The organism is Frateuria sp. GZRR35, from assembly GCF_051900415.1.
Classification (GTDB): domain Bacteria; phylum Pseudomonadota; class Gammaproteobacteria; order Xanthomonadales; family Rhodanobacteraceae; genus Frateuria_A.
The window spans coordinates 1-55119 of record NZ_JBHZGL010000006.1; the positions used below are offsets into that span (position 1 = coordinate 1).

At 66.3% G+C, this 55119-nt stretch carries 53 protein-coding genes and 2 tRNA genes (1 of these 55 only partly in view); 22 read left to right on the forward strand and 33 right to left on the reverse strand.

What is annotated here, in order from left to right:
• Positions 1-424 precede the first annotated feature (424 nt).
• Genes trbL through trbJ form a run of 4 tightly spaced genes read right to left on the reverse strand, consistent with a single transcriptional unit; the run spans position 425 to position 3731 of the window.
• A complete protein-coding gene (gene trbL, locus ACFWZ3_RS08675) occupies positions 425-2128 on the reverse strand; it encodes a P-type conjugative transfer protein TrbL (RefSeq protein ID WP_439707339.1) in 1704 nt (567 codons plus the stop codon).
• Positions 2121-2384, reverse strand: a complete 264-nt coding sequence (locus ACFWZ3_RS08680) for a hypothetical protein (protein WP_439707340.1) — start codon at positions 2382-2384, stop codon at positions 2121-2123. The genes trbL and ACFWZ3_RS08680 overlap by 8 nt, the downstream gene beginning before the upstream one ends.
• On the reverse strand, positions 2384-2917 hold the full coding sequence (locus ACFWZ3_RS08685; RefSeq protein WP_439707341.1) for a hypothetical protein: 534 nt from the start codon (positions 2915-2917) through the stop codon (positions 2384-2386). Before ACFWZ3_RS08685 ends, ACFWZ3_RS08680 begins: the two co-directional genes overlap by 1 nt.
• A gap of 10 nt (positions 2918-2927) precedes the next feature.
• Positions 2928-3731, reverse strand: a complete 804-nt coding sequence (gene trbJ / locus ACFWZ3_RS08690; RefSeq protein WP_439707342.1) for a P-type conjugative transfer protein TrbJ — start codon at positions 3729-3731, stop codon at positions 2928-2930.
• A gap of 134 nt (positions 3732-3865) precedes the next feature.
• Here trbJ and ACFWZ3_RS08695 point away from each other — a divergent pair, with 134 nt between their 5' ends.
• From ACFWZ3_RS08695 to ACFWZ3_RS08710, 4 genes are all read left to right on the forward strand, one after another.
• Positions 3866-4279: a hypothetical protein gene (locus ACFWZ3_RS08695; protein ID WP_439707343.1), complete on the forward strand. Its 414-nt coding sequence runs from the start codon at positions 3866-3868 to the stop codon at positions 4277-4279.
• 306 nt (positions 4280-4585) lie between these two features.
• The gene (locus ACFWZ3_RS08700; protein WP_439707344.1) at positions 4586-4849 is read left to right on the forward strand and encodes a hypothetical protein; all 264 of its coding nucleotides are present in this window, start codon (positions 4586-4588) and stop codon (positions 4847-4849) included.
• A 1333-nt stretch (positions 4850-6182) separates the two neighbouring features.
• A complete protein-coding gene (locus ACFWZ3_RS08705; protein ID WP_439707345.1) occupies positions 6183-7217 on the forward strand; it encodes an AAA family ATPase in 1035 nt (344 codons plus the stop codon).
• An 11-nt stretch (positions 7218-7228) separates the two neighbouring features.
• Positions 7229-9469: a S8 family peptidase gene (locus tag ACFWZ3_RS08710; protein ID WP_439707346.1), complete on the forward strand. Its 2241-nt coding sequence runs from the start codon at positions 7229-7231 to the stop codon at positions 9467-9469.
• Between the two features lie 224 nt (positions 9470-9693).
• Here ACFWZ3_RS08710 and ACFWZ3_RS08715 read toward each other — a convergent pair.
• Positions 9694-9769, reverse strand: a tRNA-Ala gene (locus ACFWZ3_RS08715).
• Positions 9770-9858: 89 nt separating this feature from the next.
• Positions 9859-10974: a ribonuclease D gene (locus ACFWZ3_RS08720; RefSeq protein WP_439707347.1), complete on the reverse strand. Its 1116-nt coding sequence runs from the start codon at positions 10972-10974 to the stop codon at positions 9859-9861.
• Between the two features lie 113 nt (positions 10975-11087).
• Between ACFWZ3_RS08720 and ACFWZ3_RS08725 the strand changes: the two genes are divergently transcribed.
• From ACFWZ3_RS08725 to ACFWZ3_RS08740, 4 genes are all read left to right on the forward strand, one after another.
• Complete coding sequence (locus tag ACFWZ3_RS08725) at positions 11088-13028, forward strand: SUMF1/EgtB/PvdO family nonheme iron enzyme (RefSeq protein WP_439707348.1); 1941 nt, start codon at positions 11088-11090, stop codon at positions 13026-13028.
• 165 nt (positions 13029-13193) lie between these two features.
• Positions 13194-13436, forward strand: coding sequence for a hypothetical protein (locus ACFWZ3_RS08730; protein WP_439707349.1), 243 nt, complete (start codon positions 13194-13196; stop codon positions 13434-13436).
• 8 nt (positions 13437-13444) lie between these two features.
• Positions 13445-13819, forward strand: a complete 375-nt coding sequence (locus tag ACFWZ3_RS08735; RefSeq protein ID WP_439707350.1) for a response regulator — start codon at positions 13445-13447, stop codon at positions 13817-13819.
• 266 nt (positions 13820-14085) lie between these two features.
• Positions 14086-15648, forward strand: a complete 1563-nt coding sequence (locus ACFWZ3_RS08740; RefSeq protein ID WP_439707549.1) for an MASE1 domain-containing protein — start codon at positions 14086-14088, stop codon at positions 15646-15648.
• A gap of 50 nt (positions 15649-15698) precedes the next feature.
• On the opposite strand, the gene ACFWZ3_RS08745 is transcribed toward ACFWZ3_RS08740, so the two are convergent.
• The 21 genes from ACFWZ3_RS08745 to ACFWZ3_RS08845 form a co-directional block, all read right to left on the reverse strand.
• Complete coding sequence (locus tag ACFWZ3_RS08745) at positions 15699-16187, reverse strand: hypothetical protein (protein WP_439707351.1); 489 nt, start codon at positions 16185-16187, stop codon at positions 15699-15701.
• A 237-nt stretch (positions 16188-16424) separates the two neighbouring features.
• Positions 16425-16510: transfer RNA gene (locus ACFWZ3_RS08750), tRNA-Leu, on the reverse strand.
• A gap of 24 nt (positions 16511-16534) precedes the next feature.
• A complete protein-coding gene (locus ACFWZ3_RS08755; RefSeq protein WP_439707352.1) occupies positions 16535-17116 on the reverse strand; it encodes a cysteine dioxygenase in 582 nt (193 codons plus the stop codon).
• Between the two features lie 76 nt (positions 17117-17192).
• Entirely contained in the window at positions 17193-18338 is a 1146-nt protein-coding gene (gene metX, locus ACFWZ3_RS08760) for a homoserine O-acetyltransferase MetX (RefSeq protein ID WP_439707353.1), read from the reverse strand.
• Positions 18335-19366, reverse strand: a complete 1032-nt coding sequence (locus ACFWZ3_RS08765; RefSeq protein WP_439707354.1) for a tetratricopeptide repeat protein — start codon at positions 19364-19366, stop codon at positions 18335-18337. Before ACFWZ3_RS08765 ends, metX begins: the two co-directional genes overlap by 4 nt.
• Complete coding sequence (locus ACFWZ3_RS08770; protein WP_439707355.1) at positions 19363-19803, reverse strand: cytochrome c-type biogenesis protein; 441 nt, start codon at positions 19801-19803, stop codon at positions 19363-19365. Before ACFWZ3_RS08770 ends, ACFWZ3_RS08765 begins: the two co-directional genes overlap by 4 nt.
• 77 nt (positions 19804-19880) lie before the next feature.
• A complete protein-coding gene (locus ACFWZ3_RS08775; RefSeq protein WP_439707356.1) occupies positions 19881-20423 on the reverse strand; it encodes a DsbE family thiol:disulfide interchange protein in 543 nt (180 codons plus the stop codon).
• Positions 20420-22396: a heme lyase CcmF/NrfE family subunit gene (locus tag ACFWZ3_RS08780; protein WP_439707357.1), complete on the reverse strand. Its 1977-nt coding sequence runs from the start codon at positions 22394-22396 to the stop codon at positions 20420-20422. Before ACFWZ3_RS08780 ends, ACFWZ3_RS08775 begins: the two co-directional genes overlap by 4 nt.
• The gene (ccmE, locus tag ACFWZ3_RS08785; RefSeq protein ID WP_439707358.1) at positions 22393-22851 is read right to left on the reverse strand and encodes a cytochrome c maturation protein CcmE; all 459 of its coding nucleotides are present in this window, start codon (positions 22849-22851) and stop codon (positions 22393-22395) included. The genes ACFWZ3_RS08780 and ccmE overlap by 4 nt, the downstream gene beginning before the upstream one ends.
• Positions 22848-23042, reverse strand: coding sequence for a heme exporter protein CcmD (ccmD, locus tag ACFWZ3_RS08790; protein WP_439707359.1), 195 nt, complete (start codon positions 23040-23042; stop codon positions 22848-22850). Before ccmD ends, ccmE begins: the two co-directional genes overlap by 4 nt.
• Positions 23039-23809, reverse strand: a complete 771-nt coding sequence (locus ACFWZ3_RS08795) for a heme ABC transporter permease (RefSeq protein ID WP_439707360.1) — start codon at positions 23807-23809, stop codon at positions 23039-23041. Before ACFWZ3_RS08795 ends, ccmD begins: the two co-directional genes overlap by 4 nt.
• 4 nt (positions 23810-23813) lie before the next feature.
• Positions 23814-24500, reverse strand: a complete 687-nt coding sequence (gene ccmB, locus ACFWZ3_RS08800; RefSeq protein WP_439707361.1) for a heme exporter protein CcmB — start codon at positions 24498-24500, stop codon at positions 23814-23816.
• Between the two features lie 96 nt (positions 24501-24596).
• Entirely contained in the window at positions 24597-25229 is a 633-nt protein-coding gene (gene ccmA, locus ACFWZ3_RS08805; protein ID WP_439707362.1) for a cytochrome c biogenesis heme-transporting ATPase CcmA, read from the reverse strand.
• A 312-nt stretch (positions 25230-25541) separates the two neighbouring features.
• Positions 25542-25946: a DUF3293 domain-containing protein gene (locus tag ACFWZ3_RS08810; RefSeq protein ID WP_439707363.1), complete on the reverse strand. Its 405-nt coding sequence runs from the start codon at positions 25944-25946 to the stop codon at positions 25542-25544.
• On the reverse strand, positions 25939-27339 hold the full coding sequence (locus ACFWZ3_RS08815; protein WP_439707364.1) for an FAD-dependent oxidoreductase: 1401 nt from the start codon (positions 27337-27339) through the stop codon (positions 25939-25941). Before ACFWZ3_RS08815 ends, ACFWZ3_RS08810 begins: the two co-directional genes overlap by 8 nt.
• A gap of 283 nt (positions 27340-27622) precedes the next feature.
• Positions 27623-28099, reverse strand: coding sequence for a polyhydroxyalkanoate synthesis repressor PhaR (phaR, locus tag ACFWZ3_RS08820; protein ID WP_209623227.1), 477 nt, complete (start codon positions 28097-28099; stop codon positions 27623-27625).
• Between the two features lie 88 nt (positions 28100-28187).
• Positions 28188-29744: a DHA2 family efflux MFS transporter permease subunit gene (locus tag ACFWZ3_RS08825; protein WP_439707365.1), complete on the reverse strand. Its 1557-nt coding sequence runs from the start codon at positions 29742-29744 to the stop codon at positions 28188-28190.
• Between the two features lie 17 nt (positions 29745-29761).
• On the reverse strand, positions 29762-30958 hold the full coding sequence (locus tag ACFWZ3_RS08830) for an HlyD family secretion protein (protein ID WP_439707366.1): 1197 nt from the start codon (positions 30956-30958) through the stop codon (positions 29762-29764).
• The gene (locus ACFWZ3_RS08835) at positions 30945-32420 is read right to left on the reverse strand and encodes an efflux transporter outer membrane subunit (protein WP_439707367.1); all 1476 of its coding nucleotides are present in this window, start codon (positions 32418-32420) and stop codon (positions 30945-30947) included. The genes ACFWZ3_RS08830 and ACFWZ3_RS08835 overlap by 14 nt, the downstream gene beginning before the upstream one ends.
• Complete coding sequence (locus ACFWZ3_RS08840) at positions 32417-32953, reverse strand: MarR family winged helix-turn-helix transcriptional regulator (protein ID WP_439707368.1); 537 nt, start codon at positions 32951-32953, stop codon at positions 32417-32419. The genes ACFWZ3_RS08835 and ACFWZ3_RS08840 overlap by 4 nt, the downstream gene beginning before the upstream one ends.
• A 126-nt stretch (positions 32954-33079) precedes the next feature.
• Entirely contained in the window at positions 33080-33898 is an 819-nt protein-coding gene (locus tag ACFWZ3_RS08845) for a TatD family hydrolase (RefSeq protein ID WP_439707369.1), read from the reverse strand.
• Between the two features lie 141 nt (positions 33899-34039).
• Here ACFWZ3_RS08845 and ACFWZ3_RS08850 point away from each other — a divergent pair, with 141 nt between their 5' ends.
• A complete protein-coding gene (locus tag ACFWZ3_RS08850; RefSeq protein ID WP_439707370.1) occupies positions 34040-34624 on the forward strand; it encodes a glycine zipper 2TM domain-containing protein in 585 nt (194 codons plus the stop codon).
• A 78-nt stretch (positions 34625-34702) separates the two neighbouring features.
• Entirely contained in the window at positions 34703-35188 is a 486-nt protein-coding gene (locus tag ACFWZ3_RS08855; RefSeq protein ID WP_439707371.1) for a glycine zipper 2TM domain-containing protein, read from the forward strand.
• 72 nt (positions 35189-35260) lie between these two features.
• On the opposite strand, the gene ACFWZ3_RS08860 is transcribed toward ACFWZ3_RS08855, so the two are convergent.
• A complete protein-coding gene (locus tag ACFWZ3_RS08860) occupies positions 35261-35695 on the reverse strand; it encodes a cell wall hydrolase (protein WP_439707372.1) in 435 nt (144 codons plus the stop codon).
• Positions 35696-36395: 700 nt separating this feature from the next.
• Between ACFWZ3_RS08860 and ACFWZ3_RS08865 the strand changes: the two genes are divergently transcribed.
• Positions 36396-37286, forward strand: coding sequence for an SDR family oxidoreductase (locus ACFWZ3_RS08865; protein ID WP_439707373.1), 891 nt, complete (start codon positions 36396-36398; stop codon positions 37284-37286).
• A gap of 24 nt (positions 37287-37310) precedes the next feature.
• Here ACFWZ3_RS08865 and ACFWZ3_RS08870 read toward each other — a convergent pair whose 3' ends face one another.
• From ACFWZ3_RS08870 to ACFWZ3_RS08880, 3 genes are read right to left on the reverse strand one after another with little or no spacing between them, the layout of a single operon-like run.
• Positions 37311-38048, reverse strand: coding sequence for a 2OG-Fe(II) oxygenase (locus ACFWZ3_RS08870; RefSeq protein ID WP_439707374.1), 738 nt, complete (start codon positions 38046-38048; stop codon positions 37311-37313).
• Positions 38035-38964: a formate/nitrite transporter family protein gene (locus ACFWZ3_RS08875; RefSeq protein ID WP_439707375.1), complete on the reverse strand. Its 930-nt coding sequence runs from the start codon at positions 38962-38964 to the stop codon at positions 38035-38037. The genes ACFWZ3_RS08870 and ACFWZ3_RS08875 overlap by 14 nt, the downstream gene beginning before the upstream one ends.
• Before the next feature lie 60 nt (positions 38965-39024).
• Positions 39025-39726, reverse strand: a complete 702-nt coding sequence (locus ACFWZ3_RS08880; RefSeq protein WP_439707376.1) for a pirin family protein — start codon at positions 39724-39726, stop codon at positions 39025-39027.
• Between the two features lie 167 nt (positions 39727-39893).
• Here ACFWZ3_RS08880 and ACFWZ3_RS08885 point away from each other — a divergent pair, with 167 nt between their 5' ends.
• From ACFWZ3_RS08885 to lysS, 6 genes are all read left to right on the forward strand, one after another.
• Positions 39894-40538 carry a methylamine utilization protein gene (locus ACFWZ3_RS08885; RefSeq protein ID WP_439707377.1) on the forward strand — a complete coding sequence of 215 codons (645 nt, stop codon included), beginning with the start codon at positions 39894-39896 and terminating at the stop codon, positions 40536-40538.
• Between the two features lie 4 nt (positions 40539-40542).
• Positions 40543-42876 (forward strand): putative bifunctional diguanylate cyclase/phosphodiesterase, encoded by a 2334-nt coding sequence (locus tag ACFWZ3_RS08890; protein WP_439707378.1) that lies wholly within the window; start codon positions 40543-40545, stop codon positions 42874-42876.
• Entirely contained in the window at positions 42873-44102 is a 1230-nt protein-coding gene (locus ACFWZ3_RS08895; protein ID WP_439707379.1) for a hypothetical protein, read from the forward strand. Before ACFWZ3_RS08890 ends, ACFWZ3_RS08895 begins: the two co-directional genes overlap by 4 nt.
• Positions 44103-44218: 116 nt before the next feature.
• Positions 44219-45344 (forward strand): peptide chain release factor 2 gene (prfB, locus tag ACFWZ3_RS08900; RefSeq protein ID WP_439707380.1). Its coding sequence is split into 2 segments (ribosomal slippage): positions 44219-44293 and positions 44295-45344, totalling 1125 coding nucleotides; the frame shifts between segments, so codons are not numbered across the junction.
• Positions 45345-45369: 25 nt separating this feature from the next.
• A complete protein-coding gene (locus tag ACFWZ3_RS08905; RefSeq protein ID WP_439707381.1) occupies positions 45370-45681 on the forward strand; it encodes a hypothetical protein in 312 nt (103 codons plus the stop codon).
• Between the two features lie 87 nt (positions 45682-45768).
• Positions 45769-47277 (forward strand): lysine--tRNA ligase, encoded by a 1509-nt coding sequence (gene lysS, locus ACFWZ3_RS08910; RefSeq protein ID WP_439707382.1) that lies wholly within the window; start codon positions 45769-45771, stop codon positions 47275-47277.
• 197 nt (positions 47278-47474) lie between these two features.
• On the opposite strand, the gene ACFWZ3_RS08915 is transcribed toward lysS, so the two are convergent.
• Entirely contained in the window at positions 47475-48119 is a 645-nt protein-coding gene (locus ACFWZ3_RS08915; protein WP_439707383.1) for a YidC/Oxa1 family membrane protein insertase, read from the reverse strand.
• 58 nt (positions 48120-48177) lie between these two features.
• A complete protein-coding gene (locus tag ACFWZ3_RS08920) occupies positions 48178-49323 on the reverse strand; it encodes an AI-2E family transporter (protein WP_439707384.1) in 1146 nt (381 codons plus the stop codon).
• Positions 49324-49518: 195 nt separating this feature from the next.
• Between ACFWZ3_RS08920 and ACFWZ3_RS08925 the strand changes: the two genes are divergently transcribed.
• The 5 genes from ACFWZ3_RS08925 to ACFWZ3_RS08945 form a co-directional block, all read left to right on the forward strand.
• A complete protein-coding gene (locus ACFWZ3_RS08925; RefSeq protein WP_439707385.1) occupies positions 49519-49818 on the forward strand; it encodes a YciI family protein in 300 nt (99 codons plus the stop codon).
• 5 nt (positions 49819-49823) lie between these two features.
• Complete coding sequence (locus tag ACFWZ3_RS08930) at positions 49824-50069, forward strand: BolA family protein (protein ID WP_439700781.1); 246 nt, start codon at positions 49824-49826, stop codon at positions 50067-50069.
• Positions 50070-50204: 135 nt separating this feature from the next.
• Positions 50205-53705: a chromosome segregation protein SMC gene (gene smc / locus ACFWZ3_RS08935; protein ID WP_439707386.1), complete on the forward strand. Its 3501-nt coding sequence runs from the start codon at positions 50205-50207 to the stop codon at positions 53703-53705.
• Between the two features lie 10 nt (positions 53706-53715).
• Complete coding sequence (gene zipA / locus ACFWZ3_RS08940; RefSeq protein WP_439707387.1) at positions 53716-54669, forward strand: cell division protein ZipA; 954 nt, start codon at positions 53716-53718, stop codon at positions 54667-54669.
• Between the two features lie 102 nt (positions 54670-54771).
• Positions 54772-55119, forward strand: the 5' portion of a protein-coding gene (locus ACFWZ3_RS08945) for an FMN-binding negative transcriptional regulator (protein WP_439707388.1). Its footprint extends 288 nt past the window's final position; only the first 348 of its 636 coding nucleotides appear in the window; its start codon is at positions 54772-54774; its stop codon lies off the right edge, out of view.

A 55119-nucleotide genomic window follows, 5' to 3' on the forward strand; every position in this document is an offset into this window, starting at 1 on the left:
CCAGCCTCCGCCTCACGCAGGAAGCCGATGATCTGTTCTTCGGAAAAGCGTTTCTTCACGTCCAATCTCCTTCAGATGGGGGATTGGACTCCAAACCGAGGTGCTACTCAAAACTGGGGGGACGTCGCGGAGCCCCCAAGGGCAATGTTGCTCATGAGCAACATCCACCCGATGGGTTGCTTGTCCGGCCGGGTTACGGGGTTTTTGGGTTAGTCCCTCCGGCGAGGGGCATTTTGCTCATGAGCAAAATTTCCGGCCGGACCCTTCGGGCATTGTTGCTCATAAGCACATAGGCCAATCAGCGTTTTGCTCATGAGCAAAATTGACCCGTAGCCTTGGAATTGGCACTCTTACAACCGAGTGAGGTCGCGTTGAGCTACCGCGTAAGGGCCGGGAGAAATCCCGGCCCTTACCTTTTGCGGCGTCACTCATCAGGTGAGGGTAGGTTGACCTGTACGCTACCGCCGCCCCCATCACCTGGCCGGACTTGGTCGAGGGCGCGCTGTGCCAACTGACTGGCTGTCTGGCGTCCCTGCTGGCCGGCAGCTATGCCAGCGGAGCCAAAGGATTCCGCTGGTTTCTTTATGAGATCGGCCGGCCTACCTATCTTCTGCCCCCCCTTCGCGTTTGGCGCAGCTTTCTGACTCTGACCTGCGCTGCTTGCAGGCGGGTGAGCTGCCGATGCTGGGCCCTTCGAGCTGCTTGCCTCTGCTGCGGGGCGAGCCTGGTTTGCGGCTGGACTGCCCGTAGCAGACGAGGGTATGGCCCTGGATGTAGCTCCCATGCTGGGGCGATCCCTGCTGGTAGGCGATGGTTGCCTACTCAAGCCACCACCGACCGAGGGGAATGCCGCCGCAGCCGGTGCAGGTGGGGTGCCAGCCGCACCGCCCGCAAGGGCACCTTGGGTACTATCGGCGGCCGTTAGTGGCGGCGCATGCGTCGCGCCTCCTGTGGCGGTGGCGCTGGCACCCTTGGAGCTTCCCTTGGTGGACTGCCGAGCGTGCTCGCGGAGCTGCCCTTGTTGGAAATTGCTCTTGAGGAACTCGCCCAAGTTCTGCGCAGGTGCGGTTGCCTTTCGAGCTAAGCCGGACAGTGCCGCTTGTCCGGCCCCGGCAGCACCTGTTGCTGCTTTGAAGATCAGCCCCGCGCCAGCAGCCTTAGTGGCGATACCGCCTATCCCACCCTGAGCAACAGCGCCGGCGGCTTGGGCGACCACGGAAGCACCACTCTTGCCCAAGCCACCGCCAGCGGTGGCTAGCATGCGTCCCGCACCCATCGCCGCGGCACCGCCCATGGCTGCACCCGTTGCCGTACCCAGCATCGCGCCTGCACCGAGAGACGGCGAGCCAGACATAAGGCCGGCGGCAAGGTTGGGCGCCTGCATACAAAGCAGCGCGATCGCGAGAGTGGCTCCCATGGCCACGATGGCGTCATGGACGCTGACGCCCGTAGCGGGCACTACGGAAGGCAGTACCGTGCCGGCAATCGCCACAATGAACGTCAGCGTCATCAGTTTGATGCCGTGAGAAATGACCGCCCCGAGCGATTTTTCGCTCAAGAACTTGGTGTGCTTCCAAGGTCCGAAAGGCAACAACACCATCGAGAGGACCGCCACGATCATGAACTCAAGGTAGGCGATGAAGCACTGGATCGCGATCATCAAAAAGGCGGCGATCGTGCCGACGATGCAAAGCTCGTAGAGCCCGATCGTCGGCAGGTTTTCCATCGTGCCCGTGAAGCCATGCGCCAAAGTGCTGACCTTATCGAGCATGGGCTGAGCGACGTTGAATCCGAAGTCGACGATGGCGGAAGGGTCTTGCACCGATGGGCCTGGCGCGTTGCCTCCGGCAGTCTGTCCGGCCCACACAAAGCCCTGAACGATCACGGCAACGAGCTTGGGCCACTGAGTCACAAGCAGCACGAAGAGGCCGTAGCCGAGCAGCTTGCGCATGCTCTTGACCACGATCTGCCCGCCTTCGGCGGCGATCGCGAACAACCCGAAAAAGACCAGGTCGATGCCCATGATCGTGTAGAGCAGGTGGTTGGCAGACGGTCCAAGGCGCCCGAATCCGCCGCCTATCGCGTGCACGAACGTGTTGAGGATGTGGGTAAGCAGTCCCTCATTCATGGTGCTTGTCCTCCGTCGCCTTGCTCTCTTCCCATAGGGTGTAGTTCCTGGGCTTCGCGCTTGACTTGTGGATCTCCCACGCCGGCGCCTTGCCGTTGGAAAAGCCTTTCAGTGCGTCTCGGTTCGCCGCGACGGCCTGTTTCTCTGCAGCGCCGGCTCCGAGGGGCAGTTCTTTGGACGGGCCACTGCATGCGGCCAAGGCAGCCACGATGAGAGCGATTGCGGTCAGGCGGATGGATATGGACTCGATAGTCATCAGGCGTCCTTGTCGTCGAAGGTGAGGGCATCGTGGTCAGCCGGGTCTACGGCCGGCGCACCGGGACCGCCGACATGGGCGAAGTCACCTTCATTGAAGGTGAGGATCTTCTCTGCGAGGCGGTCAACGAGGGTTCGGTCGTCCGACAGGGCTTTTCCGGCTTCGCTGGCCAGGAAGCTGTAGAAGCTGGCAGCCCGCTTTTGCCCCTCTGCGGTTGGTGGCGGCAGCATGGCCACGATGTTTTTGACAGCTACTGCGAGCACTTCAGCAGTAGCCCGCTGGTGGAACGTGACGCGAGCCTGCTCACGTCGCATGGCGCGAAGCTCGCCCTTCAGCAGCTCGTCGCGCATGTCGCCGCTAGCCGGGTCATATCGTTCGGCCAATGCCTTCTCGATGATCGACGTCTGAGAGATGCGTCTTGCCGCGGCCTCCTGTTTGACCGCTCTGGCTAAGGATTTGGGCAGGTTCACGTACAAACGCTCGCCAGCGCCCGTTGCCCGCTGCTGGCGAACTGGCTTCTTCTTAATGGTCATCGCAGTCCCCTCAATGCGCCCACGGCGCATAGCTGTCGGGGCTGGACTGTGGCTTTCCTTCCCAAGCGGGCTTGCCGCCATCCGAGAAGCCCTTGAGCGCAGCTCGGTTGGCCGCCTCCGCGGCGGCGTCGGCGGAAGCGTCCGCACTCATGTGCTGCAGCATGGCTTGCTGGTACGTCGCCGTTTGCGCGTTGAGGCTTTGAAGCTGGCCAGCAACATTCATCGAGAGCTGGTTGCCAGCTTGGATAGCCGCCAAAGCGCCTTTGGCTGCGGCCGAGTCAGCTCCTAGGCGGGCGATGTCGGCCTGCGTCGCCGGCAGCTTGTTGAGGACGCTGGCGCCGGTGGCTAAAGCATCTTCCATGTTTGCCTGATCGGCCTGGTGCCACTGCTTCACGTAGGCATCGAGGTTCTGCCAAGCCTGGTTGCTCGCATACGTCGAGGGATACATGTTGCGGTAGCGGTCGCGCATGTTGCTGAGGTTGCTTTCCAGCCCTTTGATGCGCTGGATTGACGCCATCAGGTTTGCCATGTTCGAGCGGTAACTGCTTACCAAGCTCTCGGGCATCGCCGCCAAGTTGAGCGCCTGGTTTTCAAGCATCTGCACTTGGTTGCTGATCTGGTTGATTTGGTTTGCGATCTGAGTGGCGTCGTCGAGATTCGATTGCAGCGTGTGGTACGCGTTGACGATCGACTCGGTGAAGTTCGCCGGATCGAATACGACCCACTGTGCGGTGGCTGGCATCGCGCCGAGCAACACGAGCACGAACGCGAGAAGCCCGAGGCGGGCTGGCCGAAGAAAGCGATTCGTTTGCATGGTTTTCCTTGATCTAGTTGCGCCCTAGGCCGTCTTACTTACGGCGCAGGCGTGCAGCCACGCGGTTGCGCGGCGCAGTCTCTGACTAGGTGCTACGGCGAGGCGGAAGCCTCCCGTTGAGGCGCGGGATCTTGGTGAGATCCACACGCCATCCCGAAGTTGCGGGAGAAATCGGCGAGGTGCTTATCGATACGGCTCCGCGTCTCCGGGTCGTCTCGTGTGGCCAAGCCCTGTCGCCTCTGCTCAGCGCGGCGCACCCTGTTCTCTATCTCAAGGGCTTGCTTCTGGCGTTCTCTTTCGATGGGCAAGCCGACGTCTGGAACGAATTGGCCAGCCTGGGCCCGCTTAAGGAGACTCTGCAGGTAGCTGACAGGCTTTTCGATCCGCCTGCCTCGCTGCCCCCGGCGCACTGCGCCCTCAAGCTCGTCGAGGATTGGTTGCGCGAGGTCGCCGCGGAGATCGCCGCTGCGCATGGCCTTTTGCACTTCTGCGACTACTACCTGAGCTTCGCCCGGTGGCAGCGAATTTGGGGGAACGAGCCCGGGTGAGGCGGGTGATGTAGTAGTACTAGCTTCTGTATTTGGTACTACTTCAGTAGTTACTAAGGGGCCTGAAATGCCGGCGCCGGGCAAACCGTCGCCGGCTTTCCAGGCGCCGGCACCAACCGGGGCCTGAATTTCAGGCGCCGGTTCGACACCACCGGCTTTCCACCCACCGGCTTCGACCGGAGCCTGAATTTCAGGCCTCGGTGGCGTTGATGGCGGCGAGCAGTCCGAACCGCCGCGACAAAGCACCCAACGTTGGCGACCATAAGTGCCGTCTGGGTTCCTCACCTGTATACGCGCAAGGCAGCCTTGTTCCTCCAGCTCGGAAAGAATGGTGCGAAGCTGGTCGCGCCCAACTTCAAGCACCTTCCGGAGGTGTCGGACACTGATCACCCAGCCTGGGGGAAAGGACACCAGGGCGGTCCAGGCGCCGACAGTCCTGAGGCTAAACTTGAGCATCTGGAATCGCTTTGGCCCTTGCCAGATATCTCGGTTGTCGACAATGGTGAAGCCGGCCGGGTAACCATCGTCGTACTCAAACTCAACGATTTGGTCATCCTTCTCGCTTACTGAGCGGCCCCCACTCATCGTGGCTTTTCCTCCGGCGCCAGCGAGGCTCTTGCGGCTAGCAAGTCGAGTTTTCGGGTTCGCCTTCGAGAGCGCTTCCATTAACCCACCCCCTGGCTTGCTTTCTTGGATAGGCGAGGGCGTCCGGGCTTTCGATGGGCCTGCCCAGTGGGCTCGATGGGCTCAACGGGCCCAGCGATAGCATTTCCGTCACTCAGCCCGAGGGCTGCCTTGATGTCCCTTATAAGCACGACATATTTGCGTGCCCCGCCACCGGGCGCCGGAACCAAGGGGTAGGGGAACGTACCGCGATAGATCCGGGTACGTGCATTGGAGGCAGCAGTGCGCGGGTTGGATAGTCCACCTATCACTAAGGCCTCGGCCGGCGTCACGGCGAGAACGGGGACTTGCAGGGAAGGGGCAATAGACATGGTCTCGATCTCTGATCGGAGGTCGAGGTCGCTGTGCTTGCAGTGATTTAGGCGCGGACGCTGGTGCGGCGAGAGACGCGGCGCGACCTGGAGGCCGGAAACTGGCTACTCAGCGCACGCCTGAGAGGCGAGGAGGGCGATCAAAGGTGTCCGGCGCGTCTGGGAGAGAAGGCGGGGGCAATTCTAGCGAGCCCGTCTTTGTCGACGCCCAGATGATCAGCGGCAGGTGGGGCCAGATGATTTGCGGACTATCTAGCGTCAGGGCGATTAGGAACATCCCCGCCAAGGAACCCAAGAGCGTGAGCGCTAGCGGCGCTACTGCCCATATCAAGGGGACAAGCTGTACCGGGTGGCCAATGTGATAGTGCGCCGCTATGGCCCCAAGTACCACAAACACGGCTGTTGGAATGACGGTAAACATGGCCAGCAGCGAGACGCGTGATGCCCACAGGCCACGCGAGAGCTTTTGCAGGTTCGATCCCGCTCCACACATTCGTTTGATCAGGTGCAGAGGCCAAGCCAGCAAGCGCGTGCATAGAGCACCAAGGGCGCGTGATTGGCCACAGGCGCCCTCTTGCTTTGTTGTCATACGCACATCGCCCATGCAGGCCGTATCGGCAGCGTGTCCGGGAACTTGAGCGTCCTGTGACAGCAGGAGACGAGCGGCAACGTTGTGCCACTGCAAAGGAGGGGTAGTCCCCGGGTGCAACGGCGTACGCCCAGTGACCTGTTGCGGCGGTCGACACCATGTGCGAGTATGCGATAAATAGGCCACATCGACAATGAAAAAAACAACTACAAAACAAAATGTTACTGATTTGATGGCCCAAATCGACAGATTTAGGTCGGAATTGGTCCAGGTTGCGCGCTTGGGTGCAAAGGGGGATGGGGAAAGACTAAGGATCCAGGTGCTGCGACTGATCCGGGCGCTACGCTCGGAGGGTGACGATCTAGCCGACGTTCTACAGGCGGCTGTTTTTGGTCGTGACGAATCGACTACGGCCAGCGCTATTCGGTCGATGCCACGACGCGGCAGCGCTGCTTTACCAGCACCGGTACCGACCGACGGAGATAGCCGCCTTGAGCTTCTGCGGGTCGAAGATCCGCCGATCATGCCCCACAAGCTTGTGCAGTCGTCCGATGTCATACGGCGTCTTGACATGCTAGTTGCCGAACGCCGCTCTGCCTCTAAGCTCGCACGGGCGAACCTAAAGCCGTCGCACACGGTGTTGTTCACCGGCCCGCCGGGCGTTGGCAAGACGCTAGCTGCACGCCACCTGTCGTTGCAGCTAAAGATGCCGCTGCTCGTACTGGATCTTGCGAGCGTAATCAGCAGTTTCCTAGGCCGCACCGGAAACAACATAAAGCAGACGTTTGAGTTCGCTAAACGCCGGGACTGCATCTTTTTCTTGGACGAACTGGATGCAGTCGCGAAGCGGCGTGATGATGAAAGTGATGTTGGCGAGCTAAAGCGGCTGGTGACTGTGCTGTTGCAGGAGATCGACCTTTGGAACTCCAACAACTTGCTCGTTGCGGCGACGAATCACGCCAGCCTGCTAGATCCTGCGGTCTGGCGACGTTTCGATAGCACGGTTGAGTTCCCCACGCCTACCGCAGAAATGCTGAGGGAGCTTGGGAGGCTCGTTTCGGACAAAACCGACTTGGTGCCACGAGAGTGGCGCGATGCCCTGGCGGTGGTTGGCGCCGGGACCTCGCAGAGCGACTATGTGCGTGACCTTAATCGCCTACGTAGAGCAACTTTGCTGGGCGGTAAGACTGAGGGGCAGCTGGTGCTTGCAGAACTGGTCGCTGCCCGTGCGGCTGACCTGAAACTTAGCGACCGCAAGAAGCTCGCTGTTTCCTTGGTTAACTCCGGTCTCTCGCAGCGGGAGGCCAGCAAGCTGGCTAACGTTGCCCGCGAAACCCTTCGTTCGACGCTCTAAAGGAGTAGTGCATGGCTAGCGAACCGAAGTTTCTGCTTGGTCGTGGTGAGACGCTAAATCGGGAGAGTCGCTATCGCAGCGGCCCGAACGACGCGCAGCCACCTTATGTCTGGGACATTCAGCGGGCTCACCTCCTGCCTCTTATGGCGACACAGCAGGATCTGTTTCGTCGGTTGCCCCCGGATGCGTGCCCCGGCGACCGGGTGGTCTCAGCTGTGACCCTCCATCCGCAGTACTACTCCCGTTCTGCGTTCCCCTCCGAGCTCGTTGGCAAGATGGATCTTCGACTGGTCGGCAGCAAACCAGTAATGGTGAAGCCACGAGATGGTCGCGGTAGTGACAAAGAGCGTGGTATCCCCTCAACCGTCCTTTTTCTTGCTGGGCGCCGCAGCCAGTTCCAACGCCTTCTCGATGTCGTTAGCGCCGGAGACATAGAGGATTCACTTGTAGTTGACTTGCTGAAGATCGAATCGCTGTCGGCCATGCAAGCGAAGGACCGGTTGATGGGCTCGATCAGTAGCGCACCCGAGCTTGTGGAAGTGGTGATGCATCACGACGCCGAGCTCGACGTGGACTGGGAAGAAGCCTTCCTTGACTTCGCTTCGGAGAGCGGTGTTGAGCTCGATCAGGCGCGCGACTATCAGTCCCGCGGCTTATGGTTTATGCCAGCAATGGCTAGCGCGGCCGCGGCGGCACGTCTCGCGAACTTTGCTTTCGTGCGCGCCATCCGGCCCATGCCAAAGTTGCGTCCGCTCAAGCGCCCTCAAATGTTGCGCGCCCTGGAGGCCTCGCCACACATCGCCCTGCCCAGCGAGGAGGCGATCGATTCGTCGTTCCGCGTGGCAATCTTCGACGGAGGGTTACCCGACAATCACCCTTTCGGGCTCTGGGCGAACCGAATTGAACCCAGCGCGAAAGATGGCATCGGTGCTCCCATCATCGAGTGTGTCGAGCACGGGCTCGCGGTGACTTCCGCGCTCCTTTTCGGCAGCGTGGGAAATGGGCTGCAGCCGCGTCCATACTCTGGTGTGGATCATTTTCGAGTTCTCGGTGACCAAACTACCGACACAAAGTTGTATCCGGTCATGTTGTATATCGACCAAATTCTTAGCCAGTCGAACTACGAATTTGCCACTCTGAGCATCGGCCCGGTCGAGATCGTGGGCGATGACAAGGTCACAGCCTGGACCACCATGTTGGATGACCACTTCCAACAAGGACAAATGCTTGGGACGATCGCCGTCGGCAACGCGGGCGAATCGCCTTCGCCATTGAACCGGGTGCAGGTGCCTAGCGATTGTGTGAACGCCCTGGCAATTGGTGCGTCTAGTTCTGAGGGGGCGGGATGGGCACGGGCGCCTTATAGCTGCGTCGGTCCGGGGCGTGCCCCCGGCCTTGTCAAACCTGACTTGCTGCAGTTCGGTGGCGTAGATGGTGACCAGTTCAAATTCATATTCCCTGGACCGACGATCGCCGAGGCGTCCGGTACCAGTTTCTCAACGCCGGCCGTCATGCGCATCGCTAGCGGTGTTCGTGCGCACTTCGGGGGAGGTATCTCAACGGTAGGTATTCGCGCCTTGCTTATCCATAGCGCTGAAAATCCGGGCGAGCATCCGCGCGCAGAAGTGGGCTGGGGACTAGTACCGAGCGATCTGTCCGCAATTACGGTGTGCCCGGACGGAAGTGTGCGTGTCCTCTACCAAGGCCATCTTGATCCCTCCAAGGTGATTCGCACAGAGGTGCCGCTACCGCCTGGGGAACTGGAGGGACTAGTCGAGATCGCTGCCACCTTCTGCTATCTCTGCCAGACCGATCCCCACACTCCAGGTGATTACACCCGTGCCGGACTGGGAATCACTTTCCGTCCGCATCAGCAACGTTTTCCGAAGCCCTCGCCCCCGAACTACAGGACTGACCCCGACTTCCCGGAATCCAAGCCGTTCTTCGAGGGAGTCGGTAGGAAAACGGAGCAGGCTTTGCGCCATGATTCATTCAAGTGGGACACGACTCGTCATGCGCGGCAGCGCTTCCGCGCCAGCTCGCTGGACCGGCCGGTGTTCGACATTCACTACCAGGCGCGTGAGCCAGGATCTAGGGTGAGCCCGTCCGCAGCAATCAAGCTTCCTTACGCTCTTGTGGTGACAGTCACCGCCAGCAAGCACCCCGATTTGTATGACCGAGTGGTCGCCCACTACCCGACGCTGGCGGCGATCCGGCCGCGGACGCACCTCCCGCTGCCAATCAGGGTGTGAAGCTCGAAAGCGCCGTCGGTCACGGTGCAAGCGTGGAGGGAACGGTCCTCGGCTCGGACGAGCTTGCACAGGTAGTCTGGTTGCCCGCCAGAGTTGAGGCATTTTCGGGGCACTCTCGATGGAACGCCATGCGACGCCCAGCAATCCCATGGGACAAATCGGGGACACAACAAACAGAAAGGCCGAGGGTTCGCACCCTCGGCCTTTCTGTAAGTGCTTGATTGTGGTGGAGTGGAGGAGGATCGAACTCCCGACCTTCGCATTGCGAACGCGACGCTCTCCCAGCTGAGCTACCACCCCACGCGAGCCGCGCATGTTAGCAGCGTCGCACGGCGTTCGCCAAGGGTCTGCGTGGGCCTTCGTCGTCCCGTGCCGGCTCGCGTGTTCGGTCAGTCAGGCAGCAGCCCGGACAGCGGGCCGTGCAGCACGTCGCGGCGCCAGCCTTCGAGAAACTCCGGCCATTCGTGCGTGGTGAGGAATTCTTCCAGCACCTTGCGCGGGCACAGCAGCCCGGCGGGCAGGTCAAGTTCGCCGGCCAGGCGGTCGACGGTGTCCTTCATCGCGGCCAGCGCCTTCTTGGCCGGTCCCAGCACGGGTGCGGGAATCGCGGCGGTAGCGGCTTGTTCCTCCGCATCCGGGGCAGGCTTGATCAGCTCGAACAGCTCGGCGCGCTGCGGCGAGCGCAGTGCACGCTGGCCGCGGCTGCGCTGGTCCAGCTCAGCCACGCTGGAAGGCGGGTTCTGCGCGAAATCGAGCGCCAGCGCATCCTCCAGCAGCCAGGAGCGCGGGCGGTCCAGCGTGCGCGCGCTGCGGTCGCGCCACAGCAGGATGCGGCGCAACAAGGCCTGCTGCGCGCGGGGCCAGTCGGAGGCGGCACGAAAGCTGCGCTGCGGTTGCGGGTCGCCTTCATGGGTGTTGGCGCGGCGCTTCAGTCGCTCGCAGTCCTCGGCGTGCCACGCGGTGCGGCCACGCTCGGCCAGGCGTGCCGCGAGGTGGGTATGGACTGGCTCCAGATAGACCACGTCGAGCGTGGCGTAGAGGCGCTGCGACTCGGTCAGCGGGCGTTGCAGCCAGTCCGAGCGGGTTTCGCCCTTGTCCAGTTCCGCGCCGGCCAATTCGGCGACCAGCGCGCGGTAGCTCAGACCCAGGCCCATGCCGACGAAGGCGGCGGCAATCTGGGTGTCGAACAGCGTGCCGGGGCCTTCGGGCAGCAGCGGCGCGAGGGCTTCGAGATCCTCGCCAGCACTGTGCATGACGGTCACCGTGGGCCCTGCGGCGAGCCGCGGGCGCAGGGCGCTGCCGATGTCGAAGGCGAGCGGATCGACCAGCGCGTAGCGGCCGTTCCACCCGAGCTGCAACAGCGCCAGTTGCGGGTGGAAGGTATTCCGGCGCATGAACTCGGTATCGACGCCCAGCGCGGCATTGGCGGGTAGTTCGGCCAGCCACGCGTCCAGCGCGTCGCGGTGATCGATCCATGTAGCGTCGGCCGCGGTGGGCACGGACATGCGGAAGCTTCCTCGGTGTCGGTCGGCGGGCTCTCGGGAAGCGCCAGGCGCATTGCCCTGTCATCGGCCCTGCCATAAGGTGAGCGGCGCACGATAACAGCCTTGGGACATCCATGCCGAGCAACGAAACCGTCCGCCTCCAGCGCACTCTCGGTGGTGCACTGGGCGTGCTCGTGCTCGGGGCGGCGTTGGTCTACCACTTCTTTCCGCGCGTATTCCATGTGGATCCGGCCACGATGACGGCCCGCCGGCCGGCTTCGACCGGGTTCGCCGCCCCGGCCGGGCAACGCGCACCACGTACGCCGCTGGATGCGGAAATCGATGCCGGGCCGCCGCTCACGCTGGCCCCGGCAGCGGTGATCGCGTCGCGGATGAACAAGGGCAACCAGCACCTGCCCGAGCAGCTCAGCGCCGACACGCCGGAGGTGCAGGCGTTGCTGGCGCGCGCCGAAAAGGCGATGCAGGGTGGGCGGCTGGTCGGCAACGAGGACAGCGCCGCGGCACTCTATGCGCAGGCGTTGAAGGACAAGCCGGACAGTCGGGCCGCCGCACAGGGTCTCAACCAGGTACGCGCACAGCTGGTGGCGCAGATCGGTCAGGACATTGCGGTCGGCGATGCCGATTCCGCACGGGATCTGCTGGACGGCCTGCGCGGGCTGCCGAACACGGCGGGCGATGTCGCTCAGCTGGAGCAGGGTCTGAAGACGCTCGCCAAGGTTCGCCCGATGCTGGCCCAGGCCGCCTCGCTGTTGCAGCAGGGTAAGGTCGACCAGCCACAGGGGGCCAGCGCCCTGGATCTCTATCGCCAGGTGCAGGCGCTCGATCCGCAGAACGCCATGGCCGAGCAGGGTATTTTCCAGGTGCAGCGCGCCGTGCTGGACCGCGCCCTGGCGGCCGTGGCGCAGAACGATTTCGCGGCCGCGGACCGGGCGCTGGCGGAAGCGGAAACGATCCGTCCCGGTGCGCAGCAACTGGTCGACGTGCGCAACCGCGTCGAAGGCATCCGCCGCCAGCGCGCCAGCGGGCTGCTGGCCCAGGCGCGCTCGGCGCTGGACGCCGGCAACCTGGACCTGGCGCAGCGCCTCGCCGGCCAGGCGCAGGCCCTGCAGCCTGGCCTGAAAGGCATCGACGCCTTCCAGCAGCAGCTCACCAATGCCCGCCTGTACGCCAGCTACAAGCCCGGGCAGGTGTTCAGCGACCGCTTCGTCGATCTTCCCGGCCACACGCCGGCAATGGTGGTGATCCCCACCGGCAGCTTCCGCATGGGAGCACCCGATGGCGAGGAGGATCGCACCGACGCGGAGACACCCATGCATCGGGTCACGCTCGACAAGGGCTTCGCGATGGCGCGCGCCGAGGTGACGGTGGGCCAGTTCCGCGAATTCGTGCGAGCCAGCGGCTACCAGCCCGATTCGATCCGGCAGGGGGGCGCCAGCGTGTATGACGAGCGCAGCGGTGTCCTGCGCGACGACTCGAGCGCCACCTGGCAGGACGACTACGCGGGTCGCCCGGCGGCGGACGAGCTGCCGGTGGTCAATGTTTCCTGGCGTGATGCCAAGGCCTACGCCGCCTGGCTCGGCGAGCGCACCGGCAAACGCTACCGCCTGCCGAGCGAGGCGGAATTCGAATATGCCCTGCGTGGCGGCACCCAGACCCGCTTCTGGTGGGGCGGGCAGGCGCCCACACGCAAGGTGGAGAATCTCACCGGCAGCGGCGACCGTTCACCCAGCGGACGGCGCTGGAGCAATGCCTTTCCCGGCTATCGGGACGGTTACTGGGGACCGGCTCCGGCAGCGAGCTTCATGGCCAACCCGTTCGGCCTGTACGACATCGACGGCAACGTCTCCGAATGGGTCGCCGACTGCTGGCACGACAACTATGTACGTGCACCGGTCAACGGCAGCGCCTGGCTCAATCCCGGCTGCAGCGTGCATGTCGTGCGCGGCGGCTCGTGGGGCAGTTCGCCCGACCAGGTGCGTTCGGCGTATCGGCAAGGCGCGGACGGTGGGGTGCGCAGTGCACGCGTGGGTTTCCGCGTCGTTCGCGAACTGTAGACACCCGCCTGAAGAGGATGCCGCAAAGGCCGGATCCCGGGCCCGCTACGGGCGCGGAACGACCTATCCAAGCCACGCGACATCTGCAAGACTGCATGTCCGGCCAGCGGTATGCGCACTGCTGCCGGGTTCCCGGCGGGTGGAGCCTTCCGGGGGGAGGGCGCAATGAATCCGGAAACCGTACGCTTGTTCGTGCCGTTCAGCGGTGAGGCTCCCTGGATCGTGAGGGGCGAGGCTTCACGGGTGGGAACCTACCCCACACGCGCCGAGGCGATCTCCGCAGCCGTCCGGGTCCGTGCCAAGCTGGCGCGTGCCTGGGGCCTGCAGCATCCGCCGGTGCGGGTGCAGGAGAGCGACGGCAGCTGGTACGAACTGGCCGAGCCGGACTCCACCACCCTGGTGCAATAGGTAGCCCAATGGAAAAGACGTCCGGCCCCTGGCGGATCCTGCTGGTCGAAGACGAGATGCTGGTGGCCATGCTGCTGGAAGACATGCTTTCGGAGGCCGGTCACACCATCATCGGCCCGATGGCCCGGATCGACCAGGCAGTAGAAGCCGCCCGTACGGAAACCGTCGATCTGGCGATCCTCGACGTCAACGTCGGCGGCGAAGAGGTTTATCCGGTCGCAGAGGCCCTGGCGGCCCGAGAAATCCCGTTTGCCTTCGCCACCGGGTACGGCGCCCACGGCCTGCGTGAACCCTGGCAGGATCGCCCGACGCTGCAGAAGCCTTTCCACCGCAACGATCTGTTCCGGATGGTGGCTGAGTTGGCATCGTCCTACTCGTGTTGAGCCGTTGGGAGAAGCGATGCCGGGAAGGCGTGCTGTCCGTCTCAGTTGAAGATTCGTCTTCAGGTGCCGATATACGAAATTGGCGGTACGCTACTTTCTCGCGAGCCTTAGTCCATGGCGTACGCGAAGGCTGAGCGTGAGCCACGTGGTGGGGATCACGGCCAATTCACATGGGGCTTGGTTTGTTTACAGGGATAGGCGTCATGGGTAGGCGTGACGCAGAAAGGGGAAAGGAGATGCTGCGGGGATTAGGGAGGAACGCCTTGGTGCGCCATGTCGCCGTAGCTATCGCCTACACGCTTGCGTATGGGCTCTTACATCATCTGTCTTTCTCCCACTGGGCCCTTTTTGCCGGGCTCAGGTTCAGCGCGCTGCTTTTTGTTCCCTACCGCTTCTGGCCGGCGCTCCTCGTCGGCGAAAGCGCTGCGTTGGCCGGCAATGCTCTGGATTGCGCAAGCGAATATGGATGGTTGTGGGGGGCGACCTACATGGTGCCTCCGATGCTGTTCGTGATGCCGGTGATGCGCTGGTGTCGAGAGCGTCGCCGCCTTTTTCCCACGCCTACCACGACAAATATCAATGTCCTGCTGCTGGCAGTCTTCGCTGTGGCGTTCATCGGCACGAGCGTGAACATGGCGACGTATTCCTTGATGCGTGGGGTTGAGGTCGACGCATTCGACGTCAAGGCACAGGTGGTCGCTGGTTGGTACTTCATCGGCAACTACATGGGCGTGCTGACCCTCGCTCCATTGGTGTTGCTCATGCGCGAAGCGCTGCTTACCACCGAACGGCACCGGCTATGGGCGCGTTTTTCCGAAAGTCGTCTGGCCATGGAAACCATCTGCTTGCTGGTTCCCTCCCTGGCGCTCCTGGTTTGGATGGCATCGAGTGCCGCGGGCGAGGTAGGTCAGGAGGCCCGGGTCGCGATGTTTCTGCCAGTGGCATGGCTGGCACTGCGGCACGGATGGCGCGGAGCGGCCATGGGAGGGACTGTGGCGAGCATCGCTGTGGTGATCTCGATGCCGGCAGTCGAGGACAGTGACACGCTGCACGCGCAGGTCTTCATCGCCTTTACCATCACTACGATGATGATGCTTGGCGGGCGGATAGCGGCCTTGCACGAAAAAGAGGAGCGCGGGTTGGTCGATGCCCGCCTGGCCTTTGCTGTGGCGCAGCGCAACGCTTCACTCGGCGAGCTGCAACTGCGGCAGACATCCTATGCCCTGGAACAGATGAGCGGGCTGATCCACTCGTCGTACAGTCAGTTGCTTGACCGCCTGCGCTGTCTGTTGCCAGGAACGGACGAGCGCAACTATTACCGCCAGGCGGCGATTACCCAACATCAAATGTATCGCCTGGCGGACTCCCTGTATCCACTCGCATGGCGGGAACGCGGCCTGCCGGCAGCCTTGCGTGAGGGGGCGATGCCGAGGGCGCTGGACGAGGCGGGCGTCGCCTACTGGTGCGAAATCCGCGGCGCCACGCTCAACGAGCTGTCAAACAGCCTGCACATCGCGTTGTACCGCCTGGCGTGCGAGGCAGTGACTCTCGCCTGTTCGAATCGGGATGTCAGTCGCATCATCATGCAGCTGCGAAGCGGTTCGTTTGGCGGTCGCCGGTGGGCGGTACTCTGCGTGGACAGTTATGTCGACTATGAACGGCTTAGCAGGGTCCGCTGGGATGAGCTATTGCCTGCCCTTGGGGGCAGTGGACTGGGCCTGGGGGCGATCAAGGACAGAGCCACGATCTTCGAGGGCAAGGTTCGAGCTAGACCGCGAGGGCAGGGCAATCGCATCAGCGTGCTTGTCTTAGAACCGCAGATGCTTTGAATTGCTCTTGGCCCGAAAAAAAACCGCCTTTAAAGGCGGTTTTTTTTGCGTCAATTCAAATGTCCATTGCACTCAGCGGGATTGTCACAAGGAGCCACAAGCGCGTTTGTCGTCATCGGCGCAACGGAAAATACGGTGGTGCCATCACTCATGGGCACTGCGTCCAGTTGCATGCTGTCGTCCTTGTACACGGTCTCGGTATAAGAAGTCAGCGGGACCGCTGTGCTTCCTGCAGGCAGCGCCTGCTGCGGCGTGGAAATACGCTGGGCATCGCGACCCATGGGAAGGACCAGGAACTGCCCGCCCACGGCACCAACTGCGGCGCGCACATTGCCGTAAGCATCGTTGACTTGAACGTAGCGAATACCGTTGTTGGCAAACACGTAAACATGCCAATGCGCGTTCGCGCTTACATCCTGTGCATTTGGCCAGGCTTGCCCAAGGCCGTTGTTCAGGGGGGCTGCCGACAAGGTGGTCGCCGCAAGCCCCATGGAGACCATGCCGGCGCAAAGAACCCGGCGAAACGAAAATTTGCTCATAACCCATTCCCCTTGTTGATTTGCCCATTGATTGAGCAACGCCACTCTATCAGCAGCGAAAGTGATGTTTTTGAGAACAGTGAGCGCTAATGCAGGCCACGGAGGCGTCGTTCGCCCTAGCGAGATCGATTATCTTGCGGGTCCCCGAAGTGCCGTGAACAACCCCTCGCCCTGCGCCGTTTGGCCGAAAGCAAAAAGCCCGCTGATAGCGGGCTCTGTCGGCTGCTCAACCTCTTGTGGTACCGGTGATAGGACTCGAACCTACACTCTGTCGCCAGAAGCGGATTTTGAGTCCGCCGCGTCTACCATTCCGCCACACCGGCACAAGAAACCGAATTATGCCCGGCTCAGTGCACCGGGTCGAGCCCCAGTTGGCGCTCACAGCGTTCGTAGCCATGTTCTTCGGGCAACGGCTGGAAGATCGCGCAGCGGGTCATGTTGCCCGAGTAGATGTGCAGGCTGACGGCGATGGCGTCTTCGCTCGGGTTGCGGATGGTGTGGTACTCGTGGGGCGGGATCAGGCTGCCGGCCGAGCCCGGACCGGCCTGGATCGAACCGACTGGCTGGAAGCGGCAGTGTCCGTCCTCGTCGGCGAGGCGCTCGTACTGCACCACTTCCAGCGCACCGCTCCATACTCCCTCGACGCACCACATGCCGCAGTGGTCATGGATCGGCGTGCCCTGGCCCGGTCCCCAGGTCATCGCCACAACGCAATAGCCGTGCTTCTCGCTACGGTAGAGCTCGCGCCGGGCGTAGCGGCCTTCGGCGGTCTCGAACACGCAATCGGGCAGCTTGACCGCACCACTGCGCATCAGCTTGCACAGACCGTTGCGCAGGGTGTCGGTAACGGCGAAGGTGGTTTGCATGCCGACGGCATGATCGATTGCTTCGATCAGGTCGCGACAGCCGGGAAATTCCGTAGTGAGCATGGCGATTCTCGCGGTACGACTTCACGCCGAGTTTAGCGCACGGCTGTTAGCCGGCCGAGACGGACTCGTCAGGAATTCACAGACCGGCAAGGAAGCCGCCGATGGCGCGGCTGTAGTTGGGAATGTCCACCAGGAACGCATCGTGGCCCTGCGGCGAATCGAGCGCCACGAACTCCACCTCGGCGCCGGCGGCCGACAGGCCGGTGGCGATCTGTTCCTGTTGTTCGAGCGGGAACAGGATATCCGTGCTGACGCCGATTACCAGCGCGCGCTCGATATGGATGCGCTTTAGGCCTTCCATGATGTCGCCGCCGCCGTACTCACCGATGTCGAACCAGTCGCTGGCGCGGGAGAGATAGAGATAGCAATTGGGGTCGAAGCTGCGCACGAAGCGTTGGGCGTGGCCCTGCAGATAGGACTCCACCTGGAACTCGAAACCGAACGGTTCGTCCTCGCGCTTTTCAGGATCGAGCCGGATACGGGCAAAGCGGCCATTCCACTCCATCGCCGAGCGATAGGTGATCACGCCCAGCTTGCGCGCGATGCTCATGCCCATTTCCGGATAGCGACCGCCCTCGCCGTCGTGCCCGCTCTCCAGGTGGATGTCGTAGTCGCCACCGTTCCACTGGGGGTCGAGACGGATCGCCTCGCGCTGCAGCGAGCGGATGGCGATGGCGAAAGGCTGCGCCTGCGGCGCGGTATCGACGCTGATGTGCGCGCGGACGCTGCCCGGATGCAGCACCATGTAGGCCAGCGCGCCCATGCCGCCCATCGAGCAACCGATGAGGCAGGCGAGGCGTTCGATACCCAGCCCGTGCCGCACAACCTCGAAGGCGGCGTTGGCGACGTCCTCCAGCGACAGTTCCGGGAACGTCAGGCGGTAGGGCTCGCCGGTGGCCGGGTCGGTCGAGGCGGGGCAGGTCGAGCCCTTGTCGCTGCCCAGCGAGTTGACGCAGATGACGAACCAGCGATCGGTGTCGATGGCCTTGCCTGGGCCGAGCATCTCTTCCCACCAGCCGGGGCTCGGATCCTGCGCGTTGGACGCGGCATGCGCGCTGGGCGAAAGGCCGGTGAGGATCAGCACGGCATTGGCGCTGGCCGCATCGAGTTGCCCCCAGGTTTCGTACGCCACCCGCGCTCTATGCAACTGGCCGCCACGCTTCATCGCGAACGGCGAGGGCAGGGCGTGATAGCAGCGGGCGTCGGGGGCTTCCGTGGTCATGGGCGGACCTTGTCGATGACGATCCGTATCGGGTCGGCCTGGTCCACCGGGACCACGCCCGCATCACCCTCCAGGTCGCCGCTCTGGGCGGTGGCCTGGCCGCTGGCGCTGATTCGTGCGCCGACGAACACTTTGTCCGCCGAGGAGAGCTTGAACTGCGGTGCCATCGCCATCGCGTCGGTCAGGGTGACGGTGGCGGGCATTTGCGCGGCGTCCAGCCGCGCTACGGCCAGCGGCATTGGCGGTCCCTGCTGCGCGCGTGCGTAGACGAACAACGCGGCGCCGGGCTTGAGCTTGTCGCGCAACGCCGGGGCAAGCTGGACCTGCACCATGAGATGCGGGCCTTCGGCGCTAGCAGCGGAAGCCGGCTTCCCACCGGCCCGCGCCTGGGCCACGGCGATCTGCTCGGTCACCGCCTTGGCCACGTTGGAACCAGGTTCAAGCAGCGGCTGCAGACGACGCCAGGTGGCGGCCGAAGCGGCGTAGTCCTCGTGCTGGAACTGGCTGATGCCGAGCAACCACAGGCCGCGCTGGTTGGCTGGATCGGCCTGTACGGCTTGCTTGAGCAGGTCCAGGGCGCGGCCTTCGATCTTGTGGTCGTCGCGCACCATGGAGTCGGCCTCGGCCCAGCCAACCATCGCCGCACCATTCTTCGGGTCGAGCCGGAGCGCCTGGTCGTAGGCATCGCGCGCCTGCGCGTTCTGGTGGAGCGCGGCCTCGGTCTGTGCCAGCAACATCCAGCCCTTCAGGTCGTTCGGCTGCTGCTTGAGGTGGTCGCGCAGCTCGGCTACGGCCCGGTCGATGTCCATCGATGGCTGCGCCGTCACCCCGTCCAGCGCCACCGGCGTGCCGACCAGCAGGTACAACCCGCCGGCTGCCAGCGGCACCACGAAGGCCAATGCGAGCACGAGTGCAAAGACACTGCCTGGGCGGCCCTGGCGGCGGCCGTGCCGCACCAGTGGCCAGAGCAGCAGAGCGAGCGCCGCCGCGATCATCACGGCAGCGATCAGGTAGAACGCAAGCTTCACCAATCGTCCCCTTGTTCGATCGTGGCGTTGTCGACCAGCCGGCTGTCGATGCGCGCCGCGCGGCCGCGTTTGCGGATGGTCACCAGCACGAGGGTGCCGCCCAGCAGCAGGAACAGCACGGGGCCGAACCACAGCAGCCAGGTGGAGGGTTTCACCGGTGGGTCGTACAGCACGAAGTCGGAATAGCGGTCGACCAGGTATTGCTTGATCTGGTCGTCCGTCTTGCCCTGCTGCATCAGCCCGAATACTTCATGGCGCAGGTCGCGCGCCAGGTCGGCGTTGGAGTCGGCCAGGTTCTCGTTCTGGCAAACCAGGCAACGCAGCTGGCGGGTGAGGTTCTGGAAGCGGACTTCCTGGGCGTGATCCTTGAAGGGGAGCGGATCGATGGCCTGGGCGTTTGCCGCGCCGGAGAAGGCCAAGAACAACGCGAAGAGCATCTGTAGGAGCGCCCTTGGGCGCGACCCGGATGCCGCATGGTCGCGCCCAAGGGCGCTCCTACAGGGGACTCCGTGGTTCATGGTGCCTCCTGCTTGAGCTGTGCGATCAGCGGCTTGAGCTCTCGCTGAATCACTTCAGGCGTGAACGGCCCGATGTGCTTGTAGCGGATCGTGCCCTTGGCGTCGATCAGGAAGCTCTCAGGGGCGCCATACACGCCGAAGTCGATCGCAGTCCGGCCTGGCTGGTCGGCGATCACCATGTCGTACGGATTGCCGTGCCGCGCAAGCCAGGCCTTGGCGTCCTCGGGTGCGTCCTTGTAGTCGTAGCCGACCAGCGGCACGCCCAGCGAGCGGCCTTCGGCCATCAATACCGGGTGTTCCTCGCCGCAGGCGATGCACCAGCTGGCGAACACGTTGACCAGATAAGGTTTGCCCAGCATCGAGGCCTTGCTGACCGTCCGGGAGGGGTCGTCCAGCAGCGGCAGTGAGAACGCCGGCGCGGGCTTGCCGATCAGCGGCGAAGGCACTTCGCGCGGATCGTGCTGCGTGTTCCACCAGATGCCGAAACCGAACAGGCCCACCAGCAGGAGAAAGCCGATCAACGGCAGCGAACGGCTCATGCGCGCGATTCCTTCGCCGGCAGCACCGGCTCGGCCGCGACCTTGGCGGCCGATCGCCTGGCGCGGAAGCGCTTGTCCGCACCGGCCACGAAGCCGCCCAGCATCATGAACAGGCCACCGGCCCAGATCCAGCGCACGAAGGGCTTGGCGTAGAGGCGCAGCGCCCAGGCGCCTTCGAGGTTGTTGGGGTCCATCGGTTCGCCGAGGGCCACGTACAGATCGCGGGTCACGCCGGGGTCGATCGCCGACTCGGTCTGCACCTGGCCGCGCGGGTAGGTGCGCTTCTGCGGGTGCATCACGTCGATCGTCTTGCCGTCACGCAGCACGGTTACCGTGCCCTGTTCGGCATGCCAGTTCGGGCCGCGGGTGGCGTCCACCCCGTCGAAGCGGAACGTGTAGGCGCCCACGGTCTGCGTGTCGCCCGGTGCCATGCGCACGTCGCGGGTGACGCTCAGCGACTCGGACAGCAGCACGCCCACCAGGAACACACCGAGGCCGAAGTGCGCCAGCAACATGCCGGCCATCTCTGCCGGATAGCGCCGCCCACGCGGCATCTCGCGCCAGCGCTTGTAGACGTACAGCAGCGTGCCGAGGCCGCACCACACGGCGGCCGCCACGCCGGCGATCGCCTTGGCCTGGCCATCCACGAAGAAGGCGGCGACGATGGCGCAGGCGACTGCGGCGATAGTCACCCGCAACAACACGCTCTTGAGCGGGCCGGCCTCACTCTTGCCCCAGCGCAGGAACGGCCCGAATGGCAGAAGCAGCACCACCGGCAGCATCAGCAGCGGGAACAGGAAGCCGAAATAGGGCGGACCGACCGAAACCTTGCCCAGGTGCAGCGCGTCGCCGATGAGCGGAAACAGCGTGCCCAGCAGCACCATGGCTGCGGCCACGGTGAACATCAGGTTGGCGATGACGATCACCGTCTCGCGCGAAAGCAGCGCGAACGCCTTGCCGCCGGCCACCTTGGGCGCCCGCAGCGCGTACAGCAGCAGCGAGCCGCCGATCACGATTGCCAGGAAGGCCAGGATGTACAGGCCGCGGCGCGGATCGGAGGCGAACGCGTGCACGCTGGTCAGCACGCCCGAGCGCACCAGGAACGTGCCCAGCAGCGAGAGCGAGAAGGCAAAGATTGAAAGCAGGATGGTCCAGGCGCGCAACGACCCGCGCTTCTCGGTCACCGCCTGCGCGTGGATGAGCGCCACGCCCACCAGCCACGGCATGAAGCTCGCGTTCTCCACCGGATCCCAGAACCACCAGCCGCCCCAGCCCAGCTCCGCATAGGCCCACCAGCTGCCGGCAACGATGCCGCAGGTCAGGAAACCCCACGCCGCGTTGGTCCACGGCCGTGCCCAGCGCACCCACCCCTGTTCCAGCGCGCCGCCGAGCAGCGCTGCGATGGAGAAGGCGAAGGCCACCGAGAAGCCGACGTAGCCCATGTAGAGCACGGGCGGGTGGAAGGTCATGCCCGGGTCCTGCAGCACCGGGTTCAGGTCGCCGCCGTCCGGCGGCATCGGCAACAGGCGCGCGAACGGATTGGAAGTGAAGATGATGAAGGCCAGGAAGCCCACCGCCACGATGCCGAGCACGCCCAGCACGCGCGCCAGGAAATCCTCGGGCAGCTGCCGGCTGAAGGCGGCCAACGCCACCGTCCAGACGTTGAGGATCATCACCCACAGCAGCATCGAGCCCTCGTGCGCACCCCACACCGCGGCGATGCGGTAGTACCAGGGCAGGGCGAGGTTCGAGTTGTCGGCGACGTATTGCACCGAGAAGTCGAAGGTGAGGAAGGCCCACACCAGCAGGCCGAACGCCATCGCCACGAACACGGCCTGGCCCGCGGCAGCGGGGCGCGCCACGGCCATCAACGCACGGTTGCCGCGCCAGGCGCCGATCAGCGGCAGCACACCCTGCGCCAGGGCGAGCAGCATGGCGAGGATGAGGGCGAGCTGGCCGAGTTCGGGAGTCATTGCGGGGCCTCGTTGGCGGCCACGGCCTTGCCGTGGTGCGCCTTCTCCATGGCGTCCTTCAGTTCCTTCGGCATATAGGTTTCGTCATGCTTGGCGAGCACTTCGGTGGCGACGAAATGGTCGCCAGCCATGTGTCCCGTGGCGATCACCGACTGGTTGTCGCGGAACAGGTCGGGAAGGATGCCGGTGTACTCGACCGGCAAGGCGCCATCGGCGTCGATGACGGTGAAGCCGACCTTCAGCGAGTCGCCCGAACGCTCGATCGAGCCGGCCTTGACCATGCCGCCCAGGCGGAATGTTTTGTACGCCTCGGCCTGGCCGGCGCGCACCTGGCTGGGGGTGAACAGGTAGTTCATGTTCTGCTGCAGGGCGAATACGGTCAGTCCCACCGCCACCACGGCGGCGGCGAGCACGAGCAGGACGATGATCAGGCGGCGTTTGCGGGTCGGGTTCATGGATTCACGGCGGGCGAGGCAGCGCGTTGCTGGCGCGCCGTTTGACGCGCCAGGCGCGCGCGAAGTTCACGCAGGTTGCGGCGGCGGCGCAGCAGCGGGGAAATGAAATCGGCGAGCAGCACGAGGAAAAACACGGCATAAGCCGGCCACACGTACGCGGCGTAGCCGCCCATGGCGAGGAACTGGCTCATGCCTGCTCTCCCGTGGCCTTATCGCCGGTGGCGATCCTGCGCACCCAGTCCTTGCCGCCTTCCAGTTCCAGCAGGTCGGCGCGCACGCGCCCGAACAGGCTGGCGACATAGTACAGCTTGGTCGCAACCATCATGGTCAGCAGCGGCCAGAGCATGTCCATGCTGATCTTGGACGGACCCAGGATGCGCACTGTCGAACCCTGGTGCAGCGTGTTCCACCAGTTCACCGAGAAATGCACGATTGGCACGTTGATGATGCCGATGATGGCCAGGAACGCGGCGGCGCGGGCGCCCTGGCGGCGATCCTCGAACGCGTGGTACAGCCCGATCACGCCCAGGTAGAGGAACAGCAGCACCAGCTCGGAGGTCAGCCGCGCATCCCAGGTCCACCAGGTGCCCCACATGGGCTTGCCCCACAACGAGCCGGTGACCAGGGTGATGAAGGTGAAGGCCGCGCCGATCGGCGCCGATTCCATCGCGACCGCCTCGGCCAGTTTGATCCGCCAGACCAGCGCGATGAACGAGGCCACCGCCATGACCCCGTAGATGAACAGCCCCATCCATGCGCTGGGCACGTGGATGAAGATGATCCGGTAGGCGTCGCCCTGTTGGTAGTCGGCCGGGGCGAGCACCAGACCGCCGTACAGGCCGATCGCGCCGGCAATCAGCGCCAGCGCCAGGAACCATGGCCGAAGCGTGCCGGCAAAGCGGTAGAAGATCGGCGGCGAGCCGAGCTTGTGCAGCCAGAGGGGGATCCACTTGGACATGGTCTTATGCGTCCAAAGCAATGCGAAGGGCGGCGGCGCAGGCCAGCGGTGCGAGCACCAGGGCGAGGACGAGCGCCGCGCCGAGCCAGGCGATCGGGGCCACCCACGGTAACCCCTGTTGGGCGGCCGCAACCGCACCTGCGGCAAAGATGACCACCGGCACGCACAGTGGCAGCAGCATCAAGGCGAGCAGCATACCAGAGCGCCGCGTTCCGGCCGTCAGTGCGACCAGCACGGCGCCAAGCAGGCTGAGCATCGGCGTGGCCAGCAACAGGGCGAGCATGAGCACGCCCATCACCGGCACGGGCAGGTGCAGCATGCCGGCCAGCAGGGGTGCGATCACGATCAGCGGCAGGGCGGTAGTGAGCCAGTGCGCGAGAATCTTCATGCCGAGCATCAGCGCCAGTGGCTGTGGGGCGAGCACAAGTTGCTCGAGTGAGCCGTCCTCGATATCGCTCCGGAACATGGCATCGAGCGCCAGCAACATGGCCAGCAGCACGGTGACCAGCACGACGCCGCCCGCGATGCGTTGCAGCAGTGCGTCTTCGGGCCCCAGGGCGAAGGGGAACAGCGTGGCCACGATCAACGCGTAGAGTACCGGCATGGCAATGTCGCCGCGGCGCCGCCAGGCAAGCGTGAGATCGCGCCGCAGCACCGCCGCACAGGCGCGGGAAACGGATGCCTGATTCACGCCGCGGCCCTCCAGACGCGCTCTCCCCTGGCACAGACGGGAGAGAGGGGGAGGCCCTTCGTTCGAGACACCCCGGCCGACCACCTGTGAGCCACGTCAGCCATGCATGCGAATCCGCTTGGGCTCGCCGCCATGGAAGCTCACCGCCCCATGGCTGGTCACCAGCGCCGCACCACCCCCGACCACGTGCATCTCCAGCAGCCGGTTGACCAGCGCGATGCCTGCGCGGTCCAGGTTCGCGTACGGTTCGTCCAGCAGCCACAGGACGGCGGGCAGCAGCAACAGCCGGGCCAGCGCGGCGCGCTTCTTCTGGCCCGCGGACAGGCGACGCACCGGTTCGTCTTCGTAGCCGGCCAGCCCGACCTCGGTCAGCACGGAGGCGGCGTTGCGCCCCTCGCGCATGCCGTGCAGCCCGGCGACGATGTGCAGGTTCTCGCGGGGGCTCATGTCCATCTTCAGGCCCAACTGGTGGCCGAGGAACAGCACTTCGCCGGCGCACGCGTCGCGGCTCCAGCGTTCCCCGCGCCAGCTCAATTCGCCTTCGCCGACGTGGAGCAAGCCGGCTAGCAGCCGCAGCAGCGTGGTCTTGCCGCTGCCGTTGTCGCCCTCGACCAGCGTCAGCTCGCCCGCATGCAGCGCGAAGTCCAGCGGGCCGAACACCGGCTCGTCGGCACGCAGGAAGGACAGGCCCCGCGCTTCAAGCAGCGGGATGGCGGGGGAGGAAGTCATCCGGGGAATTGTCCGCAATGCATGCGCGGGTTGTCCATGCGGTGTGGAGGCGCACTTGGGAGGGTTCCAGGCAAGGCTTCCCCCATCCGCCCTTCGGGCACCTTCCCCCGCGTACGGGGGAAGGCTCGAATCCCTCCAAAGCCTTCCCCCGTACGCGGGGGAAGGTGCCGACAGGCGGATGTGGGGAAGTCTTGTCGCAAGTTCCCCCGTGAAACGGGGAAGGACCGATATGTCACCCGTCCGAGCCTTCCCCCGCACGCGGGGGAAGGTGCGGCCAGGCGGATGGGGGAAGCCTCGCCGGAAGCCAACCCCTCACCGCAAGCGCAACTCCGCCGCCCCCGCGCCGTGCCCGACCAGCCAGGCATTCTGTCCGTATCGGTCGCCCAGCCGCTCCAGTGCATCCGGGGCGATCCCCACGATCCAGAAGCTCGGTTCGCGCCAGCCATCGGTTCCCTTGCCCAGCGCCGGATGGATGTCGAGTGAGGCGTCGGCCCGTAGATCGGCCAGCAGGCGCCGTTGCGTCGCGCGGTTGGTCGCGGGCGACTGCGGCCGGGATCGCGGGTTCCAGGCGGTGAAGAAGCCCCAGTCGCGGTTGTTGGCCAACTCCCGCAACGCTACGGGCAAGGGCTCGCCGATCCGGATGATCGCGGTGCCGCCGGTTCGCAGACGCACGCGGTAGGCGCTGCGGCAGTAGGCCTTCAGCAGCTCCTCATCCATGGCGCAGCGGCGGCAGGAGCGGCAGCGTGGCCTTGAGCGTGGTGATGGCGGCGTCCAGATCGACCGAGGCCGCATCATTGGAGTCGCGCAGCAACTGCTCCAGCAGCAGGTCCTGCGCCCGCCCGCGCTCGAGCGCGTAGGCGTAGGGCAGGTGAGTGAAGGTGACCATGCGGTAGCGTGCCATGAAATGCTCCGGCGCTGCCGCGGCCAGGCGTGCGCCGAGTTCGCGCTTGGCCAGGTAGCGCGGGTCCGCGACCGAGTCGCGCATCTCCACGTAGTTTTCCAGCGCCATCGTCGCGATCGCATTGGCGTTGGGCTGGCGGATGCGCTGAAACTCGGCGAATGCCTGGGCCGGATCGCTGCCGTCGAGCAGTCCCGCCAGCACCACGGTGTCTTCGAAACCGCAGTTCATGCCCTGGCCGTGGAAGGGCACGATGGCGTGGGCGGCGTCGCCCACCAGCAAGGCGCGACCGCCAAGGTGCCAGCGATCGAGATAGAGCGTGGCCAGTGTGCCCACCGGATGCGCGTCGAAGTCCTCGGCAAAGGCGGGCAGCAGGGGCAGCAGGTCGGCGAAGTCGTCCCAGAAGAACTGCTCGGCAGCGCGCGCATCCGGGAGGGTTGCGAAGCTCGGGTGCGGTCCCTGCGCAGGCAGGAACAACGTGACGGTGAAGCTGCCCTCGGTATTGGGCAGGGCGATGCACATGTAGCCGCCACGGGGCCAGATGTGCAGCGCGTTGGGTTCGATCGCGAACTGATCATGGCCGCCACTGTCGCGGAGCAGCGCCGGCGGCAAGCGGGAAGCAGGTGGAATTTCCAGTTCCTTGTAGCCATGTCCCAGCCACTCGGTGCGCTCGCCCAGCGGATGATGGGCGTTCATCGCCGCGCGGAGGCTGGAGCCGGCGCCGTCAGCGCCGATCAGTACGGGCGCGTCGAGTTCGCGCTCGATCCCGTCGAGGTCGGCCACGCGCATGCGCCCGGCATCGAAGTCGGCCGATACCAGGCCCTGGCCGAAATGGAAGCGCACGCCGGCTGCTTCGGCCGCATCCAGCAAGAGCATGTTGAGGCCGCCACGGGATACCGACCAGATCACCTCGCTGTCGTCCACGCCGTATCGCTGCAGCCCGCTGCGGCCGTCGATGGTGTGCACCATCCGGCCGCGCATCATGACCGCGTGCCGCAGCACGTCCTCGGCCAGGCCCGCGCTACGCAGCGCCTGCAGTCCACGCTCGGCCAGCGCCAGGTTGATCGACCGACCACCGGCAAAGCCGGCCAAGCGCGGATCGGCGCGCTTTTCGAACACGTCGACGGCGAAGCCGCGCCGCGCCAGTTGCTGGGCCAGCAGCGCGCCGACCAGGCCGCCGCCAATCAGGGTGAGGGAGGGTTTGCTGCTCATGGGCGATCCGTTGCGGGCATCGCCGAACTGTTCCGCAAGCGGGGCGGGGTTGCAATGCTTGCGGCCTATTCCTCTCGGGGAAGCGGTTCTGGCGCCCTCTCCCCCTCGGGGAGAGTGCTGGGGTGAGGGGCCGCTCTTGCGGAGAAGTGGTCAGAACGAGGTTGTCGGTCCGGCAGCTATGGAGTGGCTCCCCGCGAGCCCCGGCCCCTCATCCCAACCTTCTCCCCGAGGGGGAGAAGGGGCGAAGGTCGTCCTGGCGGACGAGCGTCGTTTGATAGAGCTGTCAGCCCTTGCGGGTCTTGTTGGGTGGCGTCTGCGCGGCGGCGTCCAGGAAGCCGCGCTGCATCGTCTTCCACGCATCCAGATTGCGCTCGGTCAACTCGTTGAGCATCGACCAGGGTGTCTGCCCCATCAGGCTGTTGAGCTGGGCGCGGAACTGCTGCTGCTGGTCGAGGAACACCTGCAGGCTGCGCTCCAAGTAAGGGCCCATGAAGCCCTGCAGCGAGTCGCCATAGAAGCGGATGATTTGGCTGAGCAGTTGGGGCGAAAGCATCGGCTGCCCCTTTTCCTCGTGCTCGGAGATGATCTGCAACAGCACCGAGCGGGTTAGGTCCTCGCCGCTCTTGGCATCGCGGACCTCGAAGGTTTCGCCGTCCAGCACCAGCTGACGCACTTCTTCCAGCGTGATGTAGCTGGAGATCTCCGTGTCGTAGAGCCGGCGGTTCGGATACTTCTTGATGATGCGCAGTTTTTGTGCCATGCGGCACACGCTAGCAGAACGTATTGCGCTGCACCAGACATCCATGCTGCACCCGCCGGTGCAGCAAAGAAACCCATGCCGCTACGCGTCAATGGCCCACGGCGCCCCCCGCGCTGCCGAACGGCGGCCGGGCAAACCAGAGGATCGGGATCAGCAGCACAAACAGCACTGCGCAGGCGAGGAACACGTCGTTCACCGCCAGGGTCAGCGACTCGCGGGTGACCAGCTGGTTGAGCAGGCCCAGGCCCTGCGTGTGCGACAGGTCCATGTGCGATGTCTGCTGCAGGAAGCCGGTGGCAGCCTGGTGTGTCGCGTCGATGTTCTCGGTCAGCGTGGCGTGGTGCGTCTCGCCCCGGTGCTGCCAGAGCGTCACCGTCACCGCGGTGGACATGCTCGACCCCATCGTGCGGCAGAAGTTGGACAGGCCGGTGGCGCTGGCAATCTGCTCCGGCGGCAATCCGGACAGGTAGATCTGGTTGAGCGGGATGAAGAAGCAGGGGATGGCGATGCCCATCACGAAGCGCGGCCACACCAGCGACGAGAACGAGGCCAGGCTGTTGAAGGTGGAAAACCAGTAGGAGGTGATGGCGAACACGATGAACGAGAACGTCACCACGCCGCGCAACTCGAGCCGGTGCAGGTTGCGACCGAGTATCGGCGCCATCAGGAAGGCCAGCACGCCCACCGGCGCGGTCGCCAGGCCCGCCCACGTGGCGGTGTAGTCGAGGGTCACCTGCAACCACAGCGGGAACACCACGTTGATGCCGAAGAACGCGAACATGCCAAGCGTCAGGGCGATCACGCCCACGGTGAAGTTGCGCTCCTTGAACAGCGCGAGCTCCACCACCGGGTGCTTGGCGTGCAGTTCCCAGACGATCAGGAAGGTCAGGCAGACCAGTGCGATGATGCCCAGCGTGGTGATCATCGGCGAGGCGAACCAGTCATGGTCGTTGCCGTTGTCCAGCATGAACTGCAGCGCGCCCACGCCGACCACCAGCAATCCCAGGCCGACCGCATCGATCGGCGTCTTGGCGGTCTTTGTCTCGCGCTTGCGTAGCAGGCCCCAGGTGATCACCGCCGCGGCCAGGCCAACTGGCAGGTTGATGTAGAAGATCCACGGCCAGGAGAAGTTGTCGGTCAGCCAGCCCCCAAGGATCGGGCCGAAGATCGGCGCCACCACCACGGTCATCGCCCACAATGCCAGCGCGATGCCCTGCTTGGCCTTCGGATAGCTCGACAACAGCAGGGTGAGCGACAGCGCCACCATCGGGCCGGAGCCGGCGCCCTGCAGCAGTCGTGCGATCACCAGCAGCGGCATCGAGGTGGCCAGACCGCACACCATCGAGAAGGTGACGAACAGCAGCACCGACACGACGAAGCTGCGCACCTCGCCGAAGCGTCGCGCGATCCAGCCGGTCAACGGCTGCATGATCGCGCTGGCCAGCGCGTAGGAGCTGATCGTCCAGGTGCCTTCGCTCGGACTCACGCCCAGGCTGCCGGCGATGTGCGGCACGGCCACGTTGACGATGGTCATGTCCAGCACTTCCATGAAGGTGCTGAACGCGACGGCGATGGTGAGCAGCACCAGCGCCGCGCCATGCAGGGGCGGCAGCGGCTTGTGGGTGTCGTTGGGCGTGGCGGCCATGGGGAGGGGCCTTCAGGTTATTTGGCGGCGCGGGGCAGGTTGGCCTGGATGATGCGCTGGGCCTCGTCCTCGGCCTTGCCCATCAGGCGGTCATACACGCTCGTTTGCGCGACCGGCTGTTGCGCCGGCGCCTGTGCCAGCACCGGGCCGCGATCGTCCGTGATGTCCACGGTCACGTCGGTCGACAAGCCCACGCGCAGTGGGTGCTTGTCCAGTTCCCGGTTGTCCAGCGCGATGCGCACGGGTACGCGCTGCACCACCTTGATCCAGTTGCCGGTGGCGTTCTGCGCCGGCAGCAGCGAGAAGGCACTGCCGGTGCCGGCGCCCAGGCCGACGACCTTGCCGTGGTATTCCACGTCGCCGCCGTAGACGTCGGCCTCGATGGTGGCCGGCTGGCCGATGCGGATGTGCTGCAGCTGGCCCTCCTTGAAGTTGGCGTCGATCCACAAGTCATGCAGCGGCACCACCGTCATCAGTTGCTGGCCGGGCGCGATGCTGTTGCCCAGTTGCACGCTGCGCTGGGCCACGTAGCCGGACACGGGCGCCAGGATCGCGTTGCGCTGCGCGGCGATCCAGGCGGCGCGGAAGTTGGCGCGGGCCTGCAGTACGGCCGGGTTCTCGGCTACGTCGGTGCCTTCGACTGCGGCATGCGCGGCCGCGGCCTGCGCCTTGGCCGCTTCCAGGCCAGCGCGCGCCTGTGCCACGCCGTCGCGCAGGTGCTGCACGATCTCGGGCGATTCGGCGTGCGCGGACAGCAGCGGCAGGTGCCGCTTCAGGTCGGCTTCGAGCTTGTCCAGCTCCAGCCTGCGCGCGGTGACCTGCGCGTCGGCGCCGCTGGCCGAGCTGGTCTGCTGGCGCACGCCACGCACCGCCTGGGCAAGCGCGCTGCGTGCCTGCGCCAGACGGACCTGGGCGTCGGTCGGGTCCAGCTTCACCAGCACCTGGCCGGCCTCCACGCGCTGGGTGTCGTCGGCCATGATCGCCACCACGGTGCCGGGCACCTGAGAAGAGATCGTCACCTGGTTGCCGCCGACGTAGGCGTTGTCGGTCTTCTCGCGATGCGAGAACACGAACAGCCACAACAGCAGCCAGACGAGCGCGATCAGGATGAACACGCCTGCGACGATGAGCAGTACGCGCCTGCGCTTGGCTGGATTCTTGGCGGCCAGGCCGCTGTCGTTGTCGGCGGACTTGTCGGCTTCAGTGGCGCTCATGGTCGGCTCCGGGGGAAGGGGAGTTGGATGCGGTTTCGGAAGGGGTTTCGCTGCGATAGCCGCCGCCGAGCGCCTTGATCAGCGCCAGGTCGGTGGCCAGCGCCTGTGCGCGGAGCTGGGTCTGCGCGTCGCGCTGCTGCAGCAGGACGAGTTCGGCGGCAAGGCTTTCGCGGCCATCGCGCACACCCTGGCGCAGGCGGGCCTGGGCGTTGGCGAGCAGGCGCTCGTCCGCGGCCAGTTGCGCCTGCTGCTGCTCGCGCTGCGCGGCCAACTGCTCGGCCCCCAGCGCTTGCGTGGCGACGTCGCGCGCGGCTGCCAGCACCGTGCTGCGGTACTGCGCCACGGCACTGTCGAGCTGCGCGCGGCTGAGACCGTAGTTCGCCTCGAGCGCGCCGCCCTCGAAGATGGGCAGGTGCAGCGCGGGCGTCACCGCGAAGACGCGGCTGCCGGGCGTGAACAGCTTGCCCATGTCGATGCTGGAGAGGCCGGCCAGCGCGGTGAGGCTGAGGTCCGGGAAGAACTGCGCGCGCGCCACGTCGGTCTGCTTGAGCGCGGCCTCGACCTGCCAGCGGCTGGCGGCGATGTCGGGGCGTCGGGCGATCAGGTCCAGGCTCGCGTGCTCGGGCAGGCCGGGGGCGACGGTGGGCAGCGGGCGGGCCTTGAGTTCGGGCAGTTCGGACGGCGATACGCCCAGCAGCGAGGCGAGCACCACGCGGTTGATCCTGGCCGAGCCCTCGATGGCGGTGCGCATCTGCCGAAGCTGCGCCAACTGCGCCTGTGCCTGCTCTGCGGTGTCCGCCAGGTCGACGCCCTGGCGTACGCGCAGTTGGGCGATGTGCAGCAACTGTTCGCCGGCGGCGAGCGACTGGTCGGCGAGCGCCAGCCGCGCCTGGTCCGCCTGCCAGCCGAAGTAGGTGCTGGCAACGGCATATTGGAGCGCCAGTGCGGCCGCGCTGCGCTGGGCCTCGGCGGCATGCGCCTGGTCCAGCGCCGCTTCGACCGTCGCGCGTTTCTTGCCCCACCAGTCGAAGTCGTACTTCAGCTGCACGCCCAGATCCGCCTGGCTGTACCAGGTGAAGCCGAGGAACTGCGCCGGAATCAGGCCGTGTTCGCTCATGCGCTGGCGCGCGTACTGCACGTTGCCGTTGACCGTCAGCCCCATCTGGGCAGCGGCCAGGCGGGCGGACTGCTCGGCGCCCTGCACGCGGCTCTGCGCCAGCGCGAGATCCGGCGCCTGACGCAGCGCGCGGTCCATCAGCTCGTCGAGCTGCGGATCGTCGTAGGCGTGCCACCACTGGGCGTCGGGCCAGCCGGCGCGCGTGGCCGTTTCCAGACCAGCAAGCGGCACGTCGTCGCGAAGCTGCGGCGGGGACAGCTTCGCCGGCGGCGTGGCACATGCGGCCAGCGCCAGCGCGGTTGCCGCGGCCAGCGCAGTGCGAAGGCGGAGCAGGGCAGGTTTCATGGAGCGTCCTTCCGGGAGGTGGCCTCGTCCAGCTGGTCGAGGTTGTCGGCGAGCTTGCGTAGCAGGCGGCCGAAATTGCGCTTGTCGGCATCGCTGAAACCAGCGAATGCCGCACTCACGCGGGGGAACAGGGGCGGCAGCAACTTCTGGACGAAGCGTCGCCCGGCCGGGGTGATACGGATCACTACGCGTCGGCGGTCTTCCTCGCTGGCGCCGCGCGTGATCAGCCCGCGCTTGACCAGCGCATTGGCGATGCGGGTCATGTTGGTGGCGCCCTGGGAGGTGTAATCGCACAGCTCGCCTGGCGTCGAACTGCCGTCCGGGCGGCTGTACAGGATCATCAGCGTGAGGAAGTCACTGTGGTTGACCTTGTGCGGCTTGAGCGCCTCTTCCACCGCCTCGTCGAAGGCGTGGCCGACCATCAGCAGCAGGCGGGTGAGACGGGCCTCGGCGGCAGGCATGTCGGGGATGACCTGGCTCACCCGGCCGATCCCCTCGTCCATCATTACGATACAGTCGCCCAAGCGCGCCATTTCACCAGCTCATAGTTCACCAGTGAACAAAAATAGCGCGGGAGGAAAACACAGGCAAGTGCCGCCGGAGGCAAACGCGCACGACGGGTGACCCGCCGTGACGCGGGTCGTGCACAGGGTGCGCTCCTACAGTGAGGCTGGAGGAGCGAGGCCGAACAGGCGACAGGCATTCGTCGTGGTGGCGGCGGCGATAGCCTCGGCGGACCCGTCGCGCAGTCCGGCTATCGTCTGCAACGTTTCCAGCATCCGGATCGGCTCGTTGCGTGCCCCCTGGTGGCCGGCATTCGGCTGGTCGGGCGCGTCCGTCTCCAGCAGCAGATAGTCGATCGGCATGTTCGCGACCAGACTGCGCAGCCGTTTGGCGCGCGGGTAGGTGACCGGACCGCCGATGCCGAGCATGAATCCCATTTCGTAGAGCCGCTCGGCCTGTTGCTCGCTGCCGGCGAAGCTGTGCACGACGCCGTGCAGGCCAGGAAAGCGGCGTAGGGCGAGTACGACTTCTTCCACCGCGCGGCGGGCGTGCACGATCACCGGCAGGTCGAATTCCTGCGCCAATGCCAGTTGTTGTTCGAAGTAGTACTGCTGCAGCTCGCGGTCGAGTTCCTGCACATAGAAGTCCAGGCCGATCTCGCCCAATGCGACGGGATTGCCGCTGCCGAGGCGCTCGCGCAGCGCGTCCAGGTGTTCGGGCCGGTGCTGCGCGAGAAACAGAGGATGCAGGCCGTATGCGGGGTAGAGCCCCTGGTGCCGCTGGCACAATGCGTCGATGCGCGGCCAACTCGCCGCGTCGATGCCCGGCACCACCATCGAACGCACGCCCGCCTCGGCGGCGCAGGCCAATACCTGCGCGCGGTCGCGGTCGAAGCTGGCATCGTCGATATGCACGTGGCTGTCGACCAGCCAGGGGACGGGCAGGGAGGCAGGCGGATGTGAGTGTTCCGTCACGCGTTCGTCACTTCGGTTGCGCATAGGGAAGAATGTCTAGGCCGGATTCAGTATGGCGAAGGTTCAATGGTCCCGCAGGTGAAGGTGGACGCATGGCGCGCCCGCCACGCCGCATGAAATGAAACGAAGGAGAGGCAAGTCATGAACAGGTTGATGGTCAATGCGCTTCAGGTGGGGATCGCGGCTGCGCTTGCGATGGGCATTTCGGCTTGCAACCGCGACGCCAGTGCCGATGCCGGCCTGGCCAATGCCGCGTCCACCGCCTCGGGCGCGGACAATGGCGCCAAGTACGCGCGCGTGGTCAGCGTTGACCCGATTCGCAAGACGGTGAACAACCCGCGCCAGGTATGCCACGACGAGGTTGTCACGCATAACGAGCCGCCGAAGGACCAGCACCAGATCGCCGGCACGGCGATCGGCGCGGTCGCTGGTGGCCTGCTCGGCCACCAGGTCGGCGGCGGCAAGGGCAAGACTCTGGCCACCGTTGCCGGCGCGGTCGCGGGCGGTTACGCGGGCAAGAAGATCCAGGAGAACCGCCAGGAAGCCAAGGTCACCACCACGACCGAGCGCAAGTGCGAGACGGTCAACGACTCCAGCACCAAGGTGGTCGGCTACAACGTGCGTTACGAATACAACGGTGTCACCCGCACGACGCGGATGGACCATGACCCGGGCGATCGCGTCCAGGTGCAAGAGGGTGTCGTCTCGGTTTCCGACGCGCAATAACGGGCTGACACAATCTATGCGGTCCATGGACGGACCGCACGCGATCATCGACCCCATCCCACATCGAGGAGTCGCGCCATGTTCAACCGATCACGCAATGTCGCGCTGGCCGCCGCTTTGGCGGGCAGCCTCGCCCTCGGCGGTTGCGCCACGGGCCCGTACAACAACAATGGCGGCTACAACAACGGCGGCTACCAGAGCTCCAGCTATGGCAGTACACGCTGCCAGAACTGCGGCGTGGTGCAGGACATCCAACAGGTCTATGTCCAGGACAACGGCCATGGCACGTTGGGTGCGGTGATCGGCGCGGTGGCCGGTGGTGTACTGGGTAACCAGGTCGGCAAGGGCGATGGTCGCAAGGCGGCGACGGTCGCCGGCGCGGTGGCTGGCGGCGTGGTCGGCAATCAGGTCGGCAAGCGTTCGGGCAACGGCGAGACGCCCGCCTGGCGCATCACGGTACGCCTGGACAACGGGCAATACGCCACGGTGACGCAGAAGGAAGATCCTGGCCTTCGTGTCGGCGATTACGCCCAGGTCCGCGGCGACCACGTCTATGCCATGTAGGCGTTCGGACGTATAGGCGTCCAAAAAAGAAGGCCCTCTCGCGAGGGCCTTTTTTGCTGCCGGAAATCTTTATCAGTTGACCGCGTAGAAACGGTGTTCGCCGATCGTGGTGCTGGTGTGGTTGAGCGACCACGCCGGCGCGATCGCCACAGTGGCGAAGTGATCCGCGTGAGGAACGAGCAGCTGGCGCTGGGCCAGCGGCAAGGCCCAGTTCTCCATCGAGTAGCCGGCAATCTTCCAGGCCTTGGTGAAGGCCCTGAAATTGGCGATGTCGTAGGAGCCGGGCGTGGCCGTAATGGCGAACTGGTGAGGGGCCGCCACCACCTTGCAGACGGTGTCGCCCCAGCGGCCGCGTTCGCGGCGACGCAAGGCGACTTCTGCGACGGCGAGCTGACCGATGGTCGACTCGCTGCGGGCCTCCAGATACACGGTCGTCGCCAGGCAGGCCTGGTCGGCGATCGGCTGGGGCAGTACGGACGTCAGCCACAACAGCATGGAAAGTTTCATTGTCTGCCTCCAGCGTGCTGTACGCGCGGGATGAAACTTCCATCTCGTGCGCCGTTGCGGTGGACGGGCGGGCAGGCCGTTACCACCTGGATGAATCGTCGCGACCGAAACAAGAGTCGTGACGCTTTGCCACGGGAGTGTGGCGTTAGGCTGGCTGATCATTAGCCGGCGTGATCGTTGGCGCGCGCACTGTTGATCGCGACCGTCTGCGGTCTGCGGAATGGCGGCTGCTGCCTGGATTGTTCCCGCGTGGAGCGGTTGTTCCATCCGGCGATGTTGCTGCCGGGTCGCGCCGATCCGGACCCCTCCGGTTCGTCGCGTGCAGATGCCCGTGAGCGATGGGCATCAATCTGAAGTCGGCGGGAGGGTAGTGGCGGTGAAGCCGGCTGGCAAGTGCCGGATAGGTGCAGTTTAAATTCGGCTAACGTTCATCCAGTGGACATGCTTGGGAGGTGAAGGCCATCGGTTGCGTGGATGACCGGTATCCCTGTCGAGGCAAGACCAGCGGCGTTCATGCGAGAAATTCATTGTGAAGACCCATCACGTGAATGAGGTGTGCAAGCAGGCCGTCACGCAACAACGCACCCGCGTGGTCGAGCGAAGTCCGTGTGCCTGACAGCCTGTTACTCGACAACCTTCGTTCACCGCCATTGAACCGCTGCTGTGATGTGCTTCGACGCCTTTGATGCAGGACAAGTTCATGGCCGCCCGATTGAAGCCGCTCGACCAGCAGATCATGGTCATCACCGGTGCTTCCAGCGGCATTGGCTTGTGTACGGCGCTGCTCGCCGCGGAGAAGGGCGCACGCGTTGTGCTGGCCGCGCGCAGCGGCGACACGCTGGAGGCTGTCGTGAAGCAGATCGCCGAGGCCGGGCGCGAAGCGATCGCTGTGCCCACCGACGTCGGTGACCGGGAGCAACTGCAAGACCTCGCGGCGGCAGCGATCCAGCGCTTCGGACGCATCGACACCTGGGTGAACGACGCCGGCGTGGCGATCTATGGGAGGCTCGACGAAGTGAGTGAGGCGGACAGCCGTCGCCTGTTCGACACCAACTTCTGGGGCGTGGTCAACGGATCGCTGGTGGCGTTGCCCTATCTGCGCCAAAGCGGTGGCGCGCTGATCAACCTCGGCAGCGAGGTATCCGACGCGGTCATTCCTTTTCAGGGCATGTATTCGGCTTCCAAGCATGCGGTGAAGGGCTTCACCGACGCCTTGCGCGTGGAGGTGGCGGAACTGGACGAAGCGCCGGTGTCGATCACCTTGATCCAGCCGACGGCGGTCAACACGCCTTATCCGCAGCACGCGCGCAATTACATGGCACAGGAACCGAAGCTTCCCTCGCCGATGATCGATCCGCATCGCGTCGCCGAGGCGATCCTCGAGGCGGCGACGGAGGGTGGTCGCGATGTCACCGTCGGGGCGATGGCCAAGCTGGACACGGCGGTGTCGAAGCTACTGCCGTCGCTGGGTGACAAGATGGCGGCCATGCAGGCGCATCGGCAGCAGCGCGACATGCCGGCCAGAGCGCCGGAAGGAACCCTGTTCCGCGCCGGTGGCGGCGGGCAGGTGTACGGAAGCGCGCCGCACTAGCCAGGTCGCGTTCGCGCGCCCTCCCTATGCGGCAGCGTCGTGGAAGATGATGCCCAGCGTGTAGCGTGACCCGCTGCGCAGCCGGCTCACGCCATGGCGAAGGTTCACCCGGTAGCTGCCCCGCGTGCCCTGCACGGGGCGATGATGTACCGCGAAGACCACGGCATCCCCCTGCGCAAGCGGCACCACCTCGGCGCGCGACTGCATGCGCGGCCGCTGCTCGGTAAGCACGAACTCGCCACCGGTGAAGTCGATGCCTGGCACGGACAGCAGGACCGCCATCTGCAACGGGAATACGTGCTCCCCGTACAGGTCCTGGTGCAAGCAGTTGTAGTCGCCCGTCTGGTAGCGCAGCAGCAACGGCGTGGGCCGCGTCTGGCCGGCGGCGTGGCAGTGCGCGAGATAGTCCGCGTGCGCCGGCGCGTATCGAACCTCGATCCCCATCGCTTCGTTCCACCGGTTGGCCAGTGGTACCAGCCGTGGATACATGCCCGTGCGCAGCGCCTCGACCTGCGCCGGCAGGGGATAGTCGAAGTACTGGTATTCGCCTTTGCCGAAGCCATGGCGGGCCATCACCACGCGGCTCCGGAAGTGCTCGCGACAGGGATAGAGCGCAGCCAGCTCGCTGCAGGCCTGTGGTGATAGCAGGCCAGGCAACTGGGCGTACCCATGGGCATCGAGCGCGGCATGGATGGCTGGCCAGTCGATGGCATGCAGCGCGTCGGCAGGAGTGTGATCGGTCATGCCGTCAGGGTCGGTCACGCCGCACGCCTGCGCCCTCCGGATCTTGCGCCTGGTCCTCCTCGGCCTCGTCGCTACGCACCTGCGCGTGGCTGATGAGCGCGAAGATGCAGCTGCCGCCGACGATGTTGCCAGCCAGCGTGGGCAGCGCGAATGCCGTGACGAAGCCGCCGAACGAAAGCTTTCCGGCGAACACCAGGTAGAAGGTCTCCACCGACCCAACGATGATGTGCGTGAAGCCACCCAGCGCGATCAGGTAGGTCGTCAGCACGATCACCGCGATCTTCGCGTGCTCGGCCGCCGGCACCAGCCACACCATGGTGGCGATCAGCCAGCCGGCGACGATGCCCTTGGTGAACATCTGCAGCGGCGTGTTGCCCATGACTTCGGTGCCGATGCCCAGCAGCGCCGTCCGTGTGGGCTCGTCGAACAGCTGCATGTGCAGGATGCCGTAGGCGAACAGCGCGGTGCCGACCAGGTTGCCGGCGAACACCACCGACCAGAGCCGCAGCAGCGAGCCGAGCTTGCGCAGGTTCGGGTGCGTCATCAGCGGCAGCACGGCAGTCATCGTGTTCTCGGTGAACAACTGCTGGCGGGCGAGGATCACCACGAGGAAGCCAAACGGGTAGCCCAGGCTCTCGATGAGGAAGGCGCCCGGTACGCTCTCCAGGTGCCGGTGCAACAAACCGCGCGCCAGCATCGAGAACCCCATCGAGAGTCCGGCGGCGAGCGCTGAAAGGCTCAGGGCGAGCAGGCCGCGGCTGAGTTCCTCTTCGCCTTCGAGGCGGATGGTCTCGTGCAGCACGGCTACCCGCGGCGGGCGCTTCTGTTCGACCTCGCCCCGTTCCTGGCGCGACAGCGAAAAGCCGTCGCGGGCGTCGGCTTCGTTCGGATCCTCGGCGCCGGCAAGGCGCTGGCGTCCGGTTGGCTGGGGCATGCGGGGGTCCTCCGGCGGACCCCGGCACGCTACGACGCCCCGTGTATGCGGCGTGTCGCCTCAGGCGGGAACGTCGACCAGCACCAGCTCGGCGTCCTCGATCGCGGTGACCCGGAGCGCGGGCTCGTCGCGGATGGCCGCACCGTCGCGCGCATCGATCCGCACGCCGTTGACCTCGATGGCGCCCCTGGCCGGGACCAGATACGCGTAGCGACCGGCCCCCAGTGGATAGTCCGCCTGTTCGCCAGCACGCAGCGTGGCGCCCAGAACGCGTGCCTGTACGCGCAGCGGCAGGGCATCGGAGTCGCCCGGAAGGCCGCTCGCCAGCGCGACGAAACGCCCTGCACGCTCGCCGGTGGGGAAGGGACGGGCTCCCCAGGACGGCGCGCCCCCCGGCCGGTCGGGAATGATCCAGATCTGGAAGATGCGGGTGGTGTCGGGCTCCAGGTTGTATTCGGCGTGCGTGATGCCGCTGCCCGCGCTCATCACCTGCACGTCGCCCGCGACGGTGCGCCCGTCGTTGCCCAGGTTGTCGCGATGGCTGATTGCCCCCTCGCGCACGTAGGTGATGATCTCCATGTCCGCGTGCGGGTGCGGCGGGAAGCCGCTGCGCGGCGCGATGGTGTCGTCATTCCAGACCCGCAGCGCGCCCCAGCCCATGCGGGCGGGATCGTGATAGCCGGCGAAGGAGAAGTGGTGTTTGGCATCGAGCCAGCCGTGGTTGGCCCCGCCCAAGGTGTCAAAAGCCCTGCGTTCGATCATCGTGCCCTCCTGCCAGGCGTGGTTGCCGGCCAGACAAGCAAGATAAGGGTGCGCTCCGCGCCGGCAAATGGCCGTGGTTTGAACGGATCGTTCGCCCGCTGGCACCCATTGACCGGGGCGCGGAGGCATGGGTTAGGCTAGCCCCGGGGAATCCAGGAGTGCGCGTGATGCGCAGGCGACTATTGTTGGCTTGGCTGCTGGCCGGCTGCGCGGGTCCGCTGTGGGCCGGCCAATTGGTGGTGCGGGTCAGCGACAGCGGCGGACATGCCGTGGGTGACGCGGTAGTTACCGTGACTCCGGCCAGCCCGTCCACCCAGCCGGCGCCCGCGCCGGTGACCCGCTACGTCGACCAGCGCGACGAGACCTTCATTCCCTACGTGCAGGCGGTCCGGCCGGGCGACCGGGTGGTCTTCCGCAACAGCGACGGCACGCGCCACCACGTCTATTCGTTCTCCGAGGCCAAGGCGTTCGAGTTCCTGCTGCGCCCGGGCGAAAGCTCGCCCCCGACGACGCTCGACAAGCCCGGCCTGGTCGCAGTTGGCTGCAACATCCACGACCACATGATCGCCTACCTGCTGGTCACGTCCGAGCAGGCCAAGGTGACGCCCTCGCAGGGGCAGGTGGTGTTCGACCAGCTTCCGCCGGGGAGCTACACGGTGACCGTGTGGCACCCGCAACTGCGGCCCGGCCAGGCGCAGCCCAGCGAGGTAGCGGCGGTGGGCGAGGGGACGGATGCGCAACATGCCGACTTCACCCTGTGGCTGATTCCCGATCCGCGCGGGTTCACCGATCGCGAGCACCTGGACTACTGAGCCCATGCGCACCGTCGTCGGCTTCCGCCTCCGTCTCGCGCTGTTCTTCGTCGCCACGCTGGTGACGGTTCAGTTGTTGACGGCCGCGCTGGTCTACGGCGTGACCCGTCGCGCGATGGTCAGCGAAGGCGAGCGCCAGCTGGCGGTCAACGCGCAGGCCTTCGTCGCGCAGATGGACGACCTCTCGGCGCGCGTGGCGGGCAATGTGGAGGTGATGGCGCTGGACTATGCGCTGCGCTCGGCCATCGCCGAACGCGACCATGGCACGGTGTTCTCCGTGCTGCGCAACCACGGGCGCCGCGTCGGCGCCTCGCGCATGCAGCTGGTGGGGCTGGACGGCGTGGTCGAGGTGGACACCGCCGACACCCACGCCAACGGCAAGCGATTCGCCTTTCCCGACCTGGTGGAGCATGCCTTCGACCGGCGCGTCGCCGCGGTGGTCGCACTCCAGGCAGAGGCCTACTGGGTGGTGGTCGTACCGATCTACGCGCCGCAGCCGGTGGGCCTGGTGGTCGTCTACGTGCCGCTGGACGATGCATTGCTGGCCCACTTGCGCGAACTGTCCGCGCTGCCGGGCGACATCGAACTGGCGGTGCGGCCGGACGCTTCGGGCTGGGTCGCCGCGGCGCAGGGGCTCCGGCATACGGGGCTCGTCGCCAGCCTGGCCGGGCAGGAGTTGCCGACCAGCCCGGCGGTGCGCCGCATCCAGGGCCACGAATACCTGGTGCTGGCGCAGCCGCTGAGCCAGGCGCGCAGCAGTGCGCCGGTGGTGGCCGTGCTGGGTTACTCGCTGGGCGATGCCTTGCGGCCGTTCCGCGCGGTGGTGATCGCCTGGGGCTTCCTGCTCGGGCTGGGCCTGGTGGTCGGCCTGATCGGCGCGTGGCTGACCGCGCGCAGCGTGTCGCGTCCGGTGGAGTCGCTGGCTGGCGCGGCGCGGCGGATCGAAGCGGGCGATTACCGCGCGCTGCCCAGTCTCAATCGGCGCGACGAACTCGGCCAGCTGGCGGCGGCTTTCGGCACGATGGCCGAAGCGGTACGCCAGCGCGAGGAGCGCATCCGCCAGCAGGCCCTGCACGACCAGGTCACCGATCTGCCCAACCGGGTGGCGGCCGAGGCGGCGATCGACCGCGCGCGCGACAGCGGCACGACCCACGGCGCGCTGCTGATGGTCGGCCTCACGCGCGTGCCCGACATCATCAAGACCATGGGCCACGGCCTGTATGACCGGCTGATGCGCGAAGTCGGCGCCCGCCTGGGGCGCGTTGCCGCGAAGGCCTACCTGGCGCGCGCGACCGACACCCAGTTCGTCGCCTGGCTGCCCGGCGCGGACCGTACCGAGGCCGTCGCCGCGGCGCTGCGCATCCTGGACGCCCTGAACGCCCCTTATGTCGAGGCGGACGTCAGCGTCGACACCTTGCCGGCGATCGGCATCGCCATGTATCCGGAAGATGGCGCGCTGGCCTCGGTGCTGTTGCGCCATGGCGAGGTGGCCCAGTTCGCGGCCACCGGATCCACCCGTCCACTGGCGTTCTACGACGTGGCGACCGACCCGCACCGGACCGAGCGCCTGTCGCTGATGGGCGAGTTGCGCGAAGCGCTCGACCACGACCACCTGCTGCTGCACTACCAGCCCAAGCTTGCGCTGGACACGCGTCGCGTGGACGGCGTCGAGGCGCTGGTGCGCTGGCACCATCCGCGTCGCGGGATCGTGCCGCCGCAGGATTTCATCGGCATGGCCGAGGACACCGGCAACATCCAGCGGCTGACCCGCTGGGCGCTGGCCGCCGGTATCGCGCAGGCCAGCCGCTGGCACGCGCGCGGGCTCGCCCTGAACGTGGCGGTAAACCTCTCGGCGCGCGACCTGGAGGAGCCCGAGCTGCCGTTGCGCATCGGGCGCCTGCTCTCCATCCATGGACTGCCGCCAGGCAAGCTCACGGTGGAAATCACCGAGCGCGCCGTGATCGGCGAGCCGGAAACGGCGATCCGTGTGCTGCGCGGGCTGGCTGATCTGGGCGTCGGCATCGCGGTGGACGACTTCGGCGTGGGCCAGTCCGCCTTCGCCTATCTGCGGCACCTGCCGGTGAGCGAGCTGAAGATCGACCAAACCTTCGTCCGCCACTTGGCCCGTGACGCCAGCGACCAGACCATCGTGCGTTCGATCGTCGAACTCGGGCATCGCCTGGGCTTCCGCATCACCGCCGAGGGCGTGGAGGACGAAGGCGCGCTGGCACAGCTCGCAGCGATCGGCTGCGACCATGCGCAAGGCTTCTTCATCGCCCGTCCGCTGCCGGCGACCGAGTTGGCGGGCTTTGCCTTCGAGCGGGCCGGAGTGGCATGAGGCTTCGCTTTCGCCGTCTCGCCCTGGCCTGCCTGATGGCGTCGCCGCTGGCCGGCTATGCCCAGGATTTCAGCCTGCACGGTTATGTCGATGGCCGCCTGGTCGCCGCGCCGGGAGAGCGCAGCTGGGTCGAGGGCGGGCTCGGCAAGACGCGTTACGGCGGAGGCGACGTCGAGGCGCGCTTCGGCGGTGCCGCGCTGGTCGGCACCGCGCAGCTCACACCCGCGCTGCTTGCCTTGGCAGGCGTGCAACTGCAGGACGGCGACCGCGCCGGCGTGGACGTGCTGGAGGCGTACCTGCGCTGGCGCCCGGTATCAACGAACCGTTGGCGCGGCTCGGTGCAGGTCGGCGCGTTCTTTCCACCGGTCTCGCTGGAGAACGACGCCATCGGCTGGACCAGCCCCTGGACGATCACACCCTCGGCGATCAACAGCTGGGTCGGCGAGGAACTGCGTGCGGTCGGGGCCGAGGGCCGCATCGAGCGGCGCGGCGAGATCGCCACCTGGGAACTGCGCGGCGCGCTGTTCCAGCGCAACGATCCGGCCGGCAACCTGCTGGCGGTCCGTGGCTGGTCGCTCAGCGACCTGAGCTACGGGATCGGCAGCCGCCTGCGCGAGCCGGACGCCTACGTGCGCGACGACGGCGAGGAGCCGCCGATGCGCTATGACCCGTTCCGGCGCATCGGCCACCCGTGGGGCAACTACGCCCAGCTCACCTGGCGCGCGCGCGGCTGGGGACGGCTCAGCCTGATGCACTACGACAACCATGCCGACCCGCAAGCCTGGCAACCCTACGAGGGCGGCGAGCGCCTGTACGCCTGGCGCACCCGCTTCTGGAGCCTGGGCGCCAGCACCGATACCGGCCCGATCACCTGGCTGGCGCAGGCGATGGACGGCGATACAGTGATCGAACCGGTTCCCGGCCTGGTGTTCACCACCCGCTACCGCGCGGCCTACCTGCTGGCTGGCTGGAACCGCGGCGCGTGGCGGCCGGCCCTGCGGCTGGATCACTTCAGCACGCGAGAACTGCCTGGCACGCCGGGCCTGCACGAGGGCGAGCACGGCAATGCCATCACCGCCGCGATCAACTGGCGTCCGCACGACTGGCTGCGCCTGACCTTCGAGGTGCTGCACATCGACAGCACGCGCACCGTCCGCGCCGACTACGGCCTGCGGCCGCACACCCGCGGTACCCAGGCGCAGTTGAGCGCGCGCATCTTCTACTGACCCGTTCCCCGGGCAATCGCGGCGCCCGCCGCGTATCCGAGCGCGGTGGCGCTTTGCTATCCTTCTCCGTTCCCGCCAGCGCCCGTACGGGCGCCACAACCACGGCCATCGTTTTCATGATCGAGACCAATCCGATCCATGCGCAGATCGCGGACCTCACGGACCGCGTCGAGTCGCTTAGGGGGTATCTTTGACTACGCCACCAAGCGTGAGCGTCTCGAAGAAGTAAGCCGCGAGCTGGAAAGTCCCACCGTCTGGGACGATCCGCCGCGCGCGCAGGAACTGGGCCGCGAACGCGCCCGCCTGGACACGGTCGTCACCGGCATCGACGAGCTCAGCGCGGGTCTTTCCGACGCGAAGGAGCTGCTTGACATGGCCGCCGCCGACGGCGACCAGGACACCGTCCGCTCGGTCGCCGACGACGTGGAGAAACTCGAGGCCCGCGTGGGCAAGCTCGAGTTCCAGCGCATGTTTTCCGGCAAGATGGACTCGAACAACGCCTTCGTTGACATCCAGGCCGGCGCCGGTGGCACCGAGGCGCAGGACTGGGCCGAAATGCTGCTGCGCATGTACCTGCGCTGGGCCGAGTCGCGCGGCTGGAAGGTCGAGCTGATGGAAGCGTCCGGCGGTGAAGTGGCGGGCATCAAGTCCGCGACGTTCCGCGTCGAGGGCGACTACGCCTACGGCTGGCTGAAGACCGAGATCGGCGTGCACCGCCTGGTGCGCAAGAGCCCGTTCGACTCGGACAACCGCCGCCATACCAGCTTCACGTCCGTGTTCGTCTCGCCCGAGGTCGACGACGACATCGACATCGAGATCAACCCGGCGGACCTCAAGACCGACGTCTACCGTTCCTCCGGCGCCGGCGGCCAGCACGTCAACAAGACCGAATCGGCGGTGCGCATCACCCACGTGCCTTCGGGCGTCGTGGTGGCCTGCCAGACCGAGCGCAGCCAGCACGCCAACCGCGACCGCGCCATGAAGATGCTGGCGGCCAAGCTGTACGAGCTGGAAGTGCAGAAGCGCAACGCCGAGAAGGACGCGCTGGAAGCGACCAAGTCCGACATCGGCTGGGGCAGCCAGATCCGCAACTACGTGCTCGACCAGAGCCGCATCAAGGACCTGCGCACGGGCGTGGAGCGCTCGGACACGCAGAAGGTGCTCGACGGCGACCTGGACGAATTCATCGAGGCGAGCCTCAAGTCCGGCCTGGATGCTGGCGCCAAGCGCATCGACGCCTGACCGAATTTCCCGAGGAGGACACCGCATGAACGGCAAGACGATCGGCATGCTCCTGTTTGCCTGCGCCGCCCTGGCTACGTTCGGCGTGGCCGCGCAGGACAGCGGCGCTGGCCAGTCCATCAAGCAGGACGCGAAAGCTGTCGGCCATGGGGTGGCCGATGGCGCGCGCGACATCGGTCACGCCACCCGCGATGTCGCCAAAAAGGTGGGACACGGCGCAAAGGAAGCCGGTCTTGGCATCGGCCACGGTGCAAAGAAAGCCGGCATCGCCGTCGGCCATGGCGCACGCGATGGCTGGAAGGCCACCAAGCATGCGGTCAAGCAGGTGTTCGACTAAGCCGGTCGGCGGCGAGCACGTTTCATCGAACCTCACCCATCACGAGACACCCGCTGCCGGCACCGGTCGGCGGTCACGGAACCATCCATGAGCGAAGCCACCGAAAACCTGCCCGTCGACGAGAACAAGCTGATCGCCGAGCGCCGCGAGAAACTCAAGACGCTGCGCGGGCAGGGCGTGGCTTTTCCGAACGATTTCAAGGTGGACGCCTTCGCCGGCGACCTGCGCACCGAGTTCGCCGACCAGGATGCCGAAGCCGTCGACGCGGCGGCACGCCGCGTCAAGGTCGCCGGCCGCATCGTGCTCAAGCGCGTGCAGGGCAAGGTCAGCTTCGTGCAGATGCAGGACTTCACCGGCCGCATCCAGCTGTTCGTCCACCAGGGTACGGTGGGCGAGGCCTATGAGGCGTTCAAGGGTTGGGACGTGGGCGACATTGTCGGCGCGGAAGGGCAGGTCATGCGTACCAAGACCGGCGAGCTGTCGGTCAAGGTGGAAAGCCTGCGCCTGCTGACCAAGAGCCTGCGCCCGCTGCCGGACAAGTTCCACGGCCTGGCCGACGTCGAGCAGCGCTACCGCCAGCGCTACGTCGACCTGATCGTGACCGAGGAAGCGCGCCGCACCTTCGCATTGCGCTCGAAGATCATCGGCTACATGCGCAAGTGGCTGGAGGCCGAACCGCGCCGCTTCATGGAGGTGGAGACGCCGATGATGCACGTCATCCCGGGCGGCGCCACGGCCCGGCCGTTCGTGACCCACCACAACGCGCTGGACATGAGCCTGTACCTGCGCGTGGCGCCGGAGCTGTATCTGAAGCGCCTGGTCGTGGGCGGCTTCGACCGGGTCTACGAGATCAACCGGAATTTCCGCAACGAGGGCGTGTCGACCCGGCACAACCCCGAGTTCACCATGCTGGAGCTCTACCAGGCCTACGCCACCTACCACGAGATCATGGACCTCACCGAGGCGGTGATCCGCGAGACGGCGCAGAACGTGCTGGGCGGCACCGCGCTGACCTGGGAAGGCGCGCAAATCGACGTCGGTCCGGCGTTCCGTCGTTGGCGGATGGAAGATGCCGTACTGGAGCACAACCCCGAAATCAAGCGCGAGGAGCTGCGCGATCGCGAGGCCATGGCGGCGCATGCCAAGCGCCTGGGCGTCCACGTCAAGCCGGGCTACGGCTGGGGCAAGCTGCTGCTGGAAATCTTCGAGAAGACCGTCGAGCACACGCTGATCCAGCCGACCTTCATCACCGACCATCCGGTGGAGGTCTCCCCGCTGGCGCGCGAGAGCGACACCGATCCGGGCATCACCGATCGTTTCGAGCTCTTCATCAACGGCAAGGAGATCGCCAACGGCTTCTCCGAGCTCAACGATCCGGAAGACCAGGCGGCGCGCTTCAAGGCGCAGGTCGAGGCCAAGGAATCGGGCGACGACGAGGCGATGCACTTCGACGCCGACTACATCCGCGCGCTGGAAGTCGGCCTGCCGCCGACCGGCGGCCTGGGGATTGGCATCGACCGGCTGGTCATGCTGATGACCGGTTCGGCGTCGATCCGCGACGTGCTGCTGTTCCCGTACATGCGCCCGGAAGCCTGAGGCAGGCCGCCCCCATCCGCCCTTGGGTCCTTCCCCCCGTGAGACGGGAAGGACCCGCCTGCTGGTGCGACGGGGTATTCGAGCTCCGCGTGCGAGCTGACAGAGGGAACTCCCCTGACGCGGCGTGTGAATCGAGCCTTCCCCCGTTCCACGGTGGAAGGTGCCCGAAGGGCGGATGGGGGCGCCCTTGCGGGGAACTACACCGCGCTCGCAACCCGAGACTTCACGCGCCGACGCAGCATCGCCATCTGCACCAGGTTCACTGCGCTCGACCCGGCCCAGTACAGCCCCAACCCGGCCGCCAGGTGCCACACCACCACCAGGGAAATCACTACCGGCAGCCATTGCAGCAAGGTGCGCGTCTGCTCGGACATCGCCGGGTTGAGCAGCAATGCCGCGAAGCTCAGCACTCCCACCACCAGCGCCAGCCACACATCCGGGCGCGCCAGTTTCGGAATCCACAGGAACGAGCCGGCTCCGGCCACGCCCTGGCGGATCGCCGCGTAGATGCCCGCGCCCAACGGCGCTTGCACCAGCGCGACCAGCAGGCCGCTGCCCAGGCCACCGGTGAGGCCGTGCTCCCGATACAGCGCTTGCATCGCCTGCGCCTGCGCGGCCGGATCACCGGCATGGCGTTCCTTGAGTCGTGCCAGTTTCGGTTTGAGCGCCAGCAACTGCTGCTGCCGCCACCAACCCTGCTCGGCGTTCTTCAGCGTCATCGGCAGCATCGCCAGGCGCACGAGCACCGCCAGCGCGATCACGGCCGCACCGTAACTGCCGTCCAGCCACGTGGCCAGCTGCGCCAGCACCGAGGAAAGTCCATCCACGAACATCGACCACATACCCCCGCTCCCTGCTTCATGGTGTGAGCGTAGGAAATGTGCGCGGTCATCCGCCGTTTCAAGCGCCCGGGTGGAGTGACCGATGGCAGGGGGGATCAGCTTTCCCGTCCGAAGGCGAGGGCAGGGGATCGTTCCACGACTTGGCCACCGCCCAGGCCACGCCGGTCAGCGGCACCGCCAGCAGCGTACCGACGATCCCGCCCAGGATCGTGCCCGCGGTGAGCGCCAGCAGTACCGCCAGCGAATGCAGTTGCAGCGAGCGCCCGAGCACCACCGGCGAGAGCAGGTTGCCCTCCAGCTGGTTGACCACGATCACCACGACCGACACCCAGATCGCGGCGCTCAGCCCCACGGTGACCAGCGCCACCAGCGCCGCGATCACTCCGGTGGCGGTCGCGCCGACGATCGGCACGAACGCGGCCAGGAACACCAGGATCGACAACGGCACCGCCAGCGGCACGTCCAGGATCCACACCGCGCCGCCGATGAACACGGTATCGACCAGCGCCACCAGCGCGGTCCCGCGCAGATAGCCGCCCAGCACGTCGATCGCGCAATCGCCGGCATGCGCCACGCGCGCGTGCCACGCCGGCCGCAGTGGCCGGAGCAGGAAGCGCCAGATGGACGGCCCGTCCTTCAGGAAGAAGAACAGGATGAACAGCACCAGCACGAAGCCGGTCGCCAGCTCCATCGTGGTGAACACCCCCGCCATCGCATGCTGGCCAAACTCGCTGCTGGTGATGAAGTCGACCACCACCTGCCGGGCGTGCTCGATCTGCTGTTCGCTGATCGACAGCGGCCCGCGGTGCAGGTAGTGCAGGGCCTGGCCGAACCCGTCGATGGCCGACGACTGCAGCGTCGACCACTGCGCCGCCACCCGCGCCACGGCCAGTCCTATCACGCCGCCGAGGCCCACGCCTCCAAGCAGCAGGGTAAGCAAGGCCGCCACCGCGTGCGGCAGGTGCAGCCGCCGCAGCAAGGCGACCAGCGGGAACAGCGCCGCGCTCACGATCAGCGCCAGCAACAGGGGAATCACCAGCAGCTTGAGCCGAACGGCCGCCAGCACCACGGCCACCGCCACCAGCAGCACCAGCGCCACCTGCGCCGAGCGGACGGCCAGGCGCCCGAACGGATCGGTCCACAACGCGCGCAGCGACGGACGGCCCGGACGGGACGTGGACGGGTCGGTCGGGGTGTCTCCCATGCATCGGTCTCCTGTCGATGGCCGGCCGTTGCCCAGATCACGCGGTCATGCGCGCCGCGCGTACCTGCCTGCACGCCGCCGCCGGAAGCCCTGACCCTACCGGGGCGTAACACACCGCAACGTGTAGACTCGCGCCGCTGTGGGCGGCGGTCGGGTCGGCTAGACTTGGCGGTTTCCCGGTTGGAGCATCACACCATGTGGTTTGCCATTGTCGGCACGGACGTCCCCGAGTCGCTGGACAAGCGCAAGAGCGCGCGGCCGGAGCATCTGGCGCGCCTTGAAAAGCTCCAGGCCGAAGGCCGCCTGCTGCTGGCCGGCCCGTTTCCGGCGATTGCCTCGGAAGATCCGGGCCCGGCGGGCTTCACCGGCAGCCTGATCATCGCCGAGTTCTCCTCGCAGGCCGACGCCCAACGCTGGGCCGACGCCGATCCCTACGTCGCCGCGGGCGTCTACGCCGGCGTCGAGGTCAAGCCGTTCCGCAAGACCCTGCCGTGAACGCGATGGTCGAGCAGATCCGCCAGCGCCTGACCGACGCGCTGGCGCCGGTCGAGCTGGAGGTGCTCGACGAGGGCCACAAGCACGCCGGCCACGCCAACGCCGGCAAGGGCCATTTCCACGTGCGCATCGTCAGCGCGGCCTTTGCCGGCGTGTTGCCGATCAGGCGGCACCGCATGGTGTATGCCGCGCTGGAAGGGCTGATGGACCAGGGCATCCACGCGCTGTCTATCGACGCCAAGGCGCCTTGAGTTTTCAATTCAATAAGTTATAGATTCTATTTAGAGTTATTTGTCACGCCGGGTTCGCATTGCGACCACGCTCGGCGTTTGGCACAGTGACCTGTCGCCCGAACCACCGCGGGCCTGCCCTACTGTTGAGCCCGCATGCGCCTTACCACGATCAAACTCGCCGGCTTCAAGTCCTTCGTCGACCCCACCACGCTGCACCTGCCGACCAACATGACCGGCGTGGTCGGACCCAACGGCTGCGGCAAGTCCAACATCATCGACGCGATCCGCTGGGTGATGGGCGAGAGCGCCGCCAGCCGCCTGCGCGGCGATTCGCTGACCGACGTGATCTTCTCCGGTTCCAACGCGCGCAAGCCGGTGGGGCAGGCGACCGTCGAGCTGATCTTCGACAACGCTGACGGCACCATCCAGGGCGAGTACGCGCAGTACGCGGAGATCTCGGTCAAGCGCCAGGTGACCCGCGACGGACAGTCGTCCTACTTCCTCAACGGCGGGCGCTGCCGCCGCCGCGACATCACCGACCTGTTCCTCGGCACCGGCCTGGGGCCGCGCAGCTACTCGATCATCGAGCAAGGCATGATCAGCCAGATCATCGAGGCACACCCGGAAGAACTGCGCACGCATCTGGAAGAGGCCGCCGGCATCTCCAAGTACAAGGAGCGCCGCAAGGAGACCGAGAGCCGCATCAAGTCCACCCGCGAGAATCTCGACCGCGTCAAGGACGTACGCGACGAGGTCGACAAGCAGCTCGACCACCTCAACCGCCAGGCTCGCGCCGCCGAGCGCTGGAAGGCGCTGAAGGAAGAGCAGACCCGCAAGGAAGCCGAGCTGCGCGCGCTGGAATACCGCGCGCTGAAGGGCCAGCACGAGGGCGAAGGGCAGGGCCTCTCCGCCGCCGAGATCGAAATCGAGAAGCAACTCGCCGGCCAGCGCCAGATCGAGGCGCAACTGGAATCGGTCCGCGAGCGCCATGTCGGCGCCACCGAACACCTCAACGAAGTGCAGGCCGAGGTGTACAAGGTCGGCGCCGAGATCGCCCGTGTCGAACAGCAGGTGCGTTTCAACAAGGAAACCGCCGAGCGCCTCCAGCGCGCCCAGGGCGAAGCCGAGCGCGAGCACGCAGAACTGTCCGCGCACATCGCCAACGACCGCGAGCAGGTCGAAACGCTGCGCATGGCGCTGGCCGAAGGCGAGCCCAAACTCGAAACCCTGCAGCAGATGCAGGACGACACCTCCGAAGCGGCGCGCGGCACCGAAACCAAGCTGGCCGACTGGCAGCAGCGCTGGGACGCCTACACCCGCACCGCCGGCGAATCGAGCCGCGCCGCCGAAGTCGAGCGCACCAAGCTCAACTACCTCGACCGCCAGGCGATCGACCTGTCCAAGCGCCGCGAAGCGCTCGAAGCCGAACAGAAGGCCACCGACGTGGCGGCACTCGACGCCGCCGCCGAACAACTGCACGTCGAGCACGACACCCAGCGCGAGCGGGTCGAGTCGCTCGGCAGCCTGCTCGACCAGCACAAGCTCACTCACGAGAAGGTGCTCGACGAGGAGCGCCAGGTGCAGTCCTCGCTCAACGAGGCGCGCCAGCAGTTACAGAGCGCGCGTGGCCGGCTGTCCTCGCTCGAGGCCCTGCAGCACGCCGCGCTGGGCCAGGAAGAGAGCGCCGCCAGCGGCTGGCTCGCCAGCCTCGGCCTGGACAAGGCGCGCCGCCTCGGTGAAGCGCTGCAGGTGGACGCCGGCTGGGAGTCGGCCGCCGAAACCGTGCTGGCCGGCCTGCTCGACGGTGTGCTGGTCGACAACCCGCTGAACCTCGCCGGCGACTTCGGCACGCTGGGCGAAGCCGACCTCGCCTTGCTGGCCTCCGCCGAAGGCGGGCAGGGCGCGGAGGGCACGCTCGCCGCCAAGGTGCGCGGTCCCGCCGCGGCCATGCAACTGCTGGCGCAGGTCCACTCCGCCGAAACGCTGGACGAGGCGCGCAATCGCGTCGGCTCGCTGGGTGAAGGCCAGTCCATCATCACCCGCAGCGGCGAATGGCTGGCCCCGCAGTGGGCGCGCATCCGCCGCGCCCAGGGCAACCAGGTCGGCGTGCTGGCGCGCGAGCGCGACATCCGCCTGCTTACCGAACAGATCGACACGCTCGAAGCACAGCTGGAAGAATCCACCGCGCGCCTGGACGAACTGCGTACCGCCAAGTTCGAAGCCGAGCGCGCCCGCGACGACGCCCAGCGCGAGCTCTACAACGCACACCGCCGCCAGTCCGAACTCGCCGGCCAGTTGCAGAGCCACCGCGGCAAGGTCGAAACCGCGCGCGCCCGTGCCGAGAAGGTGGCCGGCGAGCTGTCCACGCTGATCGAACAGTTGGACGAATTGCAGGTGCAGACCCGCGAGGCCCGCGCGCGCCTGGACGAATCGATCAACCACATGGGCGACCTGGAAGACCAGCGCCGCGAGCTGGAAAACGAGCGCCGCGCGCTGCTCGAAGCACGCGAGGAAGCCCGCATGAATGCCCGCGAAGCCGCCGACCAGGCGCACGCGCTGGCGCTGTCGATGGAATCCAAGCGCTCGTCGCTGGCCTCGCTGGAACAGGCGCTGGCCCGCCTGGACACCCAGTTGCGCCAGGTCGAGGCCCGTCGCACCGAAGTCGCCGAACAACTGGCCGCCGGCTCCGACCCGATCGCCGAACTGGAAGCCGAGCGTCAGACCTATCTCGACCAGCGCCTGCTCGTGGACAAGCAGCTCGTCGACGCGCGCCGTGCGCTGGAAGACTGCGACATCGAATTCCGCAAGTTGGAGCAACAGCGCCACCTGGCCGAGCAGAACCTGGCCAAGCTGCGTGAAAGCCTGTCGGAAAAGCGCCTGGCTGCGCAGGCGCTGCAGATGCGCGCCGACCAGCTCGCCGAAGCCATCGCCGCCTCCGGCCTCGAGCTGGAGCCGTTGCTCGCCGAGCTCCCCGAGCAGGCCGACGCCAACCAGTGGCGCACCCAGCTTGGCGATCTCGCGCAGAAGATCGTTCGCCTGGAACCGGTCAACCTCGCCGCAATCCAGGAACACGCCGAACAGAGCGAGCGCAAGACCTACCTGGACAACCAGATTGCCGACCTGACCAGCGCGATGGAGACGCTCGAGGGCGCGATCAAGAAGATCGACCGCGAAACCCGCCAACGCTTCAAGGAAACCTTCGACAAGGTCAACGCCGGCGTGCAGGAGCTGTTCCCGCGCCTGTTCGGTGGTGGCCACGCCTATCTGGAACTGACCGGCGACGACCTGCTCAACACCGGCGTGTCGATCATGGCGCGCCCGCCGGGCAAGCGGCCGTCCAACATCTCGCTGCTCTCCGGCGGTGAGAAGGCGCTGACCGCGGTCTCGCTGGTGTTCGCCATCTTCAATCTGAATCCGGCACCGTTCTGCCTGCTCGACGAGGTCGACGCGCCGCTGGACGAAGCCAACGTCGGCCGCTTCTCCAACATGGTCCGCGAGATGAGCGAGAAGGTGCAGTTCATCTTCGTCAGCCACAACAAGGCGACGATGGAAGCGGCCAGCCAGCTCTGCGGCGTGACCATGCGCGAGCCGGGCGTTTCGCGCCTGGTGCAGGTGGACCTGGCCGAAGCGGCTAAACTTGCCGGAGCTGCGTGAGGATCCATCGATGACCGTGCTCGCCTTTGCCTGGAACCCTGCCGTCGGCGTACCGCTGGCGATCGCCGGCGCTATCGTGCTGGTGCTGCTGTGGCTGTTCGGCCAGCCGAAGAAAGAGCAGGGCAGGCGCCGCGTGCCGACCACCGGGCAGGGCAGTGGCGAACGTCGCGAACCCACGCTGGGCGACGGCGACGCGGACGACATGCTGCTCGACGACGAGCCGCACGCGCGCCTCGGTGGCGAGGAGCCCATGCCGCAGCAGGGCGAACTGGAGATCGGCCTGCGCCAGGAACTGGAAAAGCTCGGCGCCACCCTGGCCGGAGAACGCGCCGCGCCGGCCACCAAGCCGTCCGGCCGCGCAGCGTCGATCATCGACGCGCTGCGCGCGCCTTCCGGCGCTGCCGAAGCCATCGCGCCGGCACCCGTGGCCACGCCTTCAGCAGCGCCTGTTCCAGCCCCGGCGCCCGCACCCAAGGCACCGCCGGCGTCGGACCTCGGCCGCCGCCCCTCGCAGCTGCCGATGGAACGCATCGTCACGCTGTTCGTCATGGCCCGCGACGGCGGCGTATTCAACGGCGCCGACCTGATCGTCGCGGCCGAAAAGGCGGGTCTGGAGTACGGCCACCTGGGCATCTATCACCGGCTGGTCGACGGTAAGCGCGAACAGGGCCCGATCTTCAGCGTGGCGAACATGCTCAAGCCCGGCAACTTCGACCTGACCCGCCTGGACGCCCTGCGCACCCCCGGTCTGAGCTTCTTCATGACGCTCCCGGGCCCGCTGCCCGCGCTGGACGCCTGGGACGCCATGCTGCCCACCGCGCAACGCCTCGCTGAACTCCTCGACGGCCAGGTCCTGGACGAAGAACGCAACGCCCTCGGTCGCCAGCGCATCGCCCACATCCGCGACGAACTGCGCGGCTGGGATCGCGATCACGAAGGCCAGGAAATCATCTTCGGCCGCTGACAGTCCGCCGGGAACGCCCTTGTAGGAGCGCAACTGTGCGCGACCGCCATGCAACCCGGTCGCGAGGTAGCTCTCCCAACTCCTCCGCCCGGATCCGTGGCCATGTACACACCCACCGCCTTCCGCGAAACGCGCCTGCCCGAACTGCATGCAGCGATCGACACGATCGCCTTCGCCAGCCTGATCAGCACTACCCCCGACGGCCTCCAGGTCAGCCACATCCCGCTGCTGTTGGCGCCGGAAGAGGGCAAGTACGGCACGCTCTACGGCCACGTCGCCCGCGCCAACCCCCACGCGCTCTGCAACGGCACGCCGTCGCTGGCGATCTTCCTCGGCCCTCACGCTTACATCTCCGCCGGCTGGTACCCCGGCAAGCAGACCCACGGCCGGGAAGTGCCGACCTGGAACTACATCGCCATCCACGCCCACGGCACCCTGGAAACCTTCGAC

Bases quoted from the DNA above. Each gene is read 5' to 3' on its own strand.
- trbL (WP_439707339.1), bottom strand. From the start codon at position 2,128: ATGAATGAGGGACTGCTTACCCACATCCTCAACACGTTCGTGCACGCG.
- ACFWZ3_RS08680 (WP_439707340.1), bottom strand. From the start codon at position 2,384: ATGACTATCGAGTCCATATCCATCCGCCTGACCGCAATCGCTCTCATC.
- ACFWZ3_RS08685 (WP_439707341.1), bottom strand. From the start codon at position 2,917: ATGACCATTAAGAAGAAGCCAGTTCGCCAGCAGCGGGCAACGGGCGCT.
- trbJ (WP_439707342.1), bottom strand. From the start codon at position 3,731: ATGCAAACGAATCGCTTTCTTCGGCCAGCCCGCCTCGGGCTTCTCGCG.
- ACFWZ3_RS08710 (WP_439707346.1), top strand. From the start codon at position 7,229: ATGGCTAGCGAACCGAAGTTTCTGCTTGGTCGTGGTGAGACGCTAAAT.
- ACFWZ3_RS08720 (WP_439707347.1), bottom strand. From the start codon at position 10,974: ATGTCCGTGCCCACCGCGGCCGACGCTACATGGATCGATCACCGCGAC.
- ACFWZ3_RS08725 (WP_439707348.1), top strand. From the start codon at position 11,088: ATGCCGAGCAACGAAACCGTCCGCCTCCAGCGCACTCTCGGTGGTGCA.
- ACFWZ3_RS08730 (WP_439707349.1), top strand. From the start codon at position 13,194: ATGAATCCGGAAACCGTACGCTTGTTCGTGCCGTTCAGCGGTGAGGCT.
- ACFWZ3_RS08735 (WP_439707350.1), top strand. From the start codon at position 13,445: ATGGAAAAGACGTCCGGCCCCTGGCGGATCCTGCTGGTCGAAGACGAG.
- ACFWZ3_RS08745 (WP_439707351.1), bottom strand. From the start codon at position 16,187: ATGAGCAAATTTTCGTTTCGCCGGGTTCTTTGCGCCGGCATGGTCTCC.
- ACFWZ3_RS08755 (WP_439707352.1), bottom strand. From the start codon at position 17,116: ATGCTCACTACGGAATTTCCCGGCTGTCGCGACCTGATCGAAGCAATC.
- metX (WP_439707353.1), bottom strand. From the start codon at position 18,338: ATGACCACGGAAGCCCCCGACGCCCGCTGCTATCACGCCCTGCCCTCG.
- ACFWZ3_RS08770 (WP_439707355.1), bottom strand. From the start codon at position 19,803: ATGCTCTTCGCGTTGTTCTTGGCCTTCTCCGGCGCGGCAAACGCCCAG.
- ACFWZ3_RS08775 (WP_439707356.1), bottom strand. From the start codon at position 20,423: ATGAGCCGTTCGCTGCCGTTGATCGGCTTTCTCCTGCTGGTGGGCCTG.
- ACFWZ3_RS08780 (WP_439707357.1), bottom strand. From the start codon at position 22,396: ATGACTCCCGAACTCGGCCAGCTCGCCCTCATCCTCGCCATGCTGCTC.
- ccmE (WP_439707358.1), bottom strand. From the start codon at position 22,851: ATGAACCCGACCCGCAAACGCCGCCTGATCATCGTCCTGCTCGTGCTC.
- ccmD (WP_439707359.1), bottom strand. From the start codon at position 23,042: ATGAGCCAGTTCCTCGCCATGGGCGGCTACGCCGCGTACGTGTGGCCG.
- ACFWZ3_RS08795 (WP_439707360.1), bottom strand. From the start codon at position 23,809: ATGTCCAAGTGGATCCCCCTCTGGCTGCACAAGCTCGGCTCGCCGCCG.
- ccmA (WP_439707362.1), bottom strand. From the start codon at position 25,229: ATGACTTCCTCCCCCGCCATCCCGCTGCTTGAAGCGCGGGGCCTGTCC.
- ACFWZ3_RS08810 (WP_439707363.1), bottom strand. From the start codon at position 25,946: ATGGATGAGGAGCTGCTGAAGGCCTACTGCCGCAGCGCCTACCGCGTG.
- ACFWZ3_RS08815 (WP_439707364.1), bottom strand. From the start codon at position 27,339: ATGAGCAGCAAACCCTCCCTCACCCTGATTGGCGGCGGCCTGGTCGGC.
- phaR (WP_209623227.1), bottom strand. From the start codon at position 28,099: ATGGCACAAAAACTGCGCATCATCAAGAAGTATCCGAACCGCCGGCTC.
- ACFWZ3_RS08825 (WP_439707365.1), bottom strand. From the start codon at position 29,744: ATGGCCGCCACGCCCAACGACACCCACAAGCCGCTGCCGCCCCTGCAT.
- ACFWZ3_RS08830 (WP_439707366.1), bottom strand. From the start codon at position 30,958: ATGAGCGCCACTGAAGCCGACAAGTCCGCCGACAACGACAGCGGCCTG.
- ACFWZ3_RS08835 (WP_439707367.1), bottom strand. From the start codon at position 32,420: ATGAAACCTGCCCTGCTCCGCCTTCGCACTGCGCTGGCCGCGGCAACC.
- ACFWZ3_RS08840 (WP_439707368.1), bottom strand. From the start codon at position 32,953: ATGGCGCGCTTGGGCGACTGTATCGTAATGATGGACGAGGGGATCGGC.
- ACFWZ3_RS08850 (WP_439707370.1), top strand. From the start codon at position 34,040: ATGAACAGGTTGATGGTCAATGCGCTTCAGGTGGGGATCGCGGCTGCG.
- ACFWZ3_RS08855 (WP_439707371.1), top strand. From the start codon at position 34,703: ATGTTCAACCGATCACGCAATGTCGCGCTGGCCGCCGCTTTGGCGGGC.
- ACFWZ3_RS08860 (WP_439707372.1), bottom strand. From the start codon at position 35,695: ATGAAACTTTCCATGCTGTTGTGGCTGACGTCCGTACTGCCCCAGCCG.
- ACFWZ3_RS08865 (WP_439707373.1), top strand. From the start codon at position 36,396: ATGGCCGCCCGATTGAAGCCGCTCGACCAGCAGATCATGGTCATCACC.
- ACFWZ3_RS08875 (WP_439707375.1), bottom strand. From the start codon at position 38,964: ATGCCCCAGCCAACCGGACGCCAGCGCCTTGCCGGCGCCGAGGATCCG.
- ACFWZ3_RS08880 (WP_439707376.1), bottom strand. From the start codon at position 39,726: ATGATCGAACGCAGGGCTTTTGACACCTTGGGCGGGGCCAACCACGGC.
- ACFWZ3_RS08885 (WP_439707377.1), top strand. From the start codon at position 39,894: ATGCGCAGGCGACTATTGTTGGCTTGGCTGCTGGCCGGCTGCGCGGGT.
- ACFWZ3_RS08890 (WP_439707378.1), top strand. From the start codon at position 40,543: ATGCGCACCGTCGTCGGCTTCCGCCTCCGTCTCGCGCTGTTCTTCGTC.
- ACFWZ3_RS08895 (WP_439707379.1), top strand. From the start codon at position 42,873: ATGAGGCTTCGCTTTCGCCGTCTCGCCCTGGCCTGCCTGATGGCGTCG.
- ACFWZ3_RS08905 (WP_439707381.1), top strand. From the start codon at position 45,370: ATGAACGGCAAGACGATCGGCATGCTCCTGTTTGCCTGCGCCGCCCTG.
- lysS (WP_439707382.1), top strand. From the start codon at position 45,769: ATGAGCGAAGCCACCGAAAACCTGCCCGTCGACGAGAACAAGCTGATC.
- ACFWZ3_RS08915 (WP_439707383.1), bottom strand. From the start codon at position 48,119: ATGTGGTCGATGTTCGTGGATGGACTTTCCTCGGTGCTGGCGCAGCTG.
- ACFWZ3_RS08920 (WP_439707384.1), bottom strand. From the start codon at position 49,323: ATGGGAGACACCCCGACCGACCCGTCCACGTCCCGTCCGGGCCGTCCG.
- ACFWZ3_RS08925 (WP_439707385.1), top strand. From the start codon at position 49,519: ATGTGGTTTGCCATTGTCGGCACGGACGTCCCCGAGTCGCTGGACAAG.
- ACFWZ3_RS08930 (WP_439700781.1), top strand. From the start codon at position 49,824: ATGGTCGAGCAGATCCGCCAGCGCCTGACCGACGCGCTGGCGCCGGTC.
- smc (WP_439707386.1), top strand. From the start codon at position 50,205: ATGCGCCTTACCACGATCAAACTCGCCGGCTTCAAGTCCTTCGTCGAC.
- zipA (WP_439707387.1), top strand. From the start codon at position 53,716: ATGACCGTGCTCGCCTTTGCCTGGAACCCTGCCGTCGGCGTACCGCTG.